At 40.0% G+C, this 57,511-nt stretch carries 42 protein-coding genes and 1 pseudogene; 21 read left to right on the top strand and 22 right to left on the bottom strand.

The genetic code is table 11. From position 1 onward, the window contains the following. From C5469_RS19030 to C5469_RS19000, 7 genes are all read right to left on the bottom strand, one after another. Window positions 1-1,659: OmpA family protein (locus C5469_RS19030; RefSeq protein WP_166309925.1), on the bottom strand; the 1,659-nt coding region annotated here is incomplete at its 3' end. A 16-nt stretch (window positions 1,660-1,675) separates the two neighbouring features. Next, on the bottom strand, window positions 1,676-2,320 hold the full coding sequence (gene tssL / locus C5469_RS19025; RefSeq protein WP_166309923.1) for a type VI secretion system protein TssL, short form: 645 nt from the start codon (window positions 2,318-2,320) through the stop codon (window positions 1,676-1,678). Then, window positions 2,317-3,675, bottom strand: coding sequence for a type VI secretion system baseplate subunit TssK (tssK, locus tag C5469_RS19020; protein WP_166309921.1), 1,359 nt, complete (start codon window positions 3,673-3,675; stop codon window positions 2,317-2,319). The genes tssL and tssK overlap by 4 nt, the downstream gene beginning before the upstream one ends. 19 nt (window positions 3,676-3,694) lie before the next feature. Beyond that, window positions 3,695-5,233, bottom strand: coding sequence for a type VI secretion system contractile sheath large subunit (gene tssC, locus C5469_RS19015; RefSeq protein WP_422615870.1), 1,539 nt, complete (start codon window positions 5,231-5,233; stop codon window positions 3,695-3,697). 40 nt (window positions 5,234-5,273) lie between these two features. Further along, a complete protein-coding gene (gene tssB, locus C5469_RS19010; RefSeq protein WP_166309917.1) occupies window positions 5,274-5,771 on the bottom strand; it encodes a type VI secretion system contractile sheath small subunit in 498 nt (165 codons plus the stop codon). A gap of 895 nt (window positions 5,772-6,666) precedes the next feature. Beyond that, on the bottom strand, window positions 6,667-7,107 hold the full coding sequence (locus C5469_RS19005) for a hypothetical protein (RefSeq protein WP_166309915.1): 441 nt from the start codon (window positions 7,105-7,107) through the stop codon (window positions 6,667-6,669). Window positions 7,108-7,304: 197 nt separating this feature from the next. Next, window positions 7,305-8,510, bottom strand: a complete 1,206-nt coding sequence (locus tag C5469_RS19000; RefSeq protein ID WP_166309914.1) for an MFS transporter — start codon at window positions 8,508-8,510, stop codon at window positions 7,305-7,307. Between the two features lie 335 nt (window positions 8,511-8,845). On the opposite strand from C5469_RS19000, the gene C5469_RS18995 reads away from it, so the two are divergent. Together C5469_RS18995 and C5469_RS18990 are read left to right on the top strand one after the other, a co-directional pair. Then, the gene (locus C5469_RS18995; protein WP_166309912.1) at window positions 8,846-9,358 is read left to right on the top strand and encodes a helix-turn-helix domain-containing protein; all 513 of its coding nucleotides are present in this window, start codon (window positions 8,846-8,848) and stop codon (window positions 9,356-9,358) included. Between the two features lie 134 nt (window positions 9,359-9,492). Then, complete coding sequence (locus C5469_RS18990; RefSeq protein ID WP_166309910.1) at window positions 9,493-10,941, top strand: flavin-containing monooxygenase; 1,449 nt, start codon at window positions 9,493-9,495, stop codon at window positions 10,939-10,941. Window positions 10,942-11,087: 146 nt separating this feature from the next. Here the strand turns inward: C5469_RS18990 and C5469_RS18985 are convergent, their stop codons facing one another. After that, window positions 11,088-11,654, bottom strand: a complete 567-nt coding sequence (locus tag C5469_RS18985) for a rhomboid family intramembrane serine protease (protein WP_166309908.1) — start codon at window positions 11,652-11,654, stop codon at window positions 11,088-11,090. A 729-nt stretch (window positions 11,655-12,383) separates the two neighbouring features. Here C5469_RS18985 and C5469_RS18980 point away from each other — a divergent pair. Together C5469_RS18980 and C5469_RS18975 are read left to right on the top strand one after the other, a co-directional pair. After that, window positions 12,384-13,421: a fucose-binding lectin II gene (locus C5469_RS18980; RefSeq protein ID WP_166309906.1), complete on the top strand. Its 1,038-nt coding sequence runs from the start codon at window positions 12,384-12,386 to the stop codon at window positions 13,419-13,421. Window positions 13,422-13,849: 428 nt separating this feature from the next. Further along, window positions 13,850-14,884 carry a fucose-binding lectin II gene (locus C5469_RS18975; RefSeq protein ID WP_166309904.1) on the top strand — a complete coding sequence of 345 codons (1,035 nt, stop codon included), beginning with the start codon at window positions 13,850-13,852 and terminating at the stop codon, window positions 14,882-14,884. 202 nt (window positions 14,885-15,086) lie between these two features. On the opposite strand, the gene C5469_RS18970 is transcribed toward C5469_RS18975, so the two are convergent. Next, the gene (locus tag C5469_RS18970) at window positions 15,087-15,980 is read right to left on the bottom strand and encodes a hypothetical protein (protein WP_166309902.1); all 894 of its coding nucleotides are present in this window, start codon (window positions 15,978-15,980) and stop codon (window positions 15,087-15,089) included. A gap of 314 nt (window positions 15,981-16,294) precedes the next feature. On the opposite strand from C5469_RS18970, the gene C5469_RS24105 reads away from it, so the two are divergent. The 3 genes from C5469_RS24105 (at window position 16,295) to C5469_RS18955 (ending at window position 20,131) form a co-directional block, all read left to right on the top strand. Further along, window positions 16,295-17,989: a fucose-binding lectin II gene (locus C5469_RS24105; RefSeq protein WP_278249777.1), complete on the top strand. Its 1,695-nt coding sequence runs from the start codon at window positions 16,295-16,297 to the stop codon at window positions 17,987-17,989. A gap of 120 nt (window positions 17,990-18,109) precedes the next feature. Next, window positions 18,110-19,135, top strand: coding sequence for a fucose-binding lectin II (locus C5469_RS18960; protein ID WP_166309900.1), 1,026 nt, complete (start codon window positions 18,110-18,112; stop codon window positions 19,133-19,135). A 387-nt stretch (window positions 19,136-19,522) separates the two neighbouring features. Further along, window positions 19,523-20,131: a hypothetical protein gene (locus tag C5469_RS18955; RefSeq protein WP_166309898.1), complete on the top strand. Its 609-nt coding sequence runs from the start codon at window positions 19,523-19,525 to the stop codon at window positions 20,129-20,131. 177 nt (window positions 20,132-20,308) lie between these two features. Here C5469_RS18955 and C5469_RS18950 read toward each other — a convergent pair whose 3' ends face one another. The 3 genes and pseudogenes from C5469_RS18950 to C5469_RS18945 all read right to left on the bottom strand — a co-directional run bounded on the left by C5469_RS18950 (window position 20,309) and on the right by C5469_RS18945 (window position 22,400). Further along, window positions 20,309-20,452, bottom strand: coding sequence for a hypothetical protein (locus C5469_RS18950; protein WP_242689532.1), 144 nt, complete (start codon window positions 20,450-20,452; stop codon window positions 20,309-20,311). Between the two features lie 23 nt (window positions 20,453-20,475). Beyond that, window positions 20,476-20,571 (bottom strand): annotated as a pseudogene (locus tag C5469_RS23755) (hypothetical protein); the annotation flags it as partial. Between the two features lie 242 nt (window positions 20,572-20,813). Then, window positions 20,814-22,400 carry a toxin gene (locus C5469_RS18945; RefSeq protein ID WP_166309896.1) on the bottom strand — a complete coding sequence of 529 codons (1,587 nt, stop codon included), beginning with the start codon at window positions 22,398-22,400 and terminating at the stop codon, window positions 20,814-20,816. A gap of 716 nt (window positions 22,401-23,116) precedes the next feature. Between C5469_RS18945 and C5469_RS18940 the strand changes: the two genes are divergently transcribed. Then, complete coding sequence (locus tag C5469_RS18940; protein ID WP_166309894.1) at window positions 23,117-23,350, top strand: hypothetical protein; 234 nt, start codon at window positions 23,117-23,119, stop codon at window positions 23,348-23,350. 82 nt (window positions 23,351-23,432) lie between these two features. Here C5469_RS18940 and C5469_RS18935 read toward each other — a convergent pair whose 3' ends face one another. The 6 genes from C5469_RS18935 to C5469_RS18910 all read right to left on the bottom strand — a co-directional run bounded on the left by C5469_RS18935 (window position 23,433) and on the right by C5469_RS18910 (window position 35,399). Then, window positions 23,433-24,101 (bottom strand): epoxyqueuosine reductase QueH, encoded by a 669-nt coding sequence (locus C5469_RS18935; protein WP_166309893.1) that lies wholly within the window; start codon window positions 24,099-24,101, stop codon window positions 23,433-23,435. A gap of 178 nt (window positions 24,102-24,279) precedes the next feature. Further along, window positions 24,280-26,880, bottom strand: coding sequence for a BREX-1 system phosphatase PglZ type A (gene pglZ, locus C5469_RS18930; protein ID WP_166309891.1), 2,601 nt, complete (start codon window positions 26,878-26,880; stop codon window positions 24,280-24,282). Continuing rightward, window positions 26,880-30,503: a BREX-1 system adenine-specific DNA-methyltransferase PglX gene (gene pglX / locus C5469_RS18925; protein ID WP_166309889.1), complete on the bottom strand. Its 3,624-nt coding sequence runs from the start codon at window positions 30,501-30,503 to the stop codon at window positions 26,880-26,882. The genes pglZ and pglX overlap by 1 nt, the downstream gene beginning before the upstream one ends. 41 nt (window positions 30,504-30,544) lie before the next feature. Continuing rightward, window positions 30,545-34,186, bottom strand: coding sequence for a BREX system P-loop protein BrxC (gene brxC, locus C5469_RS18920; protein ID WP_166309887.1), 3,642 nt, complete (start codon window positions 34,184-34,186; stop codon window positions 30,545-30,547). Window positions 34,187-34,197: 11 nt separating this feature from the next. Further along, entirely contained in the window at window positions 34,198-34,800 is a 603-nt protein-coding gene (locus C5469_RS18915; RefSeq protein WP_166309885.1) for a BREX protein BrxB domain-containing protein, read from the bottom strand. Beyond that, complete coding sequence (locus tag C5469_RS18910) at window positions 34,797-35,399, bottom strand: DUF1819 family protein (protein ID WP_242689531.1); 603 nt, start codon at window positions 35,397-35,399, stop codon at window positions 34,797-34,799. Before C5469_RS18910 ends, C5469_RS18915 begins: the two co-directional genes overlap by 4 nt. Before the next feature lie 628 nt (window positions 35,400-36,027). Between C5469_RS18910 and C5469_RS18905 the strand changes: the two genes are divergently transcribed. From C5469_RS18905 to C5469_RS18890, 4 genes are all read left to right on the top strand, one after another. Next, on the top strand, window positions 36,028-37,221 hold the full coding sequence (locus C5469_RS18905) for a benzoate/H(+) symporter BenE family transporter (protein WP_166309881.1): 1,194 nt from the start codon (window positions 36,028-36,030) through the stop codon (window positions 37,219-37,221). A gap of 151 nt (window positions 37,222-37,372) precedes the next feature. Further along, window positions 37,373-38,359: a hypothetical protein gene (locus C5469_RS18900; RefSeq protein WP_166309879.1), complete on the top strand. Its 987-nt coding sequence runs from the start codon at window positions 37,373-37,375 to the stop codon at window positions 38,357-38,359. Then, complete coding sequence (locus tag C5469_RS18895; RefSeq protein WP_166309877.1) at window positions 38,359-39,504, top strand: BamA/TamA family outer membrane protein; 1,146 nt, start codon at window positions 38,359-38,361, stop codon at window positions 39,502-39,504. Before C5469_RS18900 ends, C5469_RS18895 begins: the two co-directional genes overlap by 1 nt. After that, window positions 39,501-40,622: a DUF4056 domain-containing protein gene (locus C5469_RS18890; protein WP_166309875.1), complete on the top strand. Its 1,122-nt coding sequence runs from the start codon at window positions 39,501-39,503 to the stop codon at window positions 40,620-40,622. Before C5469_RS18895 ends, C5469_RS18890 begins: the two co-directional genes overlap by 4 nt. A gap of 21 nt (window positions 40,623-40,643) precedes the next feature. On the opposite strand, the gene C5469_RS18885 is transcribed toward C5469_RS18890, so the two are convergent. Continuing rightward, window positions 40,644-40,790 (bottom strand): hypothetical protein, encoded by a 147-nt coding sequence (locus C5469_RS18885; RefSeq protein WP_166309873.1) that lies wholly within the window; start codon window positions 40,788-40,790, stop codon window positions 40,644-40,646. Between the two features lie 758 nt (window positions 40,791-41,548). On the opposite strand from C5469_RS18885, the gene C5469_RS18880 reads away from it, so the two are divergent. The 9 genes from C5469_RS18880 to C5469_RS18840 all read left to right on the top strand — a co-directional run bounded on the left by C5469_RS18880 (window position 41,549) and on the right by C5469_RS18840 (window position 53,606). After that, complete coding sequence (locus tag C5469_RS18880) at window positions 41,549-42,130, top strand: fimbrial protein (RefSeq protein WP_166309871.1); 582 nt, start codon at window positions 41,549-41,551, stop codon at window positions 42,128-42,130. Window positions 42,131-42,197: 67 nt separating this feature from the next. Then, the gene (locus C5469_RS18875; protein ID WP_166309869.1) at window positions 42,198-42,896 is read left to right on the top strand and encodes a fimbrial biogenesis chaperone; all 699 of its coding nucleotides are present in this window, start codon (window positions 42,198-42,200) and stop codon (window positions 42,894-42,896) included. Between the two features lie 40 nt (window positions 42,897-42,936). Next, a complete protein-coding gene (locus C5469_RS18870) occupies window positions 42,937-45,399 on the top strand; it encodes a fimbria/pilus outer membrane usher protein (RefSeq protein ID WP_339414582.1) in 2,463 nt (820 codons plus the stop codon). Between the two features lie 12 nt (window positions 45,400-45,411). Further along, window positions 45,412-46,488 carry a fimbrial protein gene (locus tag C5469_RS18865; RefSeq protein ID WP_166309865.1) on the top strand — a complete coding sequence of 359 codons (1,077 nt, stop codon included), beginning with the start codon at window positions 45,412-45,414 and terminating at the stop codon, window positions 46,486-46,488. A 1,268-nt stretch (window positions 46,489-47,756) separates the two neighbouring features. Continuing rightward, entirely contained in the window at window positions 47,757-48,545 is a 789-nt protein-coding gene (locus tag C5469_RS18860; protein ID WP_166309863.1) for a protein bax, read from the top strand. A gap of 193 nt (window positions 48,546-48,738) precedes the next feature. Then, window positions 48,739-50,160 carry an MBOAT family O-acyltransferase gene (locus tag C5469_RS18855; RefSeq protein ID WP_166309861.1) on the top strand — a complete coding sequence of 474 codons (1,422 nt, stop codon included), beginning with the start codon at window positions 48,739-48,741 and terminating at the stop codon, window positions 50,158-50,160. Further along, window positions 50,147-51,265 (top strand): SGNH/GDSL hydrolase family protein, encoded by a 1,119-nt coding sequence (locus tag C5469_RS18850; RefSeq protein WP_166309860.1) that lies wholly within the window; start codon window positions 50,147-50,149, stop codon window positions 51,263-51,265. Before C5469_RS18855 ends, C5469_RS18850 begins: the two co-directional genes overlap by 14 nt. Continuing rightward, window positions 51,252-52,472, top strand: a complete 1,221-nt coding sequence (locus C5469_RS18845) for an SGNH/GDSL hydrolase family protein (protein ID WP_166309858.1) — start codon at window positions 51,252-51,254, stop codon at window positions 52,470-52,472. The genes C5469_RS18850 and C5469_RS18845 overlap by 14 nt, the downstream gene beginning before the upstream one ends. A gap of 213 nt (window positions 52,473-52,685) precedes the next feature. Further along, window positions 52,686-53,606 carry a GNAT family N-acetyltransferase gene (locus C5469_RS18840; protein WP_166309856.1) on the top strand — a complete coding sequence of 307 codons (921 nt, stop codon included), beginning with the start codon at window positions 52,686-52,688 and terminating at the stop codon, window positions 53,604-53,606. Between the two features lie 111 nt (window positions 53,607-53,717). Here C5469_RS18840 and gntU read toward each other — a convergent pair whose 3' ends face one another. From gntU to gntR, 3 genes are all read right to left on the bottom strand, one after another. After that, window positions 53,718-55,055, bottom strand: coding sequence for a gluconate transporter (gene gntU / locus C5469_RS18835; RefSeq protein WP_166309854.1), 1,338 nt, complete (start codon window positions 55,053-55,055; stop codon window positions 53,718-53,720). Next, window positions 55,055-55,594 (bottom strand): gluconokinase, encoded by a 540-nt coding sequence (gene gntK, locus C5469_RS18830; protein ID WP_166309852.1) that lies wholly within the window; start codon window positions 55,592-55,594, stop codon window positions 55,055-55,057. Before gntK ends, gntU begins: the two co-directional genes overlap by 1 nt. A 166-nt stretch (window positions 55,595-55,760) precedes the next feature. Next, window positions 55,761-56,756, bottom strand: coding sequence for a gluconate operon transcriptional repressor GntR (gntR, locus tag C5469_RS18825; protein WP_166309850.1), 996 nt, complete (start codon window positions 56,754-56,756; stop codon window positions 55,761-55,763). Window positions 56,757-57,511: the final 755 nt, after the last annotated feature.

Here is a 57,511-nt window from a genome sequence, read left to right as displayed (position 1 = left end):
TGGTTGCAGTCGCTGGCAGGCGACTGCGTTAGGTACCAGACGGATTTCAACTCTGCGGTTGGCAGTACGCCCCGCAGTTGTTGAATTGGTGGCGACTGGCCGCGTTGCACCTTCGCCTTGTACGGCAAAGCAAGCGAGCGGAATATCGCTGGTTTGTAATAGCCAGTCGCGTACCGCTTCCGCCCGCGCCAGTGACAATGCGCGGTTTTTCGCGGCATCTCCGGTAGAGTCGGTATGGCCGGTGATTACAATCAGCCAGCCGGGTTTAGCTTTGATATCCATCAACGCGTTCACCAGAACTTTGGCAGATCCCGCTTTAAGGCGGGACTGTCCAACATCGAATAATGACATGCTGTTAAGACTCAACGTCTGCGGCAGCGCTTTCTCTTTCTTCAGCTGCGCAGGCGGTAATACCGCATGGTTGATGACATCCATCAACGGCGCATCAAGGTGATCACCCAAATAAAGTCCCAGCCCCAAACGCACCGGCTCACCGTCCCGATGATATTTCTCCAACAATGCCGCGTTGCGCTTGAGTTGGCGGTAAGCCTGCACTTTGGCTCCGTCATCTTTCATGCCAATAGCGTGGTAATGTTGTAAATCACTGCGGATCTGGCGTAACAAGCGCTGGTTATTCCAGGCACTGGCTGTTAATGCCAGACAAGCAAATCCAGTCAGCAAACCAATCGCCCAAACTACCGCGCGCCGACGCGGCGAATAGCCGTAATAACATGGCAGCAAGCGCAACATTGCATCAGGAAATGGCCGTACACTCGTAGCACCAGAGATACTATGGCTGATGCGGGGTAAAGTTGTATGAGCGATTAGCCATTTCGTCCAAAGATTGTTTGCCTGCGGAGTTTGGGGCAAAAACATCAATGCCATTGCTATAGGATGACAAGGCTGGCTAGTTAGATCTTGCGACTGGCACTCACTCAGAACGTTTTCCACCATCCAACGTTGCCATGCCGCAACCGCAACTGCCTGTTGTAAACGTACAACGCGTTGCTGTGCATCTCCTTCTGTTAACCAGATATTCATCCCAACGGTGTCATGTTTCTCGCAACATACTGTCATCATCGGACGACCTGCCTGCAATTCGAACCACGGGCTGGGATCACCATCAAGATAACCCGCAATTAACACAGGTGTACGACAGGCGGTGAGTTGTGCAACACAGGCAACCTGATAACGAAACTCCCGGATCTGTGCGGTCATTACCGCCTGATCCTGTTGCTGTTCAGGGAAGAGTGTTAATAGCACGCTGATCTGAGTGCACCAGTCGGGTCTGGCCGTAATAATGGCTTCCACCAGCGCACTCATCTCACTTTGTCGCGATACGCAGATAAAACAGCCCTGTGGCGTGATGCGCAGCGGTTCTCCTGCAAACAGGGTTGTCACACTTTCACCACAGGTCAGCACCACAGGCTGGCGCCACGAAGCAGCGGGTAGTGCGGCCAGCAAACGACAAACACTATCCTGATGGGACATTTCACGCATAGCACGTCCTGTCTGCCACCAGGCAATGATCGCTATCACCAGAATTACACATAGCCACAATGCAACAGACACCTTTCCCAACGGGAAGAAAAACCAGCACAGCACCGCAGCCAAAACGCAAGCCAGAACCCATAGCACTCGTCTTAATGCACAACTCAATTTACTCTCCTTAGCCTTATCCAACAGACAGACATTGCTGAAGATAGAAATGCAGGCCCAACCACATCAACGCTATCACGCCCACTGCCTGACACCCCCAGAACCACAGGGAGCGTGAACGCCAGAATCGCCTCTGATGGCAATGTGTGTTTACCCGTATCATTTGATGTGGTTGCACCACCATTTCCCCCGTACGCTGAGTCAATACATCTAGTAATGACCGGCGTTCCTGTGCAATCTGTTCGTTATCACCCCCCTGAAAACCCAGTGCTAATACGCGCTGGAAACAAGTCAGTACCATCAAGCAAGGTTGCGATTGATTCAATACCTGACGAATACGTTCAAACAACCGTTCCCCGGCATGATGAGTATTAAAAAATCGCGTCTGCAACAGCGTTTTCGACCAAGTTTCATGACCATTATCCCGGCCTGGGCGACTGAGTACGGTTTCATCCAGCAATGCACATAAGGCATAGATCACGTGGGTGATGTTATCTTCGCTAACATCACTTTCACCTAGCTGCTGCTGTGCCGTTTCTATCAACGCAATCCCTTTTTGATATAACGCCTCACCATGCGCCGATTTATCACCGTTTCTCAGTGCAATCACCAATATTCCAATGTCAAGCATCAGGTCGTCGATTGAGATCATTTTGTTCATGAACGTAATACCGCAAATAGCTCTAACTGAACGCCCGATAATGTACCGGGCACATAGAAGGCACAGCTCCCCGCCTCCAGCATGACTTTAGCCAATGGATTATTCAGATCGAAAGCAAAATACTGATTTTCCAACCGCAATGGGATCGCTGCTGGCACATGACTTAGTGGACGTAAAGGAACACCGCTTAATGAACGGTTAATCAACCGGTCAATATCATCGGGTGCCCCTACTTTACACAAATGCGGAAACTGGGTTTGCAGCTGGTGTGCCGGTATCGACGAGCGCACAGAGAGATAGAAATCGGCCTCTTCGCACAAGCGTCTATCATGAAACGAGGCTTTCCACTGATTCTCGCGCACAACCTCCAGTTCAATAGCAATCACTCTTGATGGCAATCTGGCTTCAAGCAGAGTGCTAATAAGCCGCATGAGAGGCGGAAAAACATCACTTAACTGATCGTGTTGATAAGCGGGGAGCGCGTCGAGATCATGATCCAACGAGAATGTCAGCAACGCTCCTGCTAACTTCACCAGTTCACGGTAGATGATTTCCGGGTGCAATGCGGGTGCAGCTTTAAAATTATTCAGCACCGGCTCATAGCTATTGAGTGCATTCAGCAGCCAGAACAGCGACACATCAGCAACCGCGAAGTCTGCCATCCGTTGATTGCTTTCACGACGCATCCCCATCAGACGCGTACGCTTAGCACGTAGCTGAGTCAGCAACAGATCGAGCTGTTCCAGCAGTGGCGGATGAGCGGCGAAAGAGAGCAGCGGGGGAATAAAGCTATTATCAAGCGTCCAACCTGCATGCCCGTCACGTACCAAACGTGCCAGAGGACACGCCAAATAATCGCCATTTTCATCATGCTTAAAGCGCAGAGAAAATGCGTAGCGCTCAACCGCAATCGACTCACTCGCATCACCGAATCTGTCCTGTATTTCAACCCACTCTTGCTGATAACGCAGCGGCGGTTGTCCCGGCATTGCCTCTTCATTGCTCTGACGGCAGTTGCCGCCATTAGCATGTTCCAGCGGTAATGCCAGTAATACCTCAACAGTATGCAAATCCGCCGGTATAACCTTCTGCAAATCGCAGGCCGCTGGCAGATTGTCAGCATGATCGGTGTCAATCAGCGTTCCATCTTGTAACCGGACTCTAAGATGCTGAACTTTCAGTCGGTTTAAGCGCAGTGCATCCTGAGCAAACTGAATGTCCAACACTCCCCAAGGATGGATCAGTCCCAGATGGGCAATGCAATTGTTAGTCAATGCCTCCCAGCTTGCCTGTTGCTGAAATTGTTGAGGTGCCAAAAAGGCATCCTCAATCCAGAGAGGACGTAAAATTTTCATCATAGCTCCTAGTGAATGGTTACTCTTTCGCCTTCGGCATCTGAGAAACCAAGGACAGATTGACGTCAAGCCCTTCGACCTGAAAGTGTGGCACCGCATACAGCCTGACCCGGAAGAAACCCGGATTGTCGTCAATATCCTCCACGATCACTCGCGCTTCACGCAGCGGATGCGAAGCTTGCAGATCGTCAGATGGATCGGTCATTTCCGTCACCAGCGTGTTGATCCAGTTGTTCAGCTCAATTTCCAGCAGACGCCGATCCTTAGTGGTGCCGATGTTTTCCCGTTGGATCAATTTCAGGTAATGGGCAATGCGGGACAGCAGGAAGATATACGGTAGACGCGCATTGATGCGGCTGTTAGCTGTCGCTTCACCGGTGTCATATACCGCTGGTTTCTGCGTCGAGTTAGCCGAGAAGAAGCAAGCGTAATCGCGGTTTTTATAGTAAGAGAGCGGAATAAATCCCAAATTGGCAAATTCAAACTCGCGGGTTTCCGGGATCATCACTTCTGAGGGAATTTTTGCCTGATTACCCATTCCCAAATCGTAGAAATGGATCGGCAAATCAGTCACCGCCCCACCCGCCTGTGGCCCCCTGATCTGCACACACCAGCCATTTTTCACAAAGCTTTTCACCATGTTGGCGGCAAACGTAAAAGCAGCATTGGTCCACAAGTATTTACTGTGATCCGGACCTTTAACCAGCTCAATATAATTAAACGTTCGCACCGGCACGGTATCCGGGCCATACGGTAGACGTCCTAACACCCGCGGCAGTGTCAGTCCGATATAGCGGGCATCGTCGCTGTCGCGGAAGGATTTCCACTTGATATATTCAGCGCGGTCAAAGTAGTTACCAATGTCTTTAATTGACGCGACTTCTTCCATGGTTTCCTTGCCGAAGAAGGCGGGGCCAGCAGCCGCAATAAAAGGCATATGCGCCGCTGCCGCTACTTTAGCGATATTGCGCAACAGGGCAATATCCTGCGATCCGGCACCAAATTCATAGTTGGCAATCACCGATCCAATAGGTTCACCGCCCGGCGTATCATATTCCTGAATGTAGGTATGACGATAGAAACCGCTTTGCACAATTTCTGGTGCATCGTCAAAATCCTGCTGTAAATCATCCTTCGACACATCCAGCACTTCAATTCTGACGTTCTGGCGGAAATCCGTCCGGTCAACCAGAAATTCCAAGCTCCGCCAGACCGATTCCACCTGCTGGAATGCCGGGTGGTGCATGACCACATCCAGTTGGCGACTGATTTGGCTGTCCAACTCACCGATATGATGATCCAGCAAGGCTTTATCCAGTCGCTGAACTGTTTGCGCCGATTCTTTCAGCAACGTAAGAAAAACACTAACCGCCGCCGTCACTCTCTCATCAGCCGTCACATCAGCCAACGCATCGTTGTTCTGAAAAAGATCGAAATCATTCAACCGTTCGATCGGCTGTAAATTAATTTTCTTAAATAAAGACTGGTAGACGCTGCCTTCTCTGTAGGTCGTAGTTTCCACAGCAGAAGCGGCTTGTTCTTGTGAAGTCATTAACATCTCCTGAATCAAATTTCATGAAAAGAAAATAGGGTGATAATCAATCTTCTTGTGATGCCAGTGCAGCCAGTTCTACACGCAGTTCATCACTCAGTTGGTCATCCTGGAGAATATGTTCCAGCTCGCGGCGAAACGTGACATTGTCAAGCAGGTTAGATTTCAGGTCGCGCAACAGATTGCGCATAGAAAGCAACGCCCGCAATTGCGGAATTTGGCGGGCTACTTGCTCCGGCTCAAAGTCTTTTATTTGCCGGAAAGCGAGGCTAATATTTACCTCGCTTCTATCTCCGGCAAGGGTATTTTCGACGGTCAGGTTAATGGCAGGGCTGAATTCAGCGAGCACACTGTCAAAATTATTTTTATTGATATTAACTTTTTCTCTTTCCGAGAGTGGGCGCTGTTCCTGTCGGTTACTGTAATCGCCCATTACTAACAATTTCAGCGGCAGCTCAACTTTTTTCTGCGCCCCACCAGTATGTAGATCCAATTTAATATTAATACGCGCTTTAGGAACTTCATTTTGAAAACTCGCAGCCATTGATGGCTCCTCCATAAAAAGTAAATAAAGGGATAAATTTTCATGTCATGACTAATTTCAGCAAGAACTCGCTGAATCGAATATTTCCGAATAGGCAGTTAACAAACTCTGCAAATTAGAGGGAACGAATAATGACATCTTAATTAACGAATCCACTAAAAAAATCGACCAACATGAAATAACCATAGTTTCACAGCCACCTTAAAACAAAGCAGCAGTAGAAAACATCCGCCAAAGATTAAAATTTAGCTTACAGAAGATGATAAGTGGACAAACTTCAACAAAAGATAAACAAAACCCAATTAAATAAAAATAAATAAAATCCAGATAATTTTTAATGACATTTTGCAACTGATTATAAAATATAAATTTTCACCCTTTTTTGTAAAAATAAGTAAGAATAAGTAATAGTACGTAATAAATATCTGACAATCATCATTGCCATTCTGCCGTCTTATTTGATGAAATGCTTTAAATGATATTGATTATTAATTACAGCATTATTTGCATATAAAAATCTGCACCAACAAACATTACTGATGCAGAAATCCGCTTTTACCAATAAATAATTGAATATATGCAATTAACGCGCAGAAACCAGACCGTATATATGGCACCCAAGGGATAATTATTTCAGCCCAAACTAAAATTCGCTTAAAAGCTCCTTATTATAGATAAGTATAGCTTAGTGAGATAGATAATAAACCGGATAAATGATTCCTGCGCGTATTAGAATTTTAACAACTTAACCGTCCACTCAAACAAGAGCCTACCTGACCGTCAATAATCTAAGCCATAAGCAAAGAAATTAAAATATTGAACAACACGCGGAGAAATATTTTTATCTCAGCAAATGTATGTAGTAGAAATATATTCAATACCTCATCATTTCATACTATATCATTTTCAGATCAATATTATCACCATTAAGTTCTAAAATCAGTGTCTTATTACCTCCACCTCTATTATTACCGGGAATTTCTAATGCGTTATCATAATTGAATTCTTTATTTATGGAATACTTAACAGCATTTACATTTGGTGGATTCCAATAATCCTGAAATATCCAAATATCAACTCCTAATTCGGGTTTTAATTCTCTTCCGGTGTAAATATGAATCGCTTTATTTGGTTCATATTTATCACTTATCCATGGGGCCCACAAATCACCACTCCATTCAGACATCCTATCTACAGTAAATCGTTTTCTGGAAACATATCCATGTTCAATTATAGCCTTACAAGGTGTTTTATTACGAATGAATTTAATATTCGTCACCCCTGCGATAATATTAACAGCGGGTTTATTCTTAATGCTAATTAATTTTTCTGCCATCTTATTCACCCATATAATTTAATGAATTCAATAATAATCATGATTAAACTTTATAATAATTTCATCCAGTAACATTATACTCCCAATAACATTCACCCCTTATTAATCACGTTTATTATGCTATGTCAATGATTAGCCTTAAATTTAAATATAGCTCAAAATCTACATTTTACCATTAAGGCTAGATCACACATATATTAACTGTTGTTGTGAGAATTATTCATTAAACTCTTAGTATCTCTGTTTAACACCTGAGCTAATTTTCTGACATATACAGGTAATATTAGGGCGCTAACCATAGACAATATGAAAATAGGTTGTACGCTTTCAGCCGTAATCTCTTTACCGTGTAAAAAGATAGAAGAGAAGAAAAACACTACACCAGCACCTAAGTTGGATAATGCCATCTGAAGGGCACCGAAACCTGCACGGTTTTCAGGCGTCGAAGCATAGGAGGCGATCACATTTGCCGTCATAACCTGTACGTAAGTAGCGAACATAAAAAGTGAGAAGAAAACATATCCATTTATTTTTCCCGTCAATCCCAGAAAAATATTAACAATAAATAAAGTCGCCGCTGCGATGATAATTTTCTGGGGAGGATATCTATCGCAAAGTTTTCCTGCTAAATAAGTTCCTAACCATGACGCGATACCTCCGAAAAAGAATACTAGTGAAACATGTTCTTCCGGGATATAAAACACATTTGTTAATAACGGAGCCAATATCGGAATAAGCATGAAGGGGCTAAAGTTACTAACACCACTTGCCATCCCAGCTAATGTTATTTTTTTGGTCAGCACTATTTTATTCTTATTATATTGTACTTTTTCTGCTCCTGGGATTAAGAAGAGAATCAGAGGCAAACTCACTATGCATAAAATAACGATAAATAAGAAAGATACTTTCCAGTTAAAGCTCTCGGCCAAATATAAGCACAACGGTATACCTAAAATGCTAACAAATGAAAAAGATGAAAACGCAATTCCCAACACTTTTCCCCGCATACTTTCTGGTGAATTATTAAGTAAGATCCCAATTCCTACCCCCAATGTCACACCACCAAACAGACCAGCAATTGTACGTAGCAGAATAAGTTGATATGGCTCTGAAGAGAAAATCGTCAGGAATGTAATCAGGCCGAGAAACAGAGTATTTAAAATGAGTACCTTTCTTTTATTAAAGCGATCGATAAAAAAATAAGAGGCCAGACCAGAAAATACGGAGGAGAAAACATAAGTACCGGCAATAACCCCCGCCATCGTCACAGGCATGTGAAAATCATTAGACATATAAACAAAAAGCGGAGTGACCATCATGTACTCTAGCGCATTAATAAATTGTACCAATGCAATAACCATTGCAATAACAACTATCTGATTATTTCCAATTAACTTTGACATTATGAGTTCCAATTCTGTTGGTATAAATTTCATTGATAAGATAAACCAATTTACATCGCACACCAATTAAAAAAGCGCTATGTATCATCATAGTGAGTACCCGGCATAACTAAACGACTGAGGTTGCCAAACCGAAGTTAATTTCAGACGCCAATTATTCATTGTTAGAAGCAAGCGTGAGGTAATGGCGACAAGGAGTCAGCCTCGCAAAAAAACGAGATGAATAGGCAGTAAGAAGGCAGTGTGACGAGAACGATTTATCTGGAACTTTTGCATTGTCATGGTCACTTAATACGGTATATTTATCATAAAATAGACTACATACTGAATAGATAATGCTCATTCTGAAAGCCTACAAATTACGGCTGGAACCAACTGAACAGCAAGCGCAGCGCTTACGCCTGCACTGTGGTTGGGCTTGCTTCATCTGGAATTTTAGGCTGGCAGAAACAAAGCACCTGCTTGATTTAGGCCAAAAGTTGCCGTCAGCCTTCGAGTTAAACCGGAAGCTGATCCACTGGAAGAAAACACCTGAAACGGCCTTTTCGTCCAAAGCCTACACGAACAACCTTCAGCAAAAATTTAAATATCTTCATGACGCAGGGATGCGTTATTTTGACAAGACACTCTCCACCAGGGTCCCGGTATTTAAGAAGAAAAGCGATAACCGCGATTCAATCGGGTTCGTCAACTTTGAGAAATATTGCCAGTTTGAGCGCCGTCGCATGAAATTCCCCGCCAGCCTTTCGTGGGTTAAATGCCAACAATCACAACCCATCGACGGGAAAATAAAAAACGCCATGCTCAGCCAGTCGTCCGGCCACTGGTTATATATCTTTTCAAGTTGAAATTAAGATAGCCGCGCCAGTTCACCCTTTAGCGTTAATAGTGGGGTTAGATGCAGGTGTGGCAAAACTCGCTCTGAATAAAAAAATAACATGACTTGATTTCATCAAAAAATGACCTTGCAGGAGAGATAACAATGAATAACCATTATGATGTTTTGATTATTGGCGCCGGTGTTGCAGGCATTGGTGTAGCATGTCATTTAACAAAGAAATGTCCTGATAAGAAGTTTATTATCCTAGAGCGTCGCCAGACGATGGGCGGTACCTGGGATTTATTTCGCTATCCAGGCATTCGCTCAGATACAGATATGATGAGCTATGGCTATAAATTCCGCCCTTGGACAGATACCAATGTTTTTGCCGATGGACCTTCAATTAAAAGTTATATCAATGCAACGGCAAAAGAATATGAAGTTGATAAGAAAATACAGTTTGGGCTAAAAATCACTCATACTGACTGGTCAAATGCGACTCGCCAGTGGACTGTTATCGCGATTGACGAAATCAGTGGGGAAACCCGGCAATTTACCTGTCATTTTCTCGTCGCTGCAACAGGTTATTACAACTATGATGAACCTTATTTACCTAAATTTCCCGGCATCGAAGATTTTAAAGGCCCGGTAATTCACCCTCAACACTGGCCTGAAGGATTAAATTACAAAGGAAAGCGGGTTGTTGTAATTGGTAGCGGCGCAACAGCAGTCACTTTACTTCCTGCAATGGCAAATGAGACTGAACACATCACGATGTTACAGCGTTCCCCTAGTTATTTTCTTTCAATACCAGGAAGGGATAAGATAGCAGAGTATTGCAAAGGCATTATTCCACAGCGCTGGATTTACACATTGAGTAGAAATCGCAATCTCTTTCTACAGCGCTTACTTTATAAGATGAGTCGACATTTCCCTAACTTATTAAAATCGTTTTTATTGGCGTCCGCTCGCAAGCGTGTCGGCCCAGATTTTGACATGAAGCACCTTACTCCAAAGTACATGCCATGGGATGAACGACTGTGTTTTATTCCCAGCAGTAACCTATTTAAAGTACTGAAAGAAGGTAAAGCATCTATCGTTACTGACCATATTAAACACATAACTGAAAACGGTATCCAATTACAATCTGGTAAGGAATTACCCGCAGATATTATTGTTACAGCGACTGGGCTGAAATTACATTTTATTGGTGGAATTGAACTCTCAATTGATGAGCAAAAACAGCAAGGTCATGATCGAATGCTCTATAAGGGAACGTTGATACAGGATATCCCTAATTTTGCCTGTGTGTTTGGTTATATCAATAACGCCTGGACGTTGAAAGTTGATCTATCTGCGGAATACATCTGCCGTTTATTAAACGAGATGGACCGTCGCGGTGCTACGGTTGTAACACCATATGCACAACCGGGTGAAATGCTGGCGGACGAAAATATTTTTAGTGCCTTGCAATCTGGTTATGTAAAACGAGCAAAGGATTCTCTTCCTCGTCAAGGACGCAGTGCAACCTGGCAAGTTCCGCATGATTTCAATAAAGATAAACAGGTTTTGGGGCAGCCTGTAGATGATGCTGCGTTGAAATGGACATAACCACAAGAAATTAAAAAATCAGCGGTTATATCCATTCATTATTGCCAGCCCGTTATTATAAACGGGCTGCTTTCACTTACCCCAGTCACATAGTTATCTATACTCCTGGAGATGCGTTCACTTGCCGCCGCGATGCAACTTGAAATCTATTGGGTATAGCTCGTAATTGCCCATTTCTTTGACAACCAAGAGAAAATCAGCCCAGATATCACGCCAAAAATATGTCCTTCCGTTGAAATATCTTCTTGCCACGGTAATAGGCCAAACACGATCCCACCGTAATATATAAACACCAGAATCGCAAAGAAGAAATCTTTTACTCTTCTCAGGAAAAAGGCATTAGCCAGCAGTAATCCCCATAGACCAAAAACCCAACCACTGGCACCAATATGAATAGCCATGCGCCCAAATAACCAGACTAATGTTCCTTCCACAAAGATAATAAACAAACTGGCTAGCACATAATAACGAATGGAGTGCGCCATAAGTAAGGCACTCAATACTAATAATACGGGGAGATTGCTGAATAAGTGCCCCCAGTTACCATGCAGGAATGGAGATAATGGAATACCAATTAACCCTTGAGCATATCGGGGAATGATACCGAAATTACTTAGTGCACCACCGGTTAAAGTATCAAACAATTGGATTATGATCAGTGTTGCTGCTAATCCTATTAGGATACGAAATCGTTGTTTTAGCCCTGTTTTCACTGTGTTGTTGCCTTATCATTTATAGGAAATTAAAACAAATCCCAGCCTCAAAAAGGTATTATAATCAGAGTTGACTCTACCACCACCATATCCTGAAAGTTTGGAATTTAACAATTTTGATGTGAGAGCGAAATTTTATTTTAACGCAATAAATTCAGTTTGGTGATAAAAAAACAATCATATATCAAAGTATTAATTTATTAGAGCTGTGTACTTTGTGTCAATAAATTTAAGTTTTTGTTTTTTGCCACCATTAAGTATCAACTAATTTAATAAATAACGTAAATAAATCGGGAATTAATCATTATTTTCACCTCACCCCAAGATTACAACAAAGAGATATTATTCCTCATTAAAACAATAACATATAAAAACCACCAATCAAATATACTTTTAAATATCATTTAATTACCAATCAGAAAAATAAAAACATAAAATAATATTTTCGACCTTATTTAATTAATATAAACCTCTACTTTACCGTACATTAAATTTCCCACAAAAAGATCACGCCATTAAATCCATCAATGATTTGCCAATATATAACATTGATCATGACTCATAAGTAGGATTAATTTAAATAATGTAAACCACCCTTTAGCATTAATTAGGTAATTAATATTAAAGAATTAAAATAAAATTTATTAATATTACTCCTACATTATTTTAGCTAAAAATAAAACTTGAATAATATATTCAAATCTCATTAACATAAAGGATATATAATAAATGAATACAAATACCTACTTATTTCTTAACTCAGAAAATATTAAATATAATGATCAATTGCATAAAGCACACACTGGCTACCCCCAACCTACCAGTAACGACTGGCCTGGCCTCCCTATCGAGTTTCAACGAAATATTGATGATGTGATTAATTTAAATGGTTATCTATATTTTTTTAAAGGCTCACAATATCTCAAATTCGATATAGCAAAAGCACAAGTGAGTGAAGGGCCAAAACACATTATAGAGGGATGGCCGGGACTAAAAGGCACTGAATTTGAAAATGGAATAGATGCAGCTACAGAATGGGTCGATACAACACAAGATATTGTTTGTTTCTTCAAAGGACGCGATTGTATCGATTACACTGTCAGTTCACACAAAATTAGTCAGAAAACTATCTCGGCCAGATGGGGAACTACTGGCAAGTACGCTGCATTCAATGCGCATTTAGATGCAGTTGTTTTATGGAGGAGTATTGCTGGCTTTATCTACCTTTTCAAAGACGGTCATTATATTCGATACAATACGAAATCAAATGTTATTGATGGTGGACCTAAATCCACTAAAACAGGTTGGTCTGGAGTTATTTTTCCAAAAATTCAAGCTGCAGTATCGGTTGATGCCGATTTATTAGGTAGTAAACGTGGTAATAGCAATAATAGTGGAGGCTGTAGCGGAACATGCGGTACCAATGACACCGGTAAACACTGTTTCCAATTACCTCAAAGTATTCGGTTTGGCCTAATAGGCTATAATAATACGAACATTCAGCAAACGGTAAAGGTATATATTGACGGCCTCCTGGTAGACACATTAACCGGTCAAGGAGCAAATAATCTGATGGCGACTAAAGCCTATACATCAGGTACAGGAAAAGTTTGCATTGAAATTGAAGGAAATGGCAAGCCTAGCAAGCTGCGTTATTTCGATAACACCCTTGATGGAAAACCGGGAACAGCAATTATCGGGGCTGAAAATGGCACCAATAATAATTACAATGACTGCGTTGTAGTATTAAATTGGCCTCTGGTGTAAGTTAAAAACACCTTATTCATCCCACCATAAACGCAAATAAAAACCATCAGTAAATTAAAGCGGAATTTATTATTCCGCTTTTTTTACACGACAGCGTCGTCAATTTAACATACTTTTAAACATTATCATATAAACATCAAAAACACATTAGACAAAAATATAAAATAGTGTTTTCAATCTTATTTTCATAATATAAATCTTATCACCTAGTATATATTTATATTTTTGCAAAAAAATAGCACCATTAAATCAATAAACAACTTGCCAATATATAACATTGCCAAAATCTATTTTCTCCATTAAATTCCATCACGAAAATCTTTCTGTTTCGCCAAATAACATTCTTACCGTGCTTTATCTATAATCAAGAAATTTAACAAGTACGGAAAATCAGTAGCAAACTTAAAAACCATAAAGGATATATATTAATGAATTCGCAAGTCTATTTATTCCTTAATGCAGATAACACTAGATATAGTGAGATATTAAAAAAACCAGACATAGACTATCCCCAGCCTATTAGTAACGATTGGCCTAATCTCCCTGTCGAGTTCCAAAGACATATTGACGATGTCATTAATTTAAATGGTTATTTATATTTTTTTAAAGGCTCGAGATATCTTAAATTCGATATCGCAAAAGCCAAGGTGACTGATGGGCCGAAATTTATTGCCGATGGATGGCCCGGATTGAAAGGTACCGAATTTGAAAATGGGATAGATGCCGCCACAGAATTGACCACAAACATCGTTTGTTTCTTTAAAGGCGGCGATTGTATCGATTATACTGTGAATTCACATACGATTAAGCAGCAATCTATCTCAACCAGATGGGGCACTACAGAGAAATACAAAGAATTTAGTGCAAATCTTGATGCTGTTGTATGGAGAATCAATTCTCGGATTGACTTCCTCAAAGGCAATAGTTATATCCGGTTTAATTTAGAATCGAACACTATTGATTATGGGCCTGTACCCATAACTAATTATACCGGGGAAGCCTTCAACAAAGTTCAAGCAGCAGTATCAGTCGATACCGATTTATTAGGCAGTAAACCTGACAATAGCAATAATGGAAGCTGTGGCGGAACATGCGGCAATAGTGATACGGGTAAATATTGTCTCCAGTTACCTCCCAATATTAGATTTAGCCTGACAGCCTATTCTAATGTCGATATTCATCAGCAAATAATAAAAGTGTATATTGACGATCGTCTGGTAGATACATTAGCCAGCAAGGGAATAGATAATCTAATAGGAACTAAAATCTATAAGTCAGGTACAGGCAAAGTCTGTTTTGAAATTACAGGGAATCACAAACCAAGCAAACTACGTTATTTCGATAACACCCTTGATGGAAAACCAGGAACAGCGATTATCGGGGTTGAAAATGGTATCAATAATAATTACAACGACTCCGTGTTAATGTTCAATTGGCCGTTAGTGAAGATAAAAGATTTCTGAGTAAATCCCGCTAACAACAGCGATAAAACTTATCAATAAAAAAGCGGTATTATGCCGCTTTTTTATACTCCACATTTAGCAACACCAATAAGATTATAATAAAAATCATTTTTTCATATTACAACAATATATGGAACTAAGAAGAAAGCCCCTTTGTATATATCATGCAAGATGGTTAAATAACCAGATTCAATATTCTATCTTAAAAATCTTGAAAAAATATAGCACGATCAAACGGTGTTCTATAAAGCATATTTTGTTGATCTCTTGTGGTAGCATTAGAAGACATACCAGAAATAATCCCTATCTGGCCTGACGCAAGATTTCCCGTCATAAGCGCATTCATATTATACTGGCAAAGTTCTATCTTCCATTTATTTGCCACAGTATTATACCACTCGATTATTAACGTGCCATTATTTTCAGCAAGCAATCCAATACGCCAACGAGACCAAGTATTTTTCGGCCATTCATAACTCAGTGCAACACCAGAATGAGTATTACCTAACGTCGGTTGTCCTTTATAAATACCATCCGTTTGTTTGCCAACAAAATTGACTGACTGAATCAAATTAGCCTGAAGATTCCAAACCATGACATAAGGAGTTGCAGTATCAATCGAAGTACCCAGTGGAATGTTTGATGGCATCCATTGAGACTTACCTTTATACCCCCCAGTCAAGTGAATCGCCATATAGCCGTAACCAATATTTTGATATGTACCGCTTACACTCGTTTTCTTGGATAACACACACACTGTAATTTCAGGGTATGGATTACAGAACAGGTCAAGCTCACAATAGCAATGTCTGGCATCAACAGGTGTATCTGTTGCAATCCCGATACAGTGACCACCTTGATTGCTAGATTTAGATAAAGTTTGCGCCTTAAAAGCTTTCCTTCCCCCAACACTGACGATATCCCAAGCGCTAGTCACATTGACTGAATTCTTAAACAACACGCCAGCTCGCGGTGTTGTTGTATCTATCCACCGACCTTCAGGATATAAATTCGGTTCCCATACCGTTATTGTAACGGAATTTGAATTAGATAAATCTTCAATTGAGATTGGACGTTCATGTTGTTCTAGTTTCATTACTAAAATATCTCCTATAAAAAATATAATTACACATTGATCTTGTATTTTATACCTTAGATAAGTTAATCTTTAATTCTCAAATAAAGTAAGGCACATAAAATCCAACAATATTAAACCAATTAATAAATTATTAATATATAGTCTTGCTTATACCCCACCAATAGCATTAATTTCTCTGTGCACCAGCATAGGTAATAAATATGAAAACATTAAAGCAAAACAATATTAACATCTCCATTGCCATATTTTAATTGTAAAAAATAAATTCAAACAACATGTTAAATCCTAATCACCCAAAAGGATATATATAAATGAATACATCAAGTTACCTTTTCCTTGGTTCAGAAAATATTACATTCAATGAAAAATCGTATGAGGCAGACACCGGTTATCCTCGGCCTATAAATAACGATTGGCCGGATCTTCCTATCGAGTTTCAAAGACATATTGATGATGTCATTAATTTAAATGGTTTTTTGTATTTTTTTAAAGGCTCACGATACCTTAAATTTGATATCACAAAAACAAAAGTGATTGACGGACCGAAACCTATTATAGAAGGATGGCCGGGATTAGCAGGAACTGAATTTGAAAACGGGATAGACGCAGCCACAGAATGGCCCTATGTAAAAAAAACGGGTATGACAAATGTCGTCTGTTTCTTTAAAAGTAACGATTGTATTGATTATTCCGTGAGTTCACATACCGTTAGTAAAAAAACTATCGCTGACAGATGGGGGATAACAGAACAATTCTCAGAATTTAGTGAAAATCTGGATGCGGCTATTTTATGGACAAATATTGGCAGCCCTTTTCTTTTCCTTTTCAAAGACAATTCTAACATCAGGATTAATCTAAAATCGAATACTATTGATGGACAATCCCCCATTGGAGCTAATTGGCGTGGAATAACTTTCAAAAGAGTTCAAGCTGCAGTGTCAATTGATATGGACTTATTAGGCAATGAGATTAGCAATGACAGTAATACAAACACCTATTTCTTTCTTAACTCAGAAAATATTAAATATAATGACCCATTAAATAACATAGATACAGGTTATCCCCAACCTATCCGTAACAATTGGCCTAATCTGCCTATTGAATTTCAAAGGTATATTGATGATGTGATCAATTTAAATGGTTCTTTATATTTCTTTAAAGGCTCGCAATATCTTAAATTTGATATCGCAAAAGCAAAAGTGATTGACGGACCAAAACCCATTATAGAGGGATGGCCGGGATTAGCAGGAACTGAATTCGAAAATGGGATAGATGCAGCCACAGAGTGGATAGATACAAAAAAAGATATCGTTTGTTTCTTTAAAGGCAAAGATTGCATCAATTACACTGTGAGTTCACATACAATTGACAAAAAAACTATCTCAGAAAGATGGAGAATTACTGATAAATACGCGAAATTCAGTGCAAATTTGGACGCAGCTATTTTATGGCGGAATACCGGTCCTTTTATTTACCTTTTCAAAGGCAATGAATATCTCCGATTACATCTGATGTTGAATACTATTTATGGTGAGCCTGCCCCTATTCAAACTAAATGGAATAGCGTCACTTTCAATAAAACTCAAGCGGCAGTGTCGATTGATGCAAATGTATTAGGTAGTGATATCATTGTAAACTGTGGCGGAACATGTGGCACCAATAACACCGGTAAACACTGTTTTCAGTTACCTCACAGTATTCGGTTTGGCCTGACAGCCTATGTTAATACTGATTCTCATCAACAAACGATAAATGTATATATTGACAACCTCCTGGTAGACACATTAACTGGCAAAGGTATAAGTCACATAATAGATGTCAGGACTTACACATCAGGTACAGGCAAAATCTGTATTGAGGTTAAGGGAGATGGCAAACCCTGCAAACTCCGTTATGCCTATAATACACTCGACGAAAAACCTGGAACAGCGATTATCGGCGCTAACAATGGTACTAATAATAATTACGACGATAGTGTGGTAGTGTTGAATTGGTCATTGTCGTAAGACAAAAATATACTATCCAACATCATTGTTATGAAATTACTACATTTTATCTGACAACATAAAACTTAATAAAAATATCAAAATGACATTCATCCTAACTATTATTAAGGATATAAAAAAATGAATTCAAATACCTACCTATTTCTTAACTCAGAAAATATTAAATATAATGATCAATTGCATAAAGTACACACTGGCTACCCCCAACCTACCAGTAACGATTGGCCTGGCCTCCCTATCGAGTTTCAACGAAATATTGATGATGTGATTAATTTAAATGGTTATCTATATTTTTTTAAAGGCTCACAATATCTCAAATTTGATATAGAAAAAGCACAAGTGAGTGAAGGGCCAAAACACATTTTAGAGGGATGGCCGGGATTAAAAGGTACTGAATTTGAAAATGGAATAGATGCAGCTACAGAATGGGTCGATACAACACAAGATATTGTTTGTTTCTTCAAAGGACGCGATTGTATCGATTACACTGTCAGTTCACACAAAATTAATAAGAAAACTATCTCGGCCAGATGGGGAACTACTGGCAAGTACGCCGCATTCAATGCGCATTTGGATGCAGTTGTTTTATGGAGGAATATTGCTGGCTTTATCTACCTTTTCAAAGACGATCATTATATTCGATACAATACGAGCTTGAATGTTATTGATAGTGAACCTACACTCACCAAATCCAGTTGGCCTGGTGTCTCTTTCCACAACATTCAAGCAGCAGTTTCCGTTGACACAGATTTATTAGGTAGCCACAACAATATAAGCTGTGGTGGAACTTGTGGTACCAATAACACTGGTAAACACTGTTTTCAGTTACCTCACAATATAAAATTTGGTTTGTCAGCCTACGTTAATACGAATATTCATCAGCAAACTGTCAAAGTGCATATTGATGACCAGTTAGTAGATACATTAACCAGTAACGGAGTTAGTAGCATATTAGATTTCAAGACTTACTTTTCAGGTACAGGGAAAGTCTGTATCGAAATTGAAGGGGATGGCAAACCCTGCAAACTCCGTTATGCCTATAACACTCTAGACAAAAAACCGGGGACAGTCATTATTGGAGCCGAAAATGGTACAGACAACAAGTATAACGACAGCGTGGTAGTATTAATCTGGCCACAAGTGTAAATCAAAAAGCAAAATATATCACCCTGGCAAATCCTGTAGAGATGAAATTCATCAATAAATTAAAGCGGCATTATGCCGCTTTTTCTGTTTATTTTACGACAACTTTATCAGCAAAACGGTACTACCCTTACTGATATGTGCAAAATTACCAACAGAAAAGACACTATTTCAACCTTCAGGTAACTTAATTTCTTAGACAAAACTTGTAATTCGCCAAATACCCCTCATCCGATAAAAATTAACTTTTTAATCTTCCCTTTTCCTATCTCCCATTGATATGAGTATTTAGTCGAACCGGATTATGAAAAAACAATGTAATCATATTCCGTGATAATTTCATTAAAGTACCAATTATTAGCAAGAAACAACACAATTTTTGAGGAAACTATGGATAATATACTTAAATACGGAGATACCGTGACAATATTAAACAGCTATAAGAACTGGAGCGGTGGATATCTCAGTGTATTTGGCAATGGTAATAAACCCGGTACGAAATATAGCGTGGTAACAGTAGATTCATCTTTAGCTATTCATGGTGGAATATGGAGAATTGAATCAGCCACGGAAAAACTAGTCGGTAGTGAGGTAATTAATAATGATATTATCTTACTCTACAACCTATATTACTGTGATGGCGGTTACTTACGGTATTATGACGTGGTGGATCAATATGAACAATCAAAGGAAATACATCATGTATACACCTCAGATATACGTAAAAAATCAACCCTGGAATGGGTTATTTATTGTGAAACCACACCACTAAATGGGAATATCAGAGAAGGCGAAGGTATCTCTCTCTATAATCGGTGGGGAAATAAAGGTTTCCTTGATACCCATAACCATGCCGGAGGCTCAGGCTCGTTATATCAAGTATTTATGTCCAATAATACTGCCCGTAAAAGCCAGACCGGCTTGTGGAAAATGGCAAGAGTGAGCAATCCTTGTCCTCCCCCCGATATATTTACCAATACCGTGTCATTGTGGCGATAAGATGCAGTAGCAATAAGTCTCTTATTCGTGCAAATGAAGCTGGCAAGAATAGCTTTTCTATGTCTTAGCCAGCAAATATACATAGAGGATACTATTTCACTGAATGACCAAAATCATCAATAAATTAGCAGGTAAATAATAAGCTCCTACACGATGAAATCATATACCCTTCATCCTTCAAGTTGCTGCTTTGTTGGCTGCTTTCACTTGCCGCCACGCTGCAATTTGAAATCTATCTTTTAAATACATGCCAATCTGTTCGGTGACAAAAACATCTTTACCGTTTAATTTATCCACATAACCCTCAACAGCCACCTTCATATTGGAATTACCCATAGCACCATACCAATCGTCAATCGTATAAGTCGGTAAGTAAAAACCCAACTAATACCACCAGCTTTAGATGCTTTTGCACTCAATCCAGCACTATCGGCAATAAATACTGGAAAAATACACAGTTAATTGGATTATTAATTATTTGATTTTTATATAAAAATCATAAAATATTAAAGTAAGTCTAATACCTAAGATAACCCATTGATTAGTCGATTATCGTAATTGAATTTTTATTTCTATAACACCTTTTGTCATGAATATAGTAGGTTTTTTACTACCCTTTTTATATGCAGGTTTCTTAAAGAAACCTGCATAACCGCAGAATAAATATAATAAAACATCAACCTCAATTCTTTTTCTTAGTAAAAGTTGGGACAGGATCAGGAGTAGGCACAGAACTATCGCAATTATAATGTTCTCCTGTCAGCCCCATTTTCTTACAGGCAGTCGACAAAACATCACGAGGTGTTGCCCAATCCTCTTCCCAGTCACTGCCGTCATAACGTTCCTTTTTAAACAAATCCCACATAATGAGGCCCGATTTACCATATTTGATCGTACCGTCTAATATGTTATTGAGCTCAGTCTTACTGAGAGGTAAATTGCCGGTTGCTGGCCTACCCACTTCAAATCCAACCGTGATAGGTGGCAAAACCGATAATTTTTGAGGTTGAATTGAAGCTAAGGCGTAATTACGCGCCCCTTTGAGCTTAACATGAGGAATAGCAACTTCATTACCTGATTTAAGCCAATTAATATATTGGCTATAGTAATACTTTACCTGACCAGGCAGATCACAAGGAATATGAGAATCCCCACCACAATCTGTTTCACTCAAATCATAGGTCATCACACCAATGTAGCTGAATCGGTTGACAAGATTAGGATAAGTCAGCGCAGTATTATAAATCAAACCATAGAGATTTCCTCCCCACCAGGCGCCACCATAAATATTAGAATATATCGCAACTGTTCCCCAATTAGCAGACATATTCGGGATTCCTCCCGTTGCGGGGCCGGCAGTACTGAGTTTAAGCGATGGCTTAACCGCGCTAATTGAATTGTAAAAAGATTTTAAAATAGCAGCGAATTTATCCACAGTTTCAGGCATTGCACGGGGGATTAATTCTGCACCCGGAACAATATTCATTGATGCATCATAAACATAATTACCAAATCCCTTCTTCATTAAAGCCGATGTGGTCAGATTCTCACTATTATTAGGGGGAATATTGATTAAGTCAGGTGTTAATTTCCAGCTTTTCGCATTAATATCAGCATGCCAGAATTCCTCATAATCAACATCAATCCCCACGACGCCTAAATTGGCAGCCAAATTCACAATATTTCTGTATGCATTATCTGCTGCTTTACCCATAATTGGGCTGTCAAATCGGGAGATTTTAGTCAGGGGATTGGGGAAAATATCATAGACTGCCCCGGGTTCATTACCACAAGCGTCTTTTTTATCAGCAGTAATGTCATAAATTTTCGGATGACAACTGAAATTCCATCCCCCTACAGCAATATAGGTATTTACTCCATGAGATTTTAAATCAGCAATAATGCCCTTTAATCTGACAAAGTCTGATGCAGCATTTTTAGCAGATTTTGCACTGATTATTTGGCCTGGGGTACAGGTATAACCAAACAATCCCGTACATTTCAGGCTATTTTTCTCATAATTAACAAGACTGGGTTGTACAAAAGATAATACCAGCGTATTAAAGTTACTCTTATTCTTAGCAATGTCACTGCTTAATTTTTTAAAATTATCAAGGCTAGCATAATATTCTTGAGTACCAATTTGCGCAGCAGGTCCACTCAAATAATATGCAGATATTTCAGGATTGGCGGCAATCGTATTTTCTGAAATTAGAGAGAATAATATTGCACTTGCTAATAAACATCGATTTACCTTGTACTTAGACATACTTTCATCTCCACTCGGTTAACATTATTTTCCTGACGACAGCAACAGTTGTTATGACAATTCATTGCCTTTTATCACGGACGGTAATGACTTTTCCCTAATAGAGCGTTAATACGTTCAATGCGTTACTATAGACTGTGATGTAATTATTACCATGTTTTATTGGTTATTCAAATACACCAGTTTTATAATAGTTCAATTTTTACCACTTACTACCAACTCAGTAGAAATTATTTATAAAACATCACTGACATTTCAATAAAATTGTATTATTTAACAATAATCTTACTAATTTTAATTCCGGTTAATTGATTATCACCAGAATATTTTATTAGCGATGAATTTCAACTTATCATAATCAGTCATTATTTATTATATAATGACTGATTTTAAAATCTTACTGATATAAAATAGACTCAACCTTCTAATAAATAATTTCATGAATATCTGATCATTGGTTACATCACTGGAAATAACTGCTTATGACTTAGCTATTGAAGATACCTTCACTAATCAAAAAGAATTCAATAAAAGAGAAAAATTCAACGATTATTCAACAAACCATTAAAATATAATATCTTAAATTTGCAGAATTAATGTTCACAACCGTATACTCGGTTGTGCATTAGAAATAAATCTGGAATATCGAGCAGCTTATCAGTCGCTTAAGATGTATATCCAGCAAGTGAAACAAAGTTAAAAATAGGACAATCATCATGACACGTTTAAGCTTATCTGTAACTGTATTATCACTATTATTTTCTGGCGCGGTATTAGCTGCTCCCGCCACACCTATGACTCAATCCTCGGATGCCAATGCTAAAGTGACATCTTCCCATATGGAGAAAAAAGCAGACCAACATGAAAAGAAATCAGGCAAAGCTACACCAAAACATTCTCATCATAACGTAATGACAGAAAAGACAAAAGAAACGAAGAAGACTCATTAAGTGGTTATAACACCGATTTGATAGTGTAATGACCATAAATTCAGGGGGGAAAATCCCCCCTCAACCTATTAAAGTGAAAAGCTTAACAAGCTCCTTCTGTGTCATCATCACCATAATATTTAACACCAATCCTGATAATATCCCGCCCCTGAGACTTACGGTGCTTATTGCTGTCACGCAATGAATAGATACAACCACAATATTCTTGCTGATAAAATCTTTCCCGTTTACTGATTTCAATCATCCGAGCCGATCCACCTTGCTTACGCCAGTTATAATCCCAGTATTCAATCCCCGGATATTGGCTTGCAGCGCGTTTTCCGCAATCATTTATTTGCTGCATATTTTTCCAGCGAGAAATCCCCAGAGAACTTGAAATAACGCTGAAATTATTTTCATAAGCATACAAAGCTGTGCGCTCAAAACGCATGTCAAAACACATAGTGCAACGAACGCCTCTTTCTGGCTCCCACTCCATGCCTTTAGCGCGTTCGAACCAGTTGTCGCTATCATAATCCGCATCAACAAATGGCACATTGTGTAGTTCGGCAAAGCGGATATTTTCTTCTTTGCGAATTAAATATTCCCGTTTGGGATGAATATTAGGATTATAGAAAAAGACGGTGTAATCAATTCCAGAGACATGCAACGCTTCCATTACTTCGCCAGAGCAAGGAGCACAACAAGAGTGCAATAATAGCCGTTCCGCATTATCCGGCAACGTTAAAACAGGGCGAACAAAGTTTTCCATTAAGCAGGCTCCATAATAAGCATAAGAATTAATTATAGAATATAGTTATTTTTAGCGAAAGCCGCCATAAACCTCCGACCAATGTGGACGGGGGAATAAGGCGAAAAGGCCGAAGGGTTTTACGGGGTCGTTGGAATACAAAACAAAAGAATTTAGAGGAGAGAACTCCACAGTTTTGTTAAAAAAAATCATCCTGAATGGCAAGATCAATAGTCACCGCATAACGGCTAAAATGCGTCTGGGTTTCGCTATCTTCCAGAATTAACGTATAACTATGTCGGCGGTCAAACCGCTTACCCGTAAGTTTCAGCGTAACATCTCGCACACGCTGATCCATACCATGATTATCACTATCAAAATTCACCGTCTCTTTGGCTGAGACGACATGGTTTCCTGAATCAACAATATAGATAGTGAGTTGGCGTGCACGATATTGTTCGTTAACCGGCTCAGTCTGAATAAAACTTACCTTGTCAATATTGCTGACTAATTTAATATGTTGGCTTTTCGCCACAACTCCCACTAGTCGCTGTTGTCGTCTTTCCACCTGCGCTTTTTGCAAGGTTTTCACCTGTAATATGGGTACACAAATCTCTTGCAGCATTGCTCCGCCGTGAGCGAAGCGTGCCCCACCGGTAAAATGAAAACGCTGTATACCTTTAGGCAACAAGAATTCGCTGTCATCACTACTGCCTCCCGTATCAGACAATCTACCATGCCAACAGAACGCGTCATCTGGCAGCTGATGGCCGATGATAAAGCGCTTCTTTGCCTCAATTGTGTTTTCAGGCTTGATCTGAAGTTTAGTTTTATCTGTTTCAGAGAGCGGTTGCTGCTGGAATAAGAAACCATGATCGGCAGTAATATAAACACGGGTAGCATTCAAACGGTTAATCACTCGAGCAACCAAATCTTTCAACTCATTGATCGCTTTTCGGCAGGCTTCAAAGGTTTTTTCTTCTGTTGCCCCTTTATCACCAATCGCGTCAATGGTGTCATGCCAGATATAAACTATTTCTGCATTACGTACTGTGTCGCGCCCTTCGCTATTATTCCAATTAAACAATTCGTTAGCACTGACCGCAATGCCGTTAACTTTGCGCAAAATTGCATCTCGATTAGCAATGCCCTGTGTCGACAGCCCATCGGCGTAAACGACACCTGAGTTATCGGGTAAATAACTCAGTTCTCTATGTGGTAATAGTGCCGCCATGCCTAATTGAGTATAACTTGGCAACACACTTGTTTGAGAACGCAACTCGGCACTAAAACGTTTTTCGCAATTAATCAAACTCGCCAATTCTTGAGCGACTTCATAACGTAGAGCATCAGAGATGATCACAAACACGCGTTTGACCTGAGAGGTACTCAACTCACGCTTCACAACGTCGCGATAGAAGTTCCGCTGTAATGGTATCCCGCTGAATTCCCAGCTATGGATTCTTTGTTCACCATCCAGTAATCGGTTCCATTCACGACTCAACTCAGCTAAATACCAGTTGGTATAAAGCGCCTCAATATGCTCGTCGAGGTTTCGCAGAATATCCGCACCTTTGCTATGAACTAACATTGCTTGCTCATTAAAGAGGCGATAGGCTTGATCAAAGCGATAAATCTCCGTGGTATATGCCTTCCACAGAGATGAAGAATCAGGATATTTAAAACCATCAATATGGAGATTACGTAAATTCAGCAAACGTTCCGCATGTCGCAGAGCTTGATAAATCGCATGATACTCTGGCCGCGTTTGGCACCAATGGGCGGCCAGACGCTGTGACAGCAAATTTTTAAACATCACGCGATCCAATGTGGTGTTTTCTTCCAGTAACTGCGTAACCAAAGCTTTAATAATAAATTGTTCGATAGCTTCAAAGGTTTCACACTCTTGCAGAGCATAGGGAGAGCTGTGACGATAATGCGCAATCAGATCAAATTTTCCGGCTAGCTGATCCGCAATAAAATCGTAATCTTCACTAAAACGGCGATCAGCACGCCAACCAACCATAAATGCTAAAGCCGAAGACTTGCCCGCTGCCGTGGGTAATACATTATTGCTGAGCCAATCTCTATGCGCTTTGTCACCTTGTAACCAAAGATCAGTACAAAATAATTTAAGGATAAAATCATCCAGCAATGGCTTTTCATTCTGGTAGCTCATTTCTTGTTCCAACAACCACCAAAGTACCGGAACTAATTTCAAATGCTCCATCACCGCTAACGTGTTTTCAAGCGCGCTATCTTCTTCATCCTTATGTTGGCGGGCATATTGCTGCAACAGGTTAAAGAGAATTTCTTTCGTTTCGAATGAGTTAGCCCCAACGACTACCGCTAGCATTTTTTTATCCAACGAGTCTTCAGATTCATCTTCCGTGATCCAGCGTTTTAACGTCTGAGTGCGAGTATTCACTGAGAAGAAATCCTGACGACGTTGAATATATTCACGTAGTCCTGATTGAGGGATCTTCAAATCGCTAAGGATCATCGCGGCATGATCAGCATGGAACTCGCTGCTGTAGAGACGAATGTCCAGCAACCAATCTAACTCACGCACGGGACGCTCATAAGCAAAATACAGTAAGAACTTTTGTTCTGGTTGATCAAGTTCGATCAGTTTTTTAGTTGCCAGTAATGAGGCACCGTGCATATTCAGTACAAAGATACCGTCCAGATCAAGCTTAGGCAGTACTTCACTAAAATGTTGCTTCGGATCGTACCAAAACACGATACGGTGATGGGTAAAGTGGTCCATGAGCCTGCGAAGTAAATCTGCCTGTTGCATTACGCTACCTCCGGTGGATTACCCGTGATCACTTTCACATCCGCCAGCAAGTCACCAAACTTGCCATAATTAACCTTAACGCCATCATCCAGATCAAGTGTAATTCTCATATCAGTATAGTGGCGCAGACGATCGTCAAAACTGCGCAGCTCATTAAATTTTCTAGTGAAACCTTCCTGTCTTTTCTTCAAGAGATTAATTTCAGCCGCAGATGATACCCCCTTGCGCTGTTCTTGCAGGAGATCAATATTACTTTGATAGCGCGCCAACAGCGGCACAACGTATTCGGTACGCATACGCGCCAGCGTGGAGTCATTATATCGATGCAGGTATACCAAACATTCAAATGCCTTTTCTTTACCGGAGCTGAACAACCAATAAATCGGGCGTTTTTTGTAGGTTTTGAGGTGATCTTTCCAGAACTGGATAGAAAGATAACGACGGATGGTATCCAGTGAAGATTCACCGCGTTTCTCTTTGATAACGTACAAATATAGGCTTTTGGCGATAAAATCGAGGTTTTCTTGTAGATAATCCTCGCCCCAAACTTTACGAACAAACTCACGCACCCGCACAGTGACATCACCATCAAACCAGTCGGAAGCCATCAGTGGAAGAATGCCGTCGTTATCTGCCGGGAAAGTTTTATAGGCACCTTGTGTTACTAATTCAGCAAAACCTTGGTTACCAGCATGAGCATAAACTAAACCTTCTCGATCGAGAGAGTAGCGACCCATCATGCAGCCGATGATATAGCTGATAAGCTCGGCTAAGGTGTCGGATTGGAAACGATTTTCCAGTTCTAGCTCTGTTGATTCGTTACCGTAACGATAATGTGGATTACATGTCAATGTTATCTCATTTAAAGAGATATCAACGCAGATATCTTGCTCTAATGAATTACTTTTCACAATGACAGAATTATTTTCAAACTCAAGATCTCTCATTATTTCTATATTATTTGAAAAGTGAGTTCTAATTCTTTTATATGCTGATAGCAGCATCCTTTCATTATTTCCCACCATGGGATTTTGTTTGAAATCCCAGGAAATCTCATAGCTATCCCAATCCTCTTTAGCAATTTTAATTAGTTTAGATGAATTTTCAGCAATAACATCAACCCAATTTCCTTGAAGACAAGGCAGTTTAGCAATATGTCCACTTAGAAAATCTAATGTAGGTGCAATAAATTCCAATAATACTGTTGCGAGTTTTGAATTTAATAACCCAGCAAAGAAGTATAGTGCTCTCTTATCGTTTTCTTTTGGAAAAAAGCCAGGGCCAGTCGATTCAAAAATAAAACCATCTTCAAAATATCTAAAAGCGGTACTTGCACTAGACACTCTAGTCCATGAAATCCCTTCCCTAAAATAATTATGGACATTTCTTAAAATAGACCCTTTGAATTTCTTTAATTTTTCACCATTATTCCCCCAATCAATCACAAATTCATTATTACCATACCACTTCCTATACGATCCACCTTTTTGACAAGGGACCCAATCTCTATTCAAATGATTAATCTCTGTCCACATCTTAAGAAATCGATCATTATTTCCTGTACTTAGCCCAGCACCTATATCCGCATAGTGTTCCATAGGTAAGTTATTTTTAAAAAGATTCATTAATCCCGTAGAGATCCAGTACGCAATCGGTACTCCTGGGATTTGTCTGAAGCTATCCTGTTTAACTTTATCAAAACGGTTTTTCTTTTCTATTAAAAGACTTTTTTTCTCTTCCTCTCCTCCTTCAATCAAACGGAAAAATACCGGCAGATAACCATCAATATGATATTTACTCATTATCCAAGCCGTAGTCTGAACCACCTCTCCCGAAATCTGCCCAAATGCTCGAGAGCCTAGATGTGCCATAGTGACAAAAATCTTAGTATCCAGCAGCCACTCACGTAGTGCCTCGTAGCTAGATAGAAACATCCACGACTGCATATTCACTTGAGCATTAAAACCATGCACCTTCAACAGACTAAATGCATGCTGCATAAACATTGCAAACAAATCTGACTTACTGTCAGGGAACTGTTTCCTGGCAAATTCTCTCAGATCACCGTTCATTCCCTTCTTGCCCATATACGGCGGATTCGCTACCACCACATCATAGCGCTGCGCTAGCAACCATGCCTGATGGATAAAAGGAATAAGGATATGCACCGCCTCTTTCTGATGAGTATCACCACTCGCTTCCAACTCAATGAGCTGTCGTAACAATACTTTCAATGCTTCCTCATCCTGCTGCGGAACCTGAATCAATGAACCAAAGGTTTTTGCCTGCGTAAATAACGCTAACGTCCTTTCCAGCAATTGATATTCAGCACCTTGGCTATTAGTGCTGATATTGCTCTGAGCAAACATATCAACAGTACTACCGGTACAGCTTTGTTGATGCAAGTTAATCCCCTGCCACAAAGCTGGGATATTTAGCTGGGAGCTTTCCTGCAACGACAATACATTCAGGCGAATATCACGGGTAAAGATACGGCGATCGTCTTGACGCGCCATCATTAACAACACAAAGCCTGAGAGCTGAACAGCACGATCATCAATATCCAGACCAAAGAGATTATTTTCCAGAATTAACCGCGGAATTTCACGGCTGCGGTATCCACGCTCCTCATATATTCGCTTCAGCACGTTATAGGCTTCGATGAGGATGTGGCCGGAACCACACGCAGGATCAAGTACTTTAATACTCTCAGGTTCAATGCTATTTGGTGTCATTGTCGCTAACTGCACCTGCACTTCGGCAATCTGCTCTGCGGGTTCAATATAGTATGCCATGCACTCCTTGAGCGAAGAGTCAGGATAGGTTTGTAGCCATTGGCGACCTACGGAGTTTTGCACCAGATACTGCACGATCCAATTAGGGGTAAACAGCTGAGTGGCTGCGGGAATATCTTCGCTCTTCACGACTTTACCAATAACCTGCTCTTTTCTTTCAGAGATGTAAAACTGATATAACCAGCCGATGATCTCTACCTGTTTCCAGTCCTCTTCAGGAATACTGTCCACCAGCCCGCGCAGGATAGAGTCAGTACGCGTCAAATTATCCGGCAGCAGCAGCTCAGTTTCATCATTTAGCGAGTCAAACAGGAACGGCATAGCCTTATGCAAGAAATGACACTGCCCTAACAATAGCTCGCGATACAACGCTTCATCCTGATCGCCCGCCAGTTTCATCTCTACCAGCCGCTGAGGATTGCTTAACTCCAGGCTCCTGACGACCTCTGGAACATGCGCTAACACCTCAAAACCAATAGGATCTATAGGATGAGATAGTACACGGAAGCCATGATCCAGATATCCATGTAGCTCCATGTAACGAATAGCGCATAGGCGATTAAACCAAGTGTAGGCAACATGTTCAATTAACTGGGTATAACCCTGTACATGCGAACGCTCAACCAATCGATTACGAAGCGCCAATACCGTTTTAGGGTATTCATAGCGACCAAAACGAACCCGATCGCCTATTTTAGTCATATCGGCAATCTGTAAGTCACCGTTTTTATCAACGCTAATCCCTAACGATATGAGCTTTTGAGTAATGGCATGACAGAACTGGGTTCGTGCCAGAGGAGCGTATTTTTTGATATTGGAAGTATTCATGGGCAATCCTTGCAGACGTGATAAACGCCTGCTCGATTAAGTCACTGGAGGCGAACACGATCACCGGCTTTGAGGGCATCGAATAACGTCTGACGTAGCTGCTCAAGCGCCTTTTCCATCTGCTCGGTCGTTTCTAATACGTCCCCACCAACGGCTTTTTTCATTTCGCGCGTAGCGTGGATCGCAAGCGTCTTTTTCAAAACGGGTACAGGCTGTACGGCAGGCGGGTCAGATATCGGCATCACTGGCGATCGCTGTCCATCATTGCTAACTGATTTCTCTATCATTTGACGTTTTTTCAACTGCTCATCAATCCAGTCGTTCATTAACTGTTCAGCCTGTCCTTGCTGTAACTGGGCCTCACTTTGTTCATGATAGATTTCAGGTATCGACTGTGTATTGACTACACGCTCACGACTTTTCTGCATTGGATACAACGCTCGATTCAGCAATGAATCAGGTGCCTGACTCTGTTGCATCTGTTTTTTAACTTCTTCAATGCGGGTATCAATACGCTGTAAACCGTACTCACGGGCTTCGGTTAACAAACGCTGATTCACTTCCTGCACCTGTTCAATTAGCGGAACAATACAGCGGAGCTGAGAATAGGGCTTTGCCATTTGGTAAATGTGGCACAGTTTAGTCAAGGCTTGATGAGCCTTTTCATCTTTTTCTAACGCGCTACGATTAGCCTTAAAGCTGCCATTTAGCACCGTTGCCAACTGCTGCCAAGACTGGAGCTGATTGCCATAAAAATCACTGAGATCATCGCGTGTTTCAGCAAAGTCTTCCAACGCGTTAGATTCATCGATCACTTTCTCCACCAGAGAAAAAGCTTCTTTTTGCGACAAAAGCGATTTAATCAGCTGAAGCCCTTCCTGAATCTCTTTTTCTCCGGGGAACTGCCCTGTTTGAATGGTGATTTGATAGCCGACATACTCATGTTCCCAACGTTCCAAAGTGGTACGAATATGCCTTGCCAATCCTTGCTCTTCACGTTCGTTGAAAGACTCCTGCGCAACATTGTTCATGATATGTGCCGCCTTGCGCAGTTGTTCTTCATCATGCTGACGGACTTTCAGTAAACGTAACTCACTATGCCGACGCGTGTTCGTGAACACATCCCACGCCTGTTTCAAGCTAATTTGATTGTTTTGCAGGGTAAAATTGATTTTGCCTGAACGGGCCAAACGCGCGACCAACAATTTGACCGCGTCCTCTGGCCAGCCAAAGGGACGCCGTCCAAAGTGATTAAGTACATCCCGCAGGTAAACCGGCTTATGATAATCGACACTCATGCTAATCCAGGCTTCGACTTCTCGCGTAGCTTCTGGATTACTTTCCTCAGAGCACATATCAAGATTGATTTGTACAGTATCTTCTATGGTCAGGAGCGAATGAATTTCACGATTGATATCACTACTTGTTGGACGCAGCAATTTAAGTTTAGCGAAACTATTTTCAATGACATATCTACAGGCTTCATCCACGATGGCTGTTGGTGAGGCAGATTTTTTCGGTAAACGGACACCAATAGCATAAACCGTCGCTTCAGCTAGCAGTTGTTCAATACGCACACGTAATGTTTTTTCACGACTCTGGTTTTCGCGATCCTTTTCCTTCAACAGCACATCCTGTTCTGGTCTCTGCCCAAATTGCTTGTTAAGGAAACTGTCTGTCTGCACCGTTATTTGCAAATCTTTCCACACCAGTAATTCATCGGCCAGTCGGATCAAGATACAACCGTTACCCTCAGCAGAATAAGGAATACAGGTAATATCATCGCGATAATGGTTATAACAAGTATCCAGCGGGGTTAATATTTTCACCACTAAATCTTCCAGATTAGCGCCGTCCAAAGGATGTCCATTACAGAAGCGGCTTATCGGGAAATCCTGCTTATTCACCGGGTAACGATATTTTCTGTTTTTGAGCAAGTCATCAAAAATGATATTTGAGAGGTGACGATTGATCGTGGTGTATTCTACTTCCACATTACGAATTTCATTCTCAATCTCTTTTTCTTCGTTAGTTAAGAACAAATATTCATCACCGCTACGGGCAATCAGCATTTGATTTTCAAGGCGCTGAAGGCTGGCTTCAAGCTGACAACGTAATGTGATCTTATCCGTATCAATCCGGTCGATAGTCAGAGTCACCAGATTATCTAAGGTGCTTTTTAGCAGATTAACATAGCGAATTAAGAATAGTGTCTTAAGCAGTTGGATATCCTGTTCATAGAGACCTAATCCCTCTGCTTGCTCAATAGTTCTCTTAACTGTAGGCTCCAGGAAACCCTCAATGGGTGCATAGAAACGCCAAAAAGGGATCAGCGTATTTAAATCATCCGACTGAACCTGTTGTGCCGCCGACTGAAACGCCGCCAGCAAGGAACGCTCACCCATTGCTAAATGTTTGCCCGTTGCCCCTTTGGTACGAATAGACTCAAACACTTTTTGTACCAGCTGAAAATGCCAGGGTACAAATGGGTAGTTATCAACAAATTCAGATGATTGCGTATAGGGCTTCAGAGTCGCCTTGGTCGTTGCATCAAAACCAAGCTGATTACGTAAAATGTCACCCTTCTGGGCAAAAATGGTTTGCAATGCTTCAACCGCTGATTCGGTTTTAGTTAACAAGCGTTTTTGAATAACTTCAGCAGTGTTTGAACTGGAAAGCTGTAAACGCGTCGGGAATCGGCCTTGAATCTTAGAGAAATCCAGGCCATCACGATGCGCTATACCACCAATAGCCGCATCGATATCCGCTTGCGACGTAACAATAACCCACGCTCGGCCACTACAGATCGTGCCAAGATTCTCAGTAATCGTCTGCAACTTCAACATCATCTGGGTATTTTTGCCAATAAACTGACCAACTTCATCGACCATAAACAAGATGTTGCTGTTCTCACGGCTATCCAGGTACTCGTCAACCCACTTGCAGAAGTTAGTGATATCTAAAGGAAAATTTGCATCAAACTGTTCCGCCCATTGGCGTGATGATTCCTCACTTTGCCCGCTCGCTACACTTAATGCCTGTGCCATTTCATCACGGAAAAAGTCGTAAGCATCTCGCTCAGTTTCCCACGATGAGCCACTGATATTAGCAAAAGCATCTTTAAACACTTGATACTGCCCACGGCGGTCGAGTTCACGTTCTAAATGCGCGATATGTGGGAAGTCTGCACAGTAACCAACGCGTTCATTAAACACTTTTAGAAAAACTTTAAGGATCGCATCTTCACGATCGTCTGCATTAGCACGGGAATCAATATTGAACAAAAGCACTTCGGCTGGATACTGCACCGCTTTACAAATATCAGCTAATAACAATGGATCTTCTACCTTATCTTCAAAAAAAGACAACGCACTACGTCTATCACCATTGTGGATAACCTGCCGGTTGGCCAGCAAATAAGATAAGATTTTGATGAAATGTGATTTACCTGAACCAAAGAAGCCAGAAACCCAAACGCCGATCTTATTCTCAACCCGACTCCGTTCTGGACCAATAGCGGGTAAATAAGCGGCAAAAAAAGCACGAAAATGACGGTCAAGCTCACGCGTAATCACATATTCATCCAATTCAATGTAGGCGCTTTCGTTATCAATTTGTTCGGCTTTCACCACCCCGTTAATATTTCGGGTTAGCGGTTTGGTAAAGATTTGTGCAATATTCATAACGATGCTCTTTAATGATTATTCAGCAATACCGTAAGGCCAGTTTCAGGAACCAATCGGAATGCACGATAGTAGTTACGGGAATCAATCCCTGTGAGAGGTGTTAAGTCATAGCCGCTGTAGGTTCCCGGATAAAACATCAACAAAGGCGTGAAACCCATTACATCCTGTAGAGCGCTCATCAATTCGTGACCACGCACAAAAGGCCATGCATTCCCCAAGCCTGAAATAATCGCCAGTTCCTGATCTTTTAAAGGAGTGGTATTAGCAATGTGCTCAGCTATTTTTTTCTGACTGAGTAAACCTGAAAGCTGTTTCTTCATCGCTTCGGTACCCATCTGTTTTTCGCGCTCACAAACACGCTCAAATAAATTCCGTGCTTCCAACATATCAACCAATATCTTGAAGATATTCAGATGAACAAATGTGCGTTTTTTCTCCAACCGTTTAACCAGATATCGCAGGTATTCCCGCACCCGAATCTCTTTTTCAGCCGGGTAATCAAAAATCCAAAAACTGATTTCATTACCGGGGCGGGTATTACGTGGAATTCCCTCCATCTCTATGCGAGATTCAATTTGTGCTAGTCGGTATTCCAAAACCCTATCAATCACTGTTTTCCCTCCATGAGAGGAATCAAATCGCTGCGTTTAAGACGTATCAACAGATCATGAATTTCAGGCAGCAGAAATACAGTTTGCAGATGGCGACGACGAGGAGCATCAAGATAACGGGCTTCACTTAATGCCTTTATCGCGTTATTACCCATTTTCTTTAATGAAGACTCAGAGAAGCGGGTCAACTCAGGATGAACTCGACGTTGATCCTCAACAAAAACCTCCCATACATTAGCCGGTAAGGATTTACGGAATTGGCGTTTTGCATCATTAACCACCAATGAAATAAAAGCAGCGACCACAGGTGACTGCAACATCAACGCCACCATTAAGCACTGTTGACGTTCGCGTTCACTCCCATGTGCGACCAACTCCAATCCTTTACTGTCCAACATAGATAGACGCAAACGAAGAGTGTGCGCATAGCGAATCGCCGTCCTCTCCGAAGATGCCTGTAGGATATTTTCAGTGACAAGATGCTGTTGCCATTGCCCCTTGCTCGGTAATTGCAACATCATCTCGGCGATTAAACGACTTTCCCGGCTCATCAAAGAACCGCCAAGGAGATCACCAATCCAGGTTTTGTCATACTTCATATCATTTGTAACCATTGTTAAGAAATAGGCTGCTTTTTGATGCACTTTGCAAAATTAGAGAAAGTGGTTGTAGTGGCCTTGATAAGTTGATGCCATCCAATGAAAGAGGCTGGCTCTTCAACGTCTTGCCTAATTGAAAAAATTTCTCATTTATTGTTATTTTTTGCCAAATGAAACAACCTTACTAATAGCTAAATTATTAGAAAAACACACCAACATATTAAGATAAAAATAATACAGACAGAACATACAACTAATTAATTAGCATACAGTGTAATTATTAGCAAATATTAAAAACAAAAATCAGACGATTAGTAATTAAAAAATTTCAGAAAAGAATTCTATAAATAAAATATTAAGCAATTGAGGAAATCGACGGGGAGAAATAACCACTCAAGTTGGCAGAATTCAACTAATATGGAATTATTCCTAATATGGATTTATACCCGTTATCTTTCAAGTTGCCTCTTTGTTGGCTGCACTCACTCACCCCGGTCACATAGTTCGCTATGCTCCCGGGGATTCGTTCCCTTGCCGTCGCGATGCAGCTTGAAATCCATAGGGTATATACCTAAATTACAGACAAAACAGATACTTTCAATCAAAATAATCATCAATGGAGACAGCTATGCGCCATGCAATTTCCCTGCGGGACCTCTCTTTTCCGGCAATCACCGCCGGATTTGTCGCTGTTCTGGTTGGATATACCAGCTCAGCAGCCATTATCTTTCAGGCTGCTGAAGCCGCAGGTGCCACCACCATGCAGATCGGTGGCTGGTTAAGTATGCTGGGGCTTGGAATGGGTATCAGCTCTCTGGGACTATCACTCTATTACCGGACACCCGTCCTTACCGCATGGTCAACACCGGGCGCCGCGCTACTAGTGACCACGCTACCAGGAACATCAATCAACGAGGCCATTGGTATCTTTATCTTTGCTTCAGCTCTGATCTTTCTGTGTGGTATTACCGGCCTGTTTGCACGGTTGATGAACTATATTCCACAAGCTCTTTCCGCCGCAATGCTGGCTGGTATTCTATTACGCTTTGGCCTTGATGCTTTTTCCTCGCTTTCAGTCAACTTTGCATTGACCGCCGGAATGTGCCTGACTTATCTTCTGACTCGCAAATATTTATCCCGCTATGCCATTGTCTTAACACTACTATCAGGGCTAGCTATCGCCTTTTTACAGGGAGATATTCATTTTGAACAGCAATCCGCGGTCACATTTGCTGTCCCTGAATTTATTGCCCCCAGTTTTACACTCTCTTCATTACTGAGTGTTGGTGTCCCATTTTTTATCGTTACCATGGCATCTCAAAATGCGCCCGGTGTCGCCACACTGAAAGCGGCAGGATATCCGGTTTCTGTTTCATCATTGATAAGCTGGACAGCGCTAATCGCGCTTATTTTATCCCCCTTTGGTGGTTTTTCCGTCTGTATCGCAGCAATTACAGCGGCTATCTGTATGAGTCCAGAAATTCATGCTAACCCCAATCGCCGCTATATGGCCGCTGCTGCTGCCGGTGTGTTTTACCTGATAGCGGGCCTGTTCGGTGGTTCAATCAGTATGTTATTCAGCGCACTACCCACAGCGCTTATTCATACTATCGCCGGATTAGCGTTGCTTGGAACCATTTCTGGCAGCCTGCTACAAGCGCTACAGAATGAAAAGCAACGGGACGCGGCGGTAATCACATTTTTGATCACGGCTTCCGGTGTAACGCTACTTGGCGTAGGGGCTGCATTCTGGGGATTAATCGGTGGAGTAATAACCATGTTCCTTTTATCTTTGCCTGAGAAAAACAAAATCGATCATTAGATGAACAGTAAAATTATACTTTTCAGCACTTTATGATATTTATTATTAATAAAACTTATGATAGTTTTCCCGGTTTGTTGCGCGCTGAATATTACGATGGGACATATCTAAAACCTTAAATCTTCTTACTCGCAAAACCGGGCTTTCTATTATGAAATCTTTTAATATTAGCAAGTTATATTTTATTTTATCCTGTCTGGCGATCCCTTATAGCTATGCAGATGACCGCCCAATTCTTTCTATTTCTGTCAGTCAGTCCGGTGGAAATCTAGTCACTGCTGATGGTGATTTATCCAGAAAACCTAATAAACAAGAATCACGAATACTTCCTATTTGGGGTGACGAGGCCAGAGCTAAAGGTTATGACCTACCAGAGCCTTTTGGCGCTAGTTATGGTTATATGAATATGCGACAGAATATCGTTGTAGACGATATTAAAATTATTATCCCGAATACCCCAGGATTTGAAGATTTGCTGGGTATTCAAACAGGCAAGACCCGAGAAAAGAATGAATCCCATATGCTCAAGCTGGATACTTGGGTTCTGCCTTTTGTGAATATTTATGGCGTTTACGGCTGGACAAAGGGTACATCGAAAACCAACATTGAAGGAATTAGGTTTGTTGGTCAGACTATTAAGGGAATGAAAGATATTCCCTTCGCACTGGATTTTAAAGGTAAAACCTATGGTGGCGGTTTGACTCTGGCAGGAGGTTACGACCAGTTCTTTGGTACGCTTGATACCAACTATACCTACACTAGTTTGGATATTTTGGATGGCAAAATCAGCGCTTTGGTCATCACACCGCGTATTGGTTATGAATTTACATTCCAGCCAATCATCCCAGGACAAGGAAATACCAAATTACAAGTATGGACCGGCGGTATGTACCAGAAAATTACTCAGAAATTTGAAGGCAAGATTAGTAATCTGGATTTACCCCCTATGTTTGACCGAATGATGAGTACATTCGATGATTATGATAATATGAAATTCAAAGTAAAACAGCATGTTGCATCTCGCTGGAATAATACCGTCGGCGCAAGATTGGAAGTCACACGTAATTTCAACTTGCTGACTGAAGTTGGCTTTAACAAACGTAATAGCTGCTATATTTCAGGAGAGTTCCGTTTTTAATGAATATCCGCTGTACTTTATATCGGCTGGCCTTAGTCAGCCTTTTTATTTCTGATTTCTCATATGCTCAAACACCACTTAGCAGGGAAAAAATTGATCGCTGGCTTGAAAAATTAGGTGGCAGTAATACCTATGACAGCAGTAAAGCTATTGACTGGGGCGTTTTACCCGGCCCTTTTTATACCCCAGAATTAGGAGCTGGACTTGGTGTTGCTATCGTCGGTCTTTATCGGCCAGATGATAACGATCATACCAGCCAAATCTCTTCCCTTTCCCTGAATGGATTTACCTCTTCAACCGGTGCCTTTGGGTTCACATTTGATAATTACAATTTTTTTGCTAATGATCAGTGGCGTTTTTTTCTTTCCGGTACATTGAATAACGTTCCTACCTACTACTGGGGAACCGGATATAACGCAGGTAAGATAGATGATCACAAAGAAAAATATCGCTCACAAGAACTGCGCCTACAACCCAGAATTCTCTATCGGGTTGCTGATTCTACCTATTTAGGCGCTGGCTGGAATTTTTCATCATTACATGCCAAAGACCCTGACAATGGCGCGAAAAGACTATTCGCAACTGAAAGCGACGGACGATCCATTCTAAGTTCTGGTGTAAGCGCCTATTTCAGCTATGACACACGGGATTTCCTGCCTAACGCTCATCAAGGGCAAGTGCTTGATATTACCTACACACATTTTTCCCCAGCATTAGCCAGTGACCGCCGGTTTAATACCATTGATATACGATACAGCCACTATTATCAATTAAATGAAAAATCTGTATTGGCATTCGATAGTTACGGCCGATTCACCGATGGTCAAGTACCATGGAATATGTTGTCAATGCTGGGTAACAGTAACCAGATGCGAGGATATTATGAAGGCAGATACCGAGACAAAAATGTACTCAGTACTCAATTGGAATATCGGCGCAAATTGAACTGGCGGCATGGATTTGTCTTGTGGGCTGGGGCTGGCACTATGAGCCATTACGCAAAAGATATTGGCTCAGAAAACTGGCTACCCACCGTTGGCGTTGGCTATCGCTTTGAATTCAAACCCAAAATGAATGTAAGACTAGATTTTGGTATCGGTAAGAAAAGCAATGGATTTTATTTTCAGGTGGGAGAGGCGTTTTGAAATTGCGTTTATGGATTGCTGTTTTAATGTTAGTTGCAGGATGCCAGGGAACATTTTCTCCAATTGCACCAGTACAACCTGACTTAAATAGTGAAACAACCGCCGAAGCAACTCAAGCATGGCCGGTTCTTGCGCCGATTCGCTCCCCCGAAGGATTAAGAGCTTGCTGTGCTTTTGGCTATAATTTAAAAACGGAATTACTGACCATTCCAGTACCTTTTTACCAAATAAGTAATGTGCTGGATGCCGATAATCTTGGAGCACATAATTATAACAACAGCTTTTTTGGTACCGTTGCTTCATTAACAGGGATCAGTAATGAAAAAGTGGGGATGATATATACCCGCCGGGGCGGATTCATTGATATTTCCCATGTACGGGATACCGCTGATAATGCGGTTTTTCTATTCAGCCAAATTTGGCCCCGTCTTGGAGAAGAATGGCATATAGAGTTGAGTAACGAATTAGCATCACGCCGCATCCAGTTTTATCAATTCATGCCACCAGCAACTACAGAACAACGCTATACCTTAAGTGCTTATCTGGCCGTAAAACTCGCTTTTGAGCTTGCTGTATGGCATGAAATTGCCCAATGGTATGGTTATCAATCTGTACCGGGATTTTCTGAAAAAGTGTCGGCGTTTTCTCCTGAAGATCTCTATTCCAATCTATTGGGAGCTCGCCTTTCTCTTTCATTGATACTGGCAGGGCAAGTTCCGTCAATGAAACAATACCGCCTATCAATGCAAGCCATTTTACCTCCCGCACTGCGTGAGCTGGAAGCCTTATCCGCTGATGAAACCCGTAAGATGTTTGAACGGGTTGATGGTATCTGGTGGGACAGTAAACGTCGTGTGCCTGATAAGCGCTTAATTCTTCAACGTGATTACCATACTCACAGCAACCGTATGCCTAGTATGGTTCCGACAGAACGGCAACAACCTCTCAGACTGGCCCTGCCACAACAATATTCTGGCTATGTATTATCTGAATTGGCCGAATTACAATTGTGGCCTGGCCGCCAAATGCAAGAGCTTCCTGTACCAGAAAGCTACTGGAACGTGACTGATTTTCCACAACTGGCAGAAAAAGCGAAAGAACAGCAAGAAAATCATTGACTCATATATACCCTATGGATTTCAAGATGGATCGCGACGGCAAGGAAGCGAATCCCCGGGAGCATAGATAACTCTGTGACCGGGGTGAATGAGTGCTGCCAACAAAGAGGCAACTTGAAAGATAACGGGTATATTACCAATGAAAATAACATCATCAGTCAATGACATATAAAAAGATCTCAGATTACTATTTCTTAATGAATAATTTTACCGAATTATCATCAATTATTATTTACCATTACCATAACATTACACCATAATATAAAATTAATTTTCCCCAGAATAGAGCCAAACTATATTAACAACCCTTAAATTAAGTCACCAAAGAAAAACCACATTCTCCAAACATTATTCCAAATGACAAAAAACCGTACTGAAATATTTACAAAGATAAAAAAACAATAACTAGTTGATATAAAATAATTAATATTAAATAACACAAAGAAAACAAATTAAAAAATCAAAAAAATATTAATCCACCAAACAAGCGCTAACAGAAATAAAATTCATAAAAATAAAAAATTAAGACATTAATTCTATAAAAAACTCACATATTGAGTATTTTGCTTATCTCTACTCACAATGCAGAATTTTACTCTTAATTTAGCTTAAATAACAAAAAAACCTTCTTAAATACGTCTAATCGTCTATAATATACGCTTCCAAGTTATAAATATGTATAAAAAATATCAGTTCCATCTAAGTAAAAAATAATAACTTACATCAGCAACAATTAAATTTACTCAATCTAACTTCAGTCACATAATATGTTGATTTTTATTTTAAATTCATAAAATTGAATTAATTTTTCAGGCAAACACAAACATCTTTTTTAAATCTTTTTGATGTGTCAGGGGATTCAGGGCCCCTATCTTCACTACCCTGATAAGGCCAATTCAATACGTCCCTACTCCCGGAGAGGAAAAATGAATAAACTAGCTTTATCCACCGCCGCCGCTCTTATTTTTACTACAAGTTCTGCAATTGCAGCCGAGAATGCTGCTGGTGGCACTTTACATTTTTCTGGTGCAGTTACTGATGCCACTTGTACTATTAACGGTGGTGTTTCAGCAAATCTGTCAATTATATTAGATCCTATCTCTGTCTCTCAAGCCAGCCAAAAGGAAGGTTTACTTGATTCCAGTAAGAAAGCATTTTCACTAGAATTTTCTAACTGCCAATCCAAAGCTGTTGGTTTTGACCCAGCAACCCCTATGCTGAAAATTCAGTTTTCATCAGCAAACACTATTTCTAACGATGGTAAGTACCTGGTCAATGAAGAAGTTAATGCAGATGGTAAGCCGAAAAACGTAGGTATTGCTATTGTTAAACATTCAGAAGAAAATACCCCGATTATTCTGAATAAAGCTTTTGATACAGGGATCAAAGGTTCTGGTGCAGTACCTGAAACTGTCGATTTCTATGCGAAATATTATAAAGTAGGCACTGCTGAGGCAGACCCAGGTAAAGTAGTAACGAGGGTTACTTATCACGTTACTTACCTATAATTATTGACCACAATAAATAAAGCCTATTTAGATAAATAGGCTTATCTACTTTGACAAAAATAACATTATGAAAAAATTATTTTTAGCTACATTATTAACGGTGACGGCTTTACCCTCATATGCCAACATCGTGATTAATACAACTCGTGTTATTTATCCAGCTAGTAATAAAGAAGTGTCTGTTCAATTATTAAATACGGGCGATCAGCCCTCTCTGGTACAATCCTGGATAGATGATGGCGATCCTAACTCAACACCTGAAACAGCTAAAGTGCCTTTTTTGCTCACCCCCCCAGTAGTCAAAGTTGATGGCAATAACGGCCAACAACTAAGAATTAAGTACACTAACAGCAACCTACCCACTGATCGGGAATCACTGTTTTATTTAAATGTTCTAGATATTCCCCCCGTCGCAGAAAATATTGCCGATAAAAACGTCATGCAGATTGCTATTCGTACCCGGATCAAATTTTTCTATCGGCCTGAAAAGCTTTCTATTTCACTTAAACAGATCGAACAACATATTGTATTAAAACGTGACGGCAGCCAATTAAAATTGGATAATTCATCACCCTATTTCCTGAATGTCGTCGGCCTCAAATCTTCCAACACTCAACCTAATTTATTAAACGAGGGGACAGTCATTAAACCACTCTCTTCTTATTCATTCAGTACCAATGAAAAAGTAAAAATCGGAGACAAATTAACTTTAGCTATTGTTGACGATTTTGGTGCTATAAATAAATTAACTTTACCACTTCAATAGTGATATTACTGGCATAGCATAGAACATGATAAGAGAAAAAGTGAGTCCGTTAGCTCTGATAATCACCACCATCCTGTATACAGATTGCTTATGTTATGCCACAACATTTAATACTGATTTTCTGGCTGGCGAATCTGCAAAAGCAGATTTGTCCCGATTTTATTCTACTTCCGAATTACCCGCTGGCCGTTACGATATTGATGTATACCTAAATAATGACTGGAAAGGACGATTTGATATTCATATCCAAAACGATGGCAAAGATATTTACTTGCTAAATGAAGATCTGCCAAGGTTAGGTATAATAATTGATAAGAACCAATTACCAGAATCACCCTTATCTCAAGATGAAATTCTCCTTACTAAGATGATACATGAAGGGACCGCTAATCTTGATGTTCCTAAACTCAGCTTATATTTGGTTGTCCCTCAAGCTTATATTAAAAATGAACTAAAAGGCTACATCGATCCCGCATTCTGGGACAAAGGGATTCCAGGAGCCATGCTTTCTTATAATGCCAATTATTACCGTACTCAGAATAGGAATAAACAGAATCGTGGTCATGAAAATGAAGATAATGCTTACGTATCACTTAATAACGGTTTAAATCTATTTGGCTGGCAATTACGTGATCAATCCGCTTATCACTACACACGTTCAAATGGCAATAAATGGAGTAATAATACCCGATATCTGCAACGAGGAATTTCATCAATTAACTCAGAGCTTCGTATTGGTGACAGCTATACATCAAGTGATTTGTTCGATTCTTTCCGCTTCCGTGGTATCAGTTTAAAAACCGATATGCGCATGTACCCGGATGCCTGGCAAGGGTTTTCCCCTATCGTCCGGGGAGTTGCACAGACTAACGCCTTGGTAAAGATCACTCAGAATAACGTTATTATTTACCAAGGTAGTGTACCACCGGGACCTTTTGCCATTGATACTATTTTACCAACAGGTTCTGGCGGCGACTTATTTGTCGAAGTTACAGAAGCGGATGGACGCACCAACAGCTTTACTGTTCCCTTTTCATCTGTCCCTAATATGATGAAAGAAGGTCTTAGCAAATATGATATCAGTGCAGGAAAAGCCCAAATTGCCAACAGTCACCATAAACCCAACTTTTTCCAAGCCAGCTATCAATATGGGTTCAATAATATCCTTACAGGTTATACAGGTGCCATTATCAGCAAAGACTATTATTCATTACTATTAGGCAGTGGATTTAACCTACCGATTGGCGCAGTCTCAATTGATATTTCACAATCCAGTGCCAAATTTGACAATACCCCAACGATGAAAGGCCAGAGCTACAAAGCAGCTTATAGCCGCTATATTCCACAAACAGGAACAAATTTCTCTCTAGCTGCTTATCGTTATTCAACTAAAAACTATCTGAACCTGATCGATGCCATTAATCTGCATGACTGGCTAAGTAGCGGATATAACCGACAACACTATTCTCATCAGAAAAACACCTTCAATATTAATTTAAACCAAAATCTTGGTCGCGGTGCGGGTTCACTTTTTCTTTCAGGAACATTCCGTGATTACTGGGGAACCCAGAATAAAAGCAGAGAGTATCAAATGGGATATTCCAACAGCCTGGGCAAAGTCAATTATACCCTGACAGCAAGCCGTGTTCGGTACAATATCAATGAAACAGAAAGTAAAGAGGAACAACGTTACTATCTGATGCTGTCTGTTCCTTTTGAACTGTTTGATTACCCTGCCTATCTGACCAGTAATATCTCACTCAATGATAATCACTACAACAACAGTGATTTGGGATTAAGTGGCAGCGCAGGCCCACACAATCGTCTGAATTATCACCTTAACATTTCAGATCAGAAAAGCGGTTCCACCACAACCAGCGCAAATCTGACCTATAAAACATCCGTTTCCACACTCAGTAGCTCTTATAGTCAATCCAAGGATTACCGTCAGATGGGACTCGGTGCAACAGGCAGTTTGGTTACTTATCGGGGCGGCATTCTGGCTGCTAATCAGGTTGGAGAAACCTTTGCAATCATTGACGCACCGGGCACAGCTAACGCTTCTGTGAATGGTGATAAAAGCATGGTGACGAATAACAGCGGTAAATTGTTGATACCTTATCTTTCCCCTTACCGTAAAAATGCCATCATGCTAGATACCAGTGAAGTGCCGGAAGAGTCGGCTGAACTTATCGGTAACATCAGAGATGTTGCCCCCTATTCCGGTGCTATTACCCATATCAGATTTAAAACAGACCAGCGGAAAACTTTTATTTTCTACTCGACTCAAGCCAATGGTAAACCTTTACCTTTCGGTACTGAAATTGTCGATTCAGAAGGTAACAGCCTTGGATATGTTGGTCAGGGTAGTATGGTTTTCCTGCGAGTAGAAAAATTGCCGCAACAAGTTTATGTCCGCATTGATAAATCAGGTGAAAAGAGTTGTGTAATAAGCGATCCACAACCTGATGAAATGGACTCAACCGCCAATACTTGTCGTTAAGGGAGGAAGATAATGAAACTTAAGCTATTGTATCTGGCGGCCCTAATCAGCCTGAACAGCAGTATAGTTTATGCGAACTGTCAACCCAATGTCGCGATAACTGCACCAGCAATCACTGTCGATATGACAGATCATCTCTACTTGAACAGTAATGCAAACTGGCAACTAAATACCCGGTATTCTGGCTATTTTAAATGCACCTCAAATGCATTATGGAAGCAAAACACTGTTGCTAACGGATCACCGTTTACCAAAAATAAAGTTGTTCTCGGATTCAATGGTGGCAAAGATTATGTCGAAGTGACTATCACTAACCTTTCTCCCAGTAGCAATATTAATCTGGGAAACAGTAACACGACATACCCTGCCAGCAGATTACAGGCCCAATTTACACTTAATGCCAAGCTATTAAACGGTAGACCTGGCGGTAGTAATATTCACGTCTTTTCCGGCAATACTGCAACATTAAAGACGGCTGTAATAGCCATGGATACCACCAACATAGGACTTTTTGACGCTATTCTCCGTTTTGCTACCGATTTCCTGACGTTTATTCTAACCTGGGTATGGCCCACTCATTCTGAAGATATCTATTACCAACCAATTACCATGATTTTTAATCGTCAAGATACAACTTGTAATTTCTCAAATGCGGGATTAACTGTGAAGCTGCCAAAAGTTAACCGCGCTACACTACTTAGTGGAGCCAATAAAGGAGAAACACCTTTTACACTCAATTTTGAATGTAATTTCCTCCTTAATGGTAAAACTTCACGTTCAATTAAAGCCTACCTGAGCAGTAATAATCTACTACCAAACGATAACCGAACTTTAATCGATAACAGAGCAGGAGCAGCGAAAGGCGTTGGCATCCGAGTCTATCAACCAAGTAATTCAACACTAATAACGTTCAGTACCTCGCAAACGTCTTCTCAAAGTGCAACACCGTTATTCAGCAAAAATACCGACAACGCCATAGACAAACGCTTTGCCATTGATCTTAATGCTTACTATTACGTTTATGATCCTAAAAACATTATGTCAGGGGAACTAAAAGCAACCTCTGTTCTGAACTTTGAATACAATTAATCAGAATCAGGCGGCAAAGGAAATGCCCCTTCTTTTTGTTATCCAACCACCGATTTGTGTATCAATGAGTAACAATATGTAATAAAGTGTTTACGAGTAAAAATCCATTTACATTTGTAACTTACCCTGATTCTATGTAAGACAATGATAACACTAGCATTTAACAATCACGAACACTGATTTAATTTCCTAATAAAATAATACAATTCCATAAAACACATAAAAACAATATATTCAAACTTATCAATAAGATTTATAAAAATAATATCAAAACTATATCCAATCATATCATTTAAATATAAATAATACCATAGAAAAACATATTTAAATACATTCCATACAATATAATCAAGCAATTAACACAATATGAATTATAATATAATAAATACTTCAACCAAATATAGCATCAAAAGAATAAAAAATTATAAATCAATAACATACATAAAAACAAAATGAAAAACCAAGTAAAAAAACAATAAATAATTAGATAACGGCATATTTACACATAACATATCAATATAAATAAAATTAACCAACCCACTACATATCTAATATAAATTTAATTTAAAAAACATTATTAATATAAATTAAAAAATATGAATATTTATATTTTAAAAGAATAAATATATTGGAAAACATTTACTTTAACATACATCTTTTTATTATATTTTATAAAAAGTAGATAATTTTAACACTTTGTTACTTATTTTAACTTAACATTTATAATCATATCGAATATCCTGCACCGCACTAATGACAATAGATATATTACAAAATCAGCTCAAGTCTGACAGACAAAACTCAATATCTAACTCACAGAGAAAAAACACCTATCGGTGACGGGTTACCTGTTTATGAAAATGATACTTATTATTATAGCGGCAATATTAATATCAGTTAGTTTATTACTCGGGGCAGTATTCTTACAATTGGCAATATTATAGATAAATGGGATCAAACCAAATCCAATAACTTTAGATATTCGCTCAACCGGTTTATTGATCTTTTCCTTCCAGGGGAAAAGCATTTCAGGAGTGAATTAAACAAAAAACATTATCATTTATTATATATAAACCAAGTTGGACAATATTATTTTATATAGAAACCATACACAACTAACTATAACTTAATAAAAAATAGAATACATCAGTAGTATACCAACTTAAATTACAGTAGAAATTCTTATGAATTATTAATAACTCTGGTCATACTGGATTTATTTTGCTAGCATTAGCTCGTTTTTTATTCAGAGCAAATGAGGAAAAGCAATGCCCTCTCGAACGATGAGGACAACCGCCATCTTCGCTTTCTTTATTTCACTGTTGTTTTCCGCTTTTAGTCAAGCATCAACTAGTACCGCTAAAAGCATAGAGTATTCTCACAATGGCATACAAAGTAGTTTGCCAGATTTACGAAAATACCCTTCGGGCACCCCACGTAAGAAAGCGTTTTTAAATGTTGTTGTCCCTGTGATTGATCAACACAATCAACAAATTATGCAGGAAAGGAAATGGCTACTGAAACATCAGGATGCCAAACATTGGTCCAATCAGGATATCAAGCACCTGCAACAAATTTGTAAAAACTACAACATGAGCTGTAGCAGCTCACCTAAAAAAGTTAACTGGAACAAGCTACTGAACCGTGTTGACATCATTCCAACCCATTTTGTTGCTACTCAGGCTGCAACAGAATCTGGCTGGGGAACTTCTAAGCTTGCACAGCAGAATAATAACCTGTTCGGTATGCGTTGCGGTAACAGCTGTAAGAGAACTCAGGGTAAGATAAAAGGTTATTTCTCTTATCCGACTATAAATGATTCTGTCAAAGCCTATATGCGGAACATGAATACCCATAATGCTTATGAATCATTACGTGTTTCACGCGCTAAACAGAGGAGCCTTCAAAAATCACTGAACACCAGCAAGTTGATTGATAATCTTGAAGGATATTCACAATTAGGCCCTACTTACAACAGTTACCTGCATAAGGTGTTTAACAGCAACAAAGGGCTTATCACTCAAGCACAAAAGTTAGCTAAAAATGAGCATGACTAAAATTCTTGTCAGTATGAGTTCGAATATATAGCTTTCTAACTACTAATATCATCCGTTTCATAGAAATATGGAATGGATGATTTTCTTACATCCACCAGCTTATCTTGCTCATTGATAGAATGTTTAGGTTGAATATTATAATATCATTCAAGATTGTCTATAATTGCGACGAAATGATTAGCTAGAGTTTAATATGAATTTCTTTTCTTTTGAGTTTCTCGGGTCCTTTGTTGCCTTCTTTCTCTTGTATTGGGTGTTACAAAAAAGTGCAAAAATACAAAACTATTTGCTGATAATCGCAAGTTATCTGTTTATCTTTTCTTTTAATCCACTTTTCGCCGGTATCTTATTTGGTTATACATTATTCATTTATCTTTTAGCAAACATAGCCAGCAAATTTCTATCCAATCGCATCACGTTTGCTATCCTAACGATAGGTATTCTGGGATGTTTTACTGTATTCAAATATTATTCTTTCTTTCAAGAAAGTCTCCAACAAGCGTTTGCCCAATTTGGCTTATCCATAGATTTACCCGTACTGACACTAATCGTACCTCTGGGTTTATCTTTCTATGCATTCCATTCTGTTAGCTATGTCGTTTCTGTTGGAAAAAATGAAATTCCACGAGCATCATTCCCTGATGTCGTTTTATACCTCTGCTTTTTTCCAAGTATTGTTGCAGGACCAATAAACCGAGCTAAAGATTTCCTGCCTCAAATTCAGATTTCATCAAGAATAATCATCGAACCATCAAGAGCCATATTACTGATTGTATTGGCAATAACTAAACTATTCCTGTTTAGCTCTTATTTGTCTGAAAATTATGTAAATCCAATTTTTGATGATCCTATCGGCTACGATGCAGGGCAAATCCTGGTTGGTATTTATGCCTATGCCTGGCACATCTACTTTAATTTTTCCGGTTATACCAACTTAGTTACCGGATTAGCGTTACTCCTCGGATTTAAAGTTCCTGAAAACTTCAATGCCCCTTATCTGGCTGAAAATTTACAATCCTTCTGGCACCGTTGGCATATCAGTTTATCTGAATTTATCCGCGATTACGTCTATATTCCTTTTGGCGGTAATAAAAAAGGGTTTCTACGTAAAAACCTTAATTTATTTGCCGCCATGGTAATCTCCGGTTTATGGCATGGTGCCGGAATTAACTTCATTATTTGGGGAGCTATCCATGGATTAGGATTAGTAATCCTAAATATTAAATGTCAATTATTCTCTCCAACAGATAAAAAAAATAAGAATACCCCCAGAAACCCAATGACTTCATTTTTATCCAAAGTGATCACTTTCCACTTTGTTTGTCTGGCATGGGTTTTCTTCCGTTGTCCTACTCTGGATGATGCCATGACATTATTAAATCAATTAATATCATCAAATTTGCTCCACTCAATCATAGCCAATGGCTGGTTGCTGATGATGTTCTTAGGGCTGTTTATTATTTACCCGAAACTAGTTAATCTGAAAACAGCGGTTGAGAAAATCCATGCCCATATTCCATGGATATACTACCCAATACCATTAGCTATCATTTTGACTTTGGTATTTATGCTTTCACCACAAGGAATGCCGGGATTTATCTATGCTAATTTCTGAGTTCAAATCCAATTTAAAAACAGCCGGGCAAGTCATTCTTATCATAGTATTAACCAGCCTACTGTTAATCTGGTTGAATCATCGTTCGCTGGATAGATTCTGGCAACAGAAATACCACCAGCAAAGCCTTTGGGCAACGTTACAAGGTAATCCGCTATGGGATTTTGGGGATAATCTGGAACAAGGAGTTCTGGCTGCGGGAGAAGCTTTCATATTACACACCAGCAATAACAGAGACAATCATCAGCAAGCTGCTCAGGAATCCGGTATTACGCTTCCTAAAGATTTTCAGATAGGACTGCGGTTCTTAAATGGTTATATCTCTCCTGTTACAAATTCATCTGCGACTTTCCCCGCGTTATTACAAAAATCCCCTCATGCTGATTCTGTCAGTTCATCAGTACACCATAACCAATCCAGTATAGTCATTGCCAAAACCAATGTGACGCTGACAGCTAAGGATAAAGTACTTTTTGCCGGAGATTCAATGATGCAAGGTATTGCTCCTCATCTGAAACGTCGGCTCTTTCAGGATTATGGTATTTCAAGTATTAATCTCAGCAAACAAAGTACAGGGCTTGCTTACCCTAATTTCTTTAACTGGCCGGCAACTATCAACAAGACACTGGAAGCCAACCACGATATCAAACTGGTTATTATCTTCCTGGGACCAAATGATCCCTGGGATATGCCACCAGAACATGGACATATCTATCTGAAATTTGCCAGCGCTGATTGGGAAAACCTCTACCGCCAACGTATCAATATGATCCTTACTGAAGCACGTCACCATGACGCCGATGTCATCTGGATTGGCCCTCCGAATATGCGGAAGAAAAAACTTTCTACCAGCATGGAATACCTGAGATCATTATATCAATCAGAAGTAGCAAGAGTCGGAGAAATATACGTTTCTGTTAATGATATTTTTAAATATCATGCAGATGATTATTCCGATTATATTGGCGATAATAGTAATAAAATTAAACTCAGAAGCGGTGATGGTATACACTTTAGCTTGAAAGGTCAGCAAACTATTTCAGACAACATAATTTCATTGATTGAATTTATTCAGGAACCAGCCAAACAAAATGGAAATGCTTAAACAACTTCGCAAGCGATACCAGCCTGTTGGCATTGGTCTGGTCATCATACTCTCTTTAAGCCTGATATCATGCCATAAGCAGAGACCTGAATCTTTACTAACACAACACCCGGTGATAGTAAACCAACAGTTAACCGACTTTGGTGAACCGAATCTAGCCTTACTCGCAGATAAACTTCGTAACAACCGCCATAATCAACTGCATTTTATTCAGATAGGTGATTCTCATACTGCTGCGGATTTTTTCACTGGTAAGCTCCGTTCCTTATTACAACAACGCTTTGGTGATGCCGGTATCGGTTTTGTCAGCCCAATAGACGTCCCCGGACAACGTAATGCCATACTTGGTATAACGGATGATAAACAGCAATGGGAACTGACCACCAGCCGCAAAGATAACCGGACTGATTTCCCTCTCGGAGGGATAATCGCAGAGCCTAATAGCGAAACCAGCAAACTGGTTTTAAAGCTATTTGCCCCAGCCTATACTCGCTATCAACTCAAAGCGTTATATCAAGCATCTGGTGATTCTCAGATTCTAGTTCAGTCTGCAACCAAACAAATTCTTAAATTACCGTCAACTCACGGTCAATGGCAGTTTTCCTCTGAAAAAACTGTCAAGTTCCCAATTAATATCATGGCGACACAAGATAACCAGTTGAAATTAGGCGGCTGGTTTATCAAACGTAAACAATCAGGTGTTATATTATCCGCTTTAGGTATTAATGGTGCGACCATTAATATGATGGATAAATGGCAGCCACAATGGATTAATACCTTAGTTCAAATGCATCCTGATCTGATTATCCTCGCTTATGGTACAAATGCCGCTTTCAATGATTCATTAGATTTATCGGGTTATCGCCAACAATTGACAGCCAAGATAAAACAGATTCGTCACCAGTTACCACAAACAGCTATTCTTATCATCGGACCAAGTGACTCCTTAAAAAATAGTCAAGCAACAAGCTGTACAACACAACAACCCGCAATGTTGAACGATGTCATCCATATTCAACAAGAAGTCGCTAAAGATCAGCACACACTATTCTGGAACTGGCGTGAATATATGGGTGGCGAGTGTTCAATTAAGCGTTGGGCGCAACAAAACCTTGCACGCCCTGACTATATTCACCTTTCAGCCGCAGGTTATGAGCGCAGTGCGAAAGCGTTATATAAACAATTAATGGATATCCTTGGGCAATAGGTAACGATAAAATCGCGTTTCAATAATACTAAACATCGGTATTATACAATGCGGAAAAATTGAATATTTATCCTTAGATTTATAACTGCAACATGCAAAAAATCGCTAAAAATCAATCTAATAAAGATAAATTATCATTTTATTGTATTTAATAGATTGAAAAATAAGGTTATACCACCTGTAACACATAGCGTTAAAAAGAGCGTTTAAAATATGATTTTTTCAAAAAAGTACCCTAAAGGTTCCATAAGAAGATTCATTTCCGGTTGGAAAGAATGTAGTTTTGAACGTTATCAACAAGCGTATTCTCTTTATGGTGGGGGAATATCTACTCACCCAAATGTTGTACGTTTTCTAAATGAAAAATTTGGCAATAGTTTTATCTTTTACGTTAAGGAAAATCCACTGTCAGCAAACATTATCGAAGGAGCATACTTTACGTGCAAAGATCATCATCTGGCAGCAAGTCATCAGAAAGATTATAATTTTTTCAGTTATGACGAAATTATTTTCCCTATTGCTAAACATCTCAAGACCATAATTCCAGGTCAGTCAAAAACCATATCAGTCTTGCATAAAGAAAACTTTATCAATACTCATTATGGTCGGTTAAATAAACGAACAATATGCCTCGCCAAAGAAGATTTTTCTTATAAAACAAGAAGAAATCGGAGTAATGAAATTAATAAGTTTAAGCGTTCAGGCGGGGAAATATGTCAAATTGACGATTTTATCTGCCAAGAATTCGTCGACATTTACACCACTCTGTACGAAAAACGGTGGGCTAAACAACATAATGAAGAAGAGAAAGAAAAATTAATCGAATTATACACTGAACTCAAGCAACACCTGTACGGAAGTGTATTAACTATCAATGGAACTCCCGTAGCCTATGATTTAGTTATAAAATCAGATAGCCCTCAATGGATTTCATTTGATGCAATAAATGGTGGATTCGATCCTGAATATTCCAATCTAAGTCTTGGAAGTATCGTAATGTGGCTGAATATTAGAAATGCCTCGGCTCTTTGTCAGCAGCAGCAAAAAACTATGCGCTATTCTATTGGTAGACCTTCTTTCGCCTATAAAGATCGCTGGTGCAATCGCCATCCATTAGCGAGAACACTATTCTAGTTTTATTAATCATCTGCATAGTTGGCTTATCGTCCGCCTTCATAGAAGGCGGCATTGTTCAACGCCATAAAAGAGTGCTTCAAATTTTGGCTATTTAAGATGACAGAGGAATTACATCACAGCAAAGAAAATCATCCCAACAACAGCGCCCGTTGTTCCAAGGATGGTTTCCATAATTGACCAGGTTTTCAGTGTCTGGGATTCTGTTGCGCCAGTAAATTTACCGAATAACCAAAAGCCTGAATCATTAACATGGCTCAATACCAGAGAACCTCCTGCAATACAGATTGAAAGAGCCGCAAGCTGAGCTCCAGAATATCCCAACGCATCAACCACTGGCAGAATCAAACCAACCGTAGTTAAACAAGCCACAGTTGCAGATCCTTGAATAACACGAACCGTACTAGCAAGAATAAAACTCGCTAATGCAATTGGCAGGCCAGCACCAATCAATGCATTCCCCAGAGCAGGACCTACACCGGAATCCACCAATACTTGTTTGAAGACACCACCGGCCCCAGTAACTAATAAAATAATTCCAGCCGGTTGAATAGCCGAAGAACAAATATCCATCACTTTTTCTTTACTCATTCCACGACGAATTGCCAGACCATAAATAGCAATCAAACAAGCAACCAGAATCGCAGAAAATGGATGGCCGATGAGTTCAAGCCACTGGTACAATTCAGAACCTTGTACAACAAAGCGCTCACCAATAGCCTTTGATCCAACCAAAGCCAAGGGAAACAAAACCAGCGATAGACTCAGGCCAAAAGATGGCATTTTACCTTGACCAAGGCTTGGCTCACTTATATCAGCAGGTAAATCCAAGGTAACATATTTACTGATAAAACTACCAAAAATCGGGCCAGCCAGTAACATCCCGGGAATTGACGCACTGATACCAATCAGGATCATCCAGCCAAAATCGGCATTCATCTGTGAAGCTAACAACATCGGAACTGGGCCAGGTAACAGAAATGCCGCAGCAGCTGCAACACCCGCAAACAGAGGGATAACCAATTTCACTACATTACCGCCAGTACGGCGCGCTACTGCAAATGCCACACCAATCAGTAAAACAATAGCTACATCAAAAAATAGTGGCAAGGCACAAACCAAGCCGGCTATCCCCAATGAATAGTGAGCACGCTTTTCACCAAAACTATTTAATAATTTAACTGCAATCTGATCCAGAGCGCCTGTTTCGTGTAAAACCTTACCAAACATCGCACCCAGGGCGACAACAATTGCCAGAAAGCCTAGCGTTCCCCCCATTCCTTCTTGCATTGTTTCGGTAACTTTATCCAGCGGCATACCTGAAAAAACACCAGCCCCCATAGAAACCAGTATTAATGCCACAAAAGCATGTATTCTGGCCTTCATCACCAAAAACAGTAGTAAGAGAACAGAGCCAACTGCTGTCAGCACTAAGGTTAAAGTACTCATTATTTTTCCCCTGAAATGACACTATTAATTATTTTTATTGAGTGATTAATCACTTCATCAAGAGACGATCTAATATCAATCAGATAAACATCCTTTTCATCACTGCCTGGTTCTTCTAATGCTTCAAACTGAGATATCAACATTTGAGGTTTAAAAAAATGATCTTTACGTGCTTTCAACCGGCTTTCAATTAAATCAAAATCGCCTTTCATGTAAAGAAATGACAGATTCTTATTATTATCACGCAGCATATCCCGGTAATGTCTTTTTAGAGCAGAACAAACGATCAGAGAAACTAGATTTGTGCGTTGCATAGCAAAAACTGCATCATTCAATGATTTCAACCAAGGCTTACGATCTTCATCATTCAGTGCATAGCCTTCAGCCATCTTATTAATATTAGATCTTGGATGTAAAAAATCGCCATCCAAAAAGGCAGAGTCCAATTTATAGGCCACAGCATTAGCAACAGCAGATTTACCGCTGCCGGATACCCCCATAAGCACAAAAACATGATTCGGATGATGGGTATCACTCATATAAACTCCTTAGCACAGATATTTTATCTGAAAATGTTACCGGTAACTGTTATCGGTAACATTATCGGGAGTGGCAGCAAGATTCGCAACAACACAGAATCTTCAGGAAATAAAAATGTGATATTTATCGCAAAGTAAGTTTAAAAATATAAAATCAATAGATCGATTAAATACTTTCTCCTGGTGATATTTCAAAGCCAATATCGACCATTTTCTGCGGTAAATGTTCACCTTTCAGCCGTGCCATCAATAATTCAGCAGCCTTCCGCCCCATTAAATCACGAGGTGTCAGTACACTGGCAAGTTTTGGTGTCATAACCTGACCAACATCGTGACCATGGAAACCCGCTATTGCAATATCGTCCGGTACAACTATTCCCTGACGTTGGCACTCAAAAATTGCCCCAATAGCAAGGTCATCGTTGGTACAGAATAAACCATCCACATCAGGATATTTCGTTCGTGCTTCATTCAATAACTGTCCCCCCAATGTGTAAGAAGAGCTGTCTGGAGTCATCACCTTACCAGGCTTTAAACCTGCGCTTTTCATCGCAGCTTCATAACCTTCCAGGCGAATAATTGTCCTCTCATCCTGTCTTGCTCCAAGATAAATAACCTGCTGACAACCTCGCTCAATCATTGCCATTGTCATCTGCCGAGCCGCTTCAAAGTTATCAATACCGACTGCTGTATCAAAACAAGGGGAAACACAATCCATTAATTCAACGACAGGAATACCGGCCGTTTCCAACATCCTTAAGGTTCGCGGAGTATGAGTACGCTCAGCAAGAATCAAGCCATCAACATTGTAAGAGAGCAAAGAAATCAGACGCTCTTCTTCTTTCTCTGACAAGTAACCATAGTGAGCCAACATGGTCTGATATCCATTACGGTCTGTCACATATTCGATACCACGGATAACTTCCGCAAAAACCTGATTAGTCAATGAAGGCAACAAGATGCCAATAGCATGGCTGGTAGAATTAGAAAGGATATCCGGTACCCGATTCGGGATATAACCTAACTCATCCAAAGCATCAGCTATTTTCTTTCTCAATTGTTCAGAAACTTGATCCGGATTACGCAAAAAACGACTTACCGTCATTTTTGTCACACCAACACGATCAGCCACATCTTGTAAAATAGGACGTTTTTTCTTCATATTTTAAGGCAATTTAAAATTAGTAGAATTTAAGATAATAAGCACAATGTTATGACATAGTTATACACTATCAGGATACACTTTTTTTGAATTTAGCAAAAAACGCTATGAATCCTTATTCATCATTCATCGTGGATAGCAAAATAAGATGAAACGCCAAAAAGGTTTTAAAAAGGATTAATCCAGTGTTTGTTAGTTCCAAACGTTACTACCGGTTAAAATATGAAGATATCAGTGAATACTGAAAATGTTAAAAGCGACAACAGTACACATTTATCCGCAAACTGGTGGAATTCTTAGAAGTAGTTAGAGTAATACACAGCTACCGCGTTGTAACCGGCTGTAATTAATATTCATATGGCGTCTGATAACTTCAACTAACAACACAATGCCCTGGAATTTAAGCGTAAGCACAGCAAACAATCCAGTTATCAATGGGGGAAATAAATTAAAGCAAGCGTATTACTCTATCTCTAATCATAATGAATACACATAGGTAAACATGATTCTTATTGAATGAGCAAATCTGGCAGTTAATGAAAAAGGTTTGGATTAAGAATCACAACCACGATAATAAAAATTTAGACTAGTTATATCCTGCCAACAACCCACTCAATAAGGCTTATCAATATTCTAAAAGAAAATGATAATAACGGACTAACTGTAGCATGTCATGCCCCCTTAGTCTATCCGCCTGCAGAAACCGGGTTTCAGTTATTTTTCGGGCCGGCTATGACTATAACGGGTTTTGAGGA

The sequence above is a fragment of the Photorhabdus cinerea genome, from assembly GCF_011189575.1.
Classification (GTDB): Bacteria; Pseudomonadota; Gammaproteobacteria; order Enterobacterales; family Enterobacteriaceae; genus Photorhabdus; species Photorhabdus cinerea.
Note: the sequence above shows the minus strand (reverse complement) of the source record. Positions and strands in the feature narration are given on the sequence as shown.

Coding starts and splice junctions, on each gene's coding strand:
- C5469_RS18905 (WP_166309881.1), top strand. CDS start 36,028: ATGCGCCATGCAATTTCCCTGCGGGACCTCTCTTTTCCGGCAATCACC.
- brxC (WP_166309887.1), bottom strand. CDS start 34,186: ATGAATATTGCACAAATCTTTACCAAACCGCTAACCCGAAATATTAAC.
- C5469_RS19005 (WP_166309915.1), bottom strand. CDS start 7,107: ATGGCAGAAAAATTAATTAGCATTAAGAATAAACCCGCTGTTAATATT.
- tssL (WP_166309923.1), bottom strand. CDS start 2,320: ATGAACAAAATGATCTCAATCGACGACCTGATGCTTGACATTGGAATA.
- C5469_RS19000 (WP_166309914.1), bottom strand. CDS start 8,510: ATGTCAAAGTTAATTGGAAATAATCAGATAGTTGTTATTGCAATGGTT.
- tssK (WP_166309921.1), bottom strand. CDS start 3,675: ATGAAAATTTTACGTCCTCTCTGGATTGAGGATGCCTTTTTGGCACCT.
- pglZ (WP_166309891.1), bottom strand. CDS start 26,880: ATGCAACAGGCAGATTTACTTCGCAGGCTCATGGACCACTTTACCCAT.
- C5469_RS18945 (WP_166309896.1), bottom strand. CDS start 22,400: ATGTCTAAGTACAAGGTAAATCGATGTTTATTAGCAAGTGCAATATTA.
- C5469_RS18990 (WP_166309910.1), top strand. CDS start 9,493: ATGAATAACCATTATGATGTTTTGATTATTGGCGCCGGTGTTGCAGGC.
- gntR (WP_166309850.1), bottom strand. CDS start 56,756: ATGAAGAAAAAACGTCCTATTTTACAAGATGTGGCTGATCGTGTTGGT.
- C5469_RS18850 (WP_166309860.1), top strand. CDS start 50,147: ATGCTAATTTCTGAGTTCAAATCCAATTTAAAAACAGCCGGGCAAGTC.
- C5469_RS18995 (WP_166309912.1), top strand. CDS start 8,846: ATGCTCATTCTGAAAGCCTACAAATTACGGCTGGAACCAACTGAACAG.
- C5469_RS18955 (WP_166309898.1), top strand. CDS start 19,523: ATGGATAATATACTTAAATACGGAGATACCGTGACAATATTAAACAGC.
- gntK (WP_166309852.1), bottom strand. CDS start 55,594: ATGAGTGATACCCATCATCCGAATCATGTTTTTGTGCTTATGGGGGTA.
- C5469_RS18845 (WP_166309858.1), top strand. CDS start 51,252: ATGGAAATGCTTAAACAACTTCGCAAGCGATACCAGCCTGTTGGCATT.
- C5469_RS18940 (WP_166309894.1), top strand. CDS start 23,117: ATGACACGTTTAAGCTTATCTGTAACTGTATTATCACTATTATTTTCT.
- C5469_RS18865 (WP_166309865.1), top strand. CDS start 45,412: ATGAAACTTAAGCTATTGTATCTGGCGGCCCTAATCAGCCTGAACAGC.
- C5469_RS18960 (WP_166309900.1), top strand. CDS start 18,110: ATGAATTCAAATACCTACCTATTTCTTAACTCAGAAAATATTAAATAT.
- C5469_RS18895 (WP_166309877.1), top strand. CDS start 38,359: ATGAATATCCGCTGTACTTTATATCGGCTGGCCTTAGTCAGCCTTTTT.
- C5469_RS18855 (WP_166309861.1), top strand. CDS start 48,739: ATGAATTTCTTTTCTTTTGAGTTTCTCGGGTCCTTTGTTGCCTTCTTT.
- C5469_RS18975 (WP_166309904.1), top strand. CDS start 13,850: ATGAATTCGCAAGTCTATTTATTCCTTAATGCAGATAACACTAGATAT.
- C5469_RS18840 (WP_166309856.1), top strand. CDS start 52,686: ATGATTTTTTCAAAAAAGTACCCTAAAGGTTCCATAAGAAGATTCATT.
- C5469_RS18880 (WP_166309871.1), top strand. CDS start 41,549: ATGAATAAACTAGCTTTATCCACCGCCGCCGCTCTTATTTTTACTACA.
- C5469_RS18875 (WP_166309869.1), top strand. CDS start 42,198: ATGAAAAAATTATTTTTAGCTACATTATTAACGGTGACGGCTTTACCC.
- C5469_RS18935 (WP_166309893.1), bottom strand. CDS start 24,101: ATGGAAAACTTTGTTCGCCCTGTTTTAACGTTGCCGGATAATGCGGAA.
- gntU (WP_166309854.1), bottom strand. CDS start 55,055: ATGAGTACTTTAACCTTAGTGCTGACAGCAGTTGGCTCTGTTCTCTTA.
- tssB (WP_166309917.1), bottom strand. CDS start 5,771: ATGGCTGCGAGTTTTCAAAATGAAGTTCCTAAAGCGCGTATTAATATT.
- C5469_RS18950 (WP_242689532.1), bottom strand. CDS start 20,452: ATGAAGGTGGCTGTTGAGGGTTATGTGGATAAATTAAACGGTAAAGAT.
- C5469_RS18980 (WP_166309906.1), top strand. CDS start 12,384: ATGAATACAAATACCTACTTATTTCTTAACTCAGAAAATATTAAATAT.
- tssC (WP_422615870.1), bottom strand. CDS start 5,233: ATGTTAATGACTTCACAAGAACAAGCCGCTTCTGCTGTGGAAACTACG.
- C5469_RS18885 (WP_166309873.1), bottom strand. CDS start 40,790: ATGTCATTGACTGATGATGTTATTTTCATTGGTAATATACCCGTTATC.
- C5469_RS18860 (WP_166309863.1), top strand. CDS start 47,757: ATGCCCTCTCGAACGATGAGGACAACCGCCATCTTCGCTTTCTTTATT.
- pglX (WP_166309889.1), bottom strand. CDS start 30,503: ATGAATACTTCCAATATCAAAAAATACGCTCCTCTGGCACGAACCCAG.
- C5469_RS18900 (WP_166309879.1), top strand. CDS start 37,373: ATGAAATCTTTTAATATTAGCAAGTTATATTTTATTTTATCCTGTCTG.
- C5469_RS18970 (WP_166309902.1), bottom strand. CDS start 15,980: ATGAAACTAGAACAACATGAACGTCCAATCTCAATTGAAGATTTATCT.
- C5469_RS18910 (WP_242689531.1), bottom strand. CDS start 35,399: ATGAAGTATGACAAAACCTGGATTGGTGATCTCCTTGGCGGTTCTTTG.
- C5469_RS24105 (WP_278249777.1), top strand. CDS start 16,295: ATGAATACATCAAGTTACCTTTTCCTTGGTTCAGAAAATATTACATTC.